Here is a 40,762-nt window from a genome sequence, read left to right on the forward strand (position 1 = left end):
CCGAAACTTGCAATCTACAGCCGTGCATGTGCAACGTTGGCAAGCTGATACCTTAAGTCAAGAAGAAGGCATGGGTAGTGTTCAGTCAAAGCATAGCCATAGTGTTAATCAGGATAATGCAAGTTTAAGTCTGGAGCAGGCATGGCATGTCAGTCCTGCTTGGATGCAAGACTTAAATGGGGAAGACCAAGCCACTGCATCGGGTCACCAGCAGCTAGAAAAACTCAATCAAAATCTATCCGATTATTATGCATTTCAATCAAAATATTTTCGTGCACAAACCACAGTACGTGATGCGCAAGTCGGTTATTGGTTTGAATTGAATGAACATCCAGAAATAGATACACATAATGGATCAGACAAAGAATTTCTGATTATTGGTAAAAGCTTCTACCAGCAAAATAACTTACCAAAAGATTTGCAGCAACAAGTTAACCAGCTTATTAGTCAAAGCCAATGGCAAAACGATCAATCAGGACTAAATAATCAAGCAGAGCGTCAGGGTAATGAGCTTATCTTGTCACGCAGAAATATTAAAACTGTTCCTGAATATAACCCGCTAGAGCACCGACCATCAGCTTACCCACAGCGCGCTAAAGTGGTGGGCTTGGAAGGCGAAAGCATTCATGTCGACCAGTGGGGGCGTATTAAAGTTCGCTTCCTATTTACCCGAACTGATGACCATAATCATGACGGTGGAGCGGGAAGTAATGACAATGATACCGACTCAGCTTGGGTAGATGTACTCACCCCGTGGGCAGGCGTTGGTTACGGCGCGCGGTTCTTGCCTCGTGTAGGTGAGATTGTTGTTATCGATTTCTTTGACGGCAACATAGACCGTCCGTTTGTAGTGGGGCGTATTCATGAAGCTGAACGTCATCCGACCCAATTTGACCAGAAAGGCCAGTTACCCGATACCAAAAAACTAAGTGGTATCCGCTCCGAAGAGGTCGATGGTAAAGGTTTTAACCAACTACGTTTTGATGACACCACAGTGCAAATCAGCGCCCAGCTACAAAGTAGTCATGCTGTCAGTCAGCTCAACCTCGGTAACTTAAGCCATCCAAAAGACAGCGCGACAAGTGAAGGCCGTGGTGAAGGCTTCGAACTCAGAACAGACCAATGGGGTGCGGTTCGAGCTGGTAGTGGCTTACTCGTTAGTACTCACAAACAGGATCAGGCTCAAGGCGGACACCTCGATGCAGCCGATGCCAAACAGCAAATAGAAGGCAGCCTCAACAATGCCAAAGCACTGAGTGAAGTTGCTAAAAACCAGCAAACTGATCCATTAGATATGCTTGAGAATATTCAGTCATTTATTGAGGCTCTTAAACACGAAGACCCAAAAAAAGCTGCTGAGTTTCAAACAGCTGTGATGCTGTTGGCATCTCCAAAAAGTATTGCTGTAAGTAGTAATGAGGATATACACCTCAGTGCAAATGGTCAGCTTACTCAAAGTGCTGGAGATAGCATTAATATCAGTACACAAAAAAATATAGTGGCTCATGCAAGCCAAAAAATTAGTCTATTTGCAGCCCAAGAAGGCGCTCGACTTTTTGCTGGTCAAGGTAAAGTTGAAATTCAGGCTCAAGGTGATGGCTTAGATGTTATTGCTCGAAAGGGCGTGCAAATTACTTCAACTGAAGACACGGTTTATATTACTAGCCCAACTGAAATTAATCTGACTGCAAATGGGTCTCAAGTTAAGTTGAATGGTTCAGGCATTTTCCCTGTCACAGGAGGGAAGCTTGAGGTGAAGGCTGGGCAGCATTTATTTATGGGCGGAGCCAAGGTGGCAACGAAAAACCCAGAGTTGGCAATGTTACCAGATTACCATTTAACATATATTGCAAAAGATATGGATGGAAATGCATTGAAAAATAAAAAATATTTAATGATTTTGCCGAATGGGGAAATGGTCAGTGGTGTGACAGATGGTCAAGGTAAAACACAGAAGATCACAACCAAGGGTCCTCAGCAAATCCAAATTAGTTTAGAAGATCATGTTCACGATGGTTTTGTAACTTTTGAAGAAGAATAAATGATGAATAAGATTAAATTAAAGCTATTTATTAATGTATTGCCTGATAACGATACGATTGCTTGCCATGGAATGGATTATTCTGTAACTGAAAAGGGGAAACGGCCGGGACAGGTTAATAAACTAGCAATAGCCATAGGAAGTGCTAAGAATCCTAAGCCTCTTGTGCAGCCGTTGGATTTAAACTCCATTTATAAAAATAGACCTATTCCAGCTCAGACGATTGCCCAAAATATGGCGAAGTATAAAGATGTGCACGAAGGTCCAAGCTTGAGTCAGAACCGAGAAGCTAAAACTGACATGAAAGGTTTTACTAAAGAAATGTATCTGCCAGTTGGTGAGTATGATCTTTGGATTAAAAGAAAGGATTCGGAGTGGGAGAAAGCCATTAATATTAATGGTAGTTCAGGTCTCCATATAAAAGAAGAAAAGCAAGGAATCACTACTATAGAATATCAAATCAAACAATATTATCGCTATAAAATAGAAGGGTTTAGGGGTACTAAACTAGCTGATAATATTCCATTTGAAACTTTTACTTTTGACAAAGAGGGTAAGGAAAAGAAAATTAGTTTACCTAATGTCAAAATGACTGTTGTAGATAAAAATGGTTTTACTCCACCTTTATATTCGCCAAAAGGTGAGGTTATATTTGTAAAATTTAAATTCGTAAATATGTCTGCTCAACCAGAGAAAAAAGACATACAGCATTTTGCAACTATGAGTAAGAAGAATTATGTCACTGTACAGTTGAAGTCTGTTGCGAAAATAACAAAGCAAGATAAGAATACGACAGTAACTTTGCAGGGCAATGGAAAACCACCTGTTATTTTAAATATGCATCGAGAGGAAATGATAGTTCTTTCAGCTGAGGATTATGCTGAATTTGAAAAGGAAAGTTCAAAACTAGACAAATTATTTGGAAACTCTTTTGATGCTAAAAATAAATTAGCAGAAGCAATAAAATCTGGCAGTGTTTCTAATGTTAAAAAAGCAGAAGAAGAAATAAAAGAAGCAGAGAAAAAGATCGAAGAAGAACTCAATAAAAACTTTAAAAAAGCGGCTGATCTAACAGAAGTCATTACTTTTGAAGCGCGTCAAAAGAAAAATCCAAATGGTAACACGCAGGAGTTTGATTTCAGACGTCGCTATCTGCGTACTGACAGATATATGCAGTTGCAACAAAAGAAAAAGAACAAAGAAAGTTTTAAGGTAACGGTTTTAGGGACGGAGTTAAAGAAACTTAAGGATATAAAACAAGACTTTAAGAAAATTAACCAAGAGACTATTCATAATGAATTTAAAAAAGTTAGTTTAGATCTTGCGAAATATTCCAAGCAAACAGGAACTAAGGTTTGGGATTTCTCTGCTTTTAGTGCGGGTTTTGTTGAACAAATTAAGCTCTCAGACAACTTAACGGTTGATATTCAATCACAATGGTTAAGATGTGTTGGTGGCGCTGGCTTATCGACAAGTGCAAGCTGGAAACCCGAAAGTGGTGAGGTGAATGCTAAGGCGAATGTTAATGCTCAAGGTAAACTAGTGCTATTTGAAGGGAAGGCAAAAACCACCTATGTAATTCCATGTGATAAAGGTTGGATGCTGAACTTTGATGACATTGATCTAGGTGCATTTCGATTTGTTATTGGTATGGAACTCTATGGTTTTGCAGGTGCAAAAGTGGCTGCTGGAATTGGCCTAGAGATAAGCTATAGTAAAAATGGACAGCAACAATTGGCTGCTAATGGTAGAAGAAATCGAAATCCTTCACTAGCCAATAATATGGGAGAAAACCGTCCAAGATTTGTGCCAATGGATCGAGATGAAACCATCATTCCTGGTAGTGGTGCAAGTTCAGAGGGGCAAATTGAAGCTTTTGCTGGTGCAGAGGCGGGAATCAAACCATCTGGAGAGTTCCAGTGGCTTTCACCTGAAGCTAAAGATTTTAAACCTTTAGCGAGCTTAGCTGTCGATTTTGCTGTAAGTGCAGGCTTAGGGGCGGGTGTTAATTTTAAATTATTTTACTGGTTAGAACGCAACCAATTTCGTTTTAGGGCGAAAGCAGCTTTATGTGTTGGGTTGGGGGCAAAAGGTGCGCTAGATTTCGTTATTGATTTTAGTCAGGTTCTTGAAGTATTACGATGGGTACATTATCAACTTTTACGAGCTCAATTTACCGTGTTGGGTTTTATTGCAAAAGACGCATTTGCTAATTTAAGCCAATTGGCTGTAATTGCATTAGGCAATGATTCATTAACAGCAAAAGTTTTAAGTGATATCGCAGGGGAGTTTGAAACATTTAACGCTAAATACTCTATTGCAAAAACATCTGTCGATTTAGCAAATAAAATTAAACGTCAACCAGATTGGTTAAAAATGGCAACACCCAATGCTAAAGGAATGTTAATTTATCAGATGACAAGGCATAGTGAATATACTCATGCTGCCGATATGCCTAAAACAGGAATTAGCCCTTTTTTACCTACACATAAAGAAGCGGTACTTGCAATTTTTGAAACTATTGTAACTGAAGATGAGTGGTTTAATGTGCTCCAGAGGATGTCATTGAGAGGGGCGAAATCGCAACAGAGTATTCAAAGCTTGGAAAAACAATTATTGGTATATTTTCATGATGGATTCTGGTCAAGGGCTAGTGATTTTGTTAAAAAATATGCTCTTAATTCAGATACTATTGGACGTGGTAGTGAATATGTGGAGCAATACGAAAAATTACGTTCTAAAATCGTAAAAACTATTCCATTACATGAAAAAGCGCCAATGAATAATCCTAGAGAATTAGAAAAATTAAGAGAAAAAATGGCTGAACAACCAAGTATTATCAATTCTGATACTTTAATTGCATTAAATACTGAACTAGTACCATCTGTTGAGATAGATGGTACTGATGCGGAACTGTTTATTGCAGCAAATTATGAACAGAACTCAGATGATTCATATGTGGTTTAAAGTTATTTTATAGGCTGTGGAACATTAGCGACACAACGCGCAGAATATAAACGATACTTAGTTTTACTTTCCTCATTTGGAGTTGGTAAAGCTTTAGTTCTAGCTATGTTTATTCCATCAGCCATCATCAAATTATCGGCTCCCATTGGCGATGTACTACGTAATACCTTTTCAGTCCCTGTTTTAGGTCCTGTTGGGTTATCAATAGGTGAATGTTTATAATAATATTTATCGTACCAATCATTCATCCATTCATAATTATTCGTAACAAGGTCGTAAAAACCTAGAGGATTCGATGGTGTTTTCCCTAGAACAGGAATGTTTACGGCAGTAGAGGGGCTGTTTTTCTCAATATATTGATCGTATTGTTCCATACTCCATAAGTTTTTTCCCTCTTCAATATGGCCTGTATTAGTTGCAAATAGAGTATATTGTCCTTTATTTCGAGCTACATATTCCCATTGTGCTTCACTAGGTAAATCCATAGGTGTTCCGACTTGCTGTCCCAACCATTGGCAGTAGTCTTTGGCTTGTTGCCACGCCATACCAGTGGCTATTTCATGAGCGATTTTTTGATTATATCGCTTATTATCTGCACTCTCATTTTGTCCGGTGGCTTCTGTAAAAATATTAAAGTCTTCTAACGTTGTTTTATAAGCATTCATATTAAAACTACTAAGTGTGACTTTATGCAGTATCTTATTATTATCCCCTGGCGAAAAAGGTTGGTTAGCAGGTTTTTCAGTATTACCCTTGGGATTCTTCACCGCCATACTATTTGGAACCATTTTTTCTAATTCTGGGGTCACTAGTCCAAAATCACCCATCAGGTAGCTACCACCTTCAACGAATATCATATTCTTTTTGGTTTTTTTAACCAATTGCTGAATTTTTTGTTGAAGTTCTGGTGAGAGCTTTGAAGATTTATGATTTGTCTCACTAGATTTAGCACAAGCACTTAAAGCAAGACTTGAAAATAAAACAACAGCTATATTCCGTTTCATCATTTTGTTGGAAATCATTGGGTTGAATATTGATGAAGCTATTTTAATAAGAGATGTGAAAGATATAAATAGCGGTTTTGTTATTCAACTCGGTGAATAATCATTATAGTTTATGAAAAATTAGAATGAGCTCAGATAGTTTATAATTGAAATATAGATTAGATGCCTTTGTTGGGGGATTTCGTGTGAGTCAATTGGCTATTTAAAAGAGAAATCTATAATTCATCATGATATTTTTACAAAAACAAACTTAATTTTTTGCTTATAGATTTTTAAAGAAAATATTTGAAAAATCATACTTGAGGCTAAAGATGGTACTTTTTAATCCTTATTCAGAAAACTAAATTTATTTAAAAAAGTATAATCGATAGACAGATTAGTCTTGACAAGTTTTATATTTTTTGTACTGCAATCTTCTACTATAAGTTTTGATGGCTTGTTCATAACCAAATGGAATTACTATCTAGTAATATAAAATTAAATATTGTTAAGCAAATGTTTCATAAAAACTAAATGAATGATATTTAAATCAATTTTTTATTTAGTTTTTATTTTAATTTTTTTAATAAAAATCAATAATTTATTTTTAATTACAAAAAATAACAATATTATATTTTTATAAGAATAACTTTATTAAGCTATATTTTATAACCATCTTAACTATTTACTTTTAGTTTAAGTTGATATGATTTTTATATAAAATATGTTTGTTTATATGATAAACTGCGCATAAATTTTTTGAATATAAGGTTTTTAGGCTGATTTTTTAATGTTTTATCAATATTAACTTTTCAGTAAAGCCTTGAATAAATAAGAAAACAGAGGAATGAAAGTTGTGTTGAAACGAAGTATTTTGATACTTTTGCTGACTGGAAACATTATCGGTCTATCATGTGCTCAAGCAGCAGAACTAGAGCCTGTAAAACTTAAAAAAAGTTGTATTAAAAAGAATCCGTTAGCAGAAGGTCAAAATGATCCTGAGCTATTGAATATTTTTAAACAAGTTTGTGATAGCGATAATACGACTCAAAAAAATGATTTATTAGCTAAAGCTGCTATGCGGTTTTACCAAACCAATCAACCAGTTAAAGCATTGAATTTGGCAAGCCAATTGCAAAGTCAAAATATACGCGGTTCATTAATAACAGATGTTCTATTTTTATCTGGCGTAAGCATTGCAAATAACTCATTGCAGCAAATGCGAAGTCAGGAAATGCGTTATTTAAGCAACGATGTAACTTATCCACCTGCTAAACAGTTAATTGAAAATATTCATACTTCAATGCCTGCGCCTGATACTTCAAATGTTAAGGCAGCTACAGAAGGTGGCTCAGTTGATAACGAAAGAAGAAGTTATAGAAAACAAGCTGTAACACGTAACAGAGTTACTACTTCCAGAGCAGTAACTAAACGAGTAGCAACTCCAGCAAAAGCAACTGCGGTTAAACCAAAAACTGCCCCTGTAGCCAATGTTAATAAATCAAAAAGTTCGCCTTTTGACCCTTTAATTAAATAATCAGGAATAGAATCTTATGGCTAAGAGAGAAAGCGTACAAAAGAAGCTTCAGCGAATTCGACCTCCACGTGTTCAGCTCACATATGATGTTGAAATTGGTGATGCAAAAGAAGCGAAGGAATTACCATTTGTTGTTGGTGTGATGGGTGATTTTTCGGCAGCATCTGAGCTTGAACGTACAAAATTAAAAGATAAAAAATTCATCAATGTCGATTTAGATAATATTGATGAAGTTATGGAGTCATTGTCTCCAAGAGCAGCTTTTCAAGTAGATAATACGCTGACTGAAGAGGGTGGGAGAATTGCAGTTGATTTAACATTTAAGTCAATGGAAGATTTTCGCCCGGAAAATGTTGTTCAACAAGTTGACCCATTAAAAAAACTGGTTGAAGCCCGTGAGCGTTTAACAGATTTGAGAAATAAGATTTCTAACAGCGAGCGTCTAGAAGACTTACTTGATGAAGTTCTTAAAAGTACTGATCAGATCCGTAAATTAAGTGCGGAGGCTGATCATGAATAATGCTCAATCGGCAGCAATGCCACTTGTTGAAAATGAACAAGTTAATCTTTTAGACTCGATTGTTGAAGAAAGCCGTATTGCCCGAAATGAAGAAGAACATTCGCGTGCAAAAAGCTTAATCGGTGAACTTGCCAAGGAAGTAATGGCAGGGACAATTACAGTTTCTGAAAATATGACTTTATCAATTGATAAGCGTATTGCAGAAATTGATGCACTGATTTCAAATCAATTAAGTCAGATCATGCACAATGAACAATTCCAAAAAATTGAGTCAACTTGGCGTGGTCTTTACTACTTCTGTCAGGAAACACCTTCTAATCCTCTCATTAAAATTCGTATGTTAAATACGACTAAAAAAGAGTTGGTCAAAGATTTTCAAGGTGCTACAGATTTTGATCAAAGTACTTTATTCAAAAAAATCTATGAAGAAGAGTATGGGTCTTTTGGTGGTGCACCATATTCAGCACTCATTGGTGATTTTGAGTTTGACCGTACGCCTTCTGATATGTATTTGCTTGAGCAAATCTCTCATGTTGCTGCTGCAGCTCATGCGCCTTTCGTTTCTGCTGCTAGCCCAAGCATTCTTGGTCTTGAGTCATTTACAGATATTGATCGTCCTAGAGATGTTTCAAAAATCTTTGAAACGGCTGAATATGTTCAATGGCGTTCATTCCGTGACAGTGAAGATTCTCGTTATGTCGCTTTAACCTTGCCACACGTGCTTGGTCGTCTTCCTTATCATCCAAAAGAAGGAACAGCGACAGAAGGGTTTAACTTTGCTGAGGATGTTTCTGGTGCAAACCACAATGAATATTTGTGGATGAATGCTGCTTATGCTTTCGGTACTCGTTTAACAAATGCATTTGATATGCATGGTTGGTGTGCTGCAATTCGCGGTGTTGAGGGTGGTGGTTTGGTAGAAGGCTTACCAGTTCATACTTTTAAAACACAAGATGGCGAAGTGGTATTCAAGTGTCCAACAGAAATTGCTATTACTGATCGTCGTGAAAAAGAATTAAGCGATTTGGGCTTTATTCCTTTAGTACATTGTAAAAATACCGATTACGCTGCTTTCTTTGGCGCGCAATCAACTCAAAAACCTAAAAAATATGACAATGATACAGCAAATGCAAACTCTGCTTTATCAAGTCAAATTCAGTACATCATGGCTGTTTCACGTATTGCTCATTATTTAAAAGCAATGATGAGAGATAAGGTGGGTAGTTTTGCTTCTGCTGGAAATGTTGAAGCATTTTTAAATGAGTGGTTGTCACAGTATGTATTACTTGATGATGGCGCTTCTCAAGAAGCAAAAGCTCAATACCCTTTACGTGAAGCGTCTGTAAAAGTTGTAGAAGATCCTGCTCAACCAGGTCACTACAAGTCTGTGGTTTTCTTGCGACCACACTTCCAGCTGGATGAGTTGTCGGTTTCTTTACGACTTGTCACTGAGTTACCTCAGTCCTCAAATTAATAAAGGTCAGCGAAAGAATAACTTTAAATTAAAAATAGGAAAGTTCTAAATGAAAGATATATACGTTGAGTTTCGCGGTAAGTATAAAGTTGATGGCGAATCTCGTGATTCTGAGCACAAAGGCTGGTTAGAAGTTAACTCTTGGTCTCACAACATTCGTCAACCTAAATCTGCTACTTCAAGTAGTGTTGGTGGTCATACTGCTGAACGTGTTGAACATTCAGATATGCTTTTTATTAAAGACTTAGATGCAACTAGCCCGAAATTATGGGAAGCATGTTCAGCTGGTTATACATTTGATGAAGTACAAATTGATTTTTATCGTGCGAATGGTGACAAACGCATCAAGTACTTACAAATTAAATTGAAGCATGTTCTAGTTTCTAGTGTAACTCCAACAGTTAACGAAGAAGGTGTTCCAACTGAAGCGTTTGGTTTGAAATACGCAGCTGTTGAGTGGACATATAACCAACAAGATATTAACGGTACTGCTAAAGGTGCTGTTACTAAGAAATGGTCACTTTCTAATAATACTGCTTCTTACGCAGCATAATTATTTAAGTGAATATTTGGTGGAGGCTGACATAAAGTTAGCCTCTGCTGTCTTTAAGCATGCTTGTTGTGAACTCGAATGAATTTAGATCGGCTTTATCCATACGGATTTCGTTCAACTTTGTTTGATCGTTTAATTCCTGAAAGTGAAGATTATGCAAAAGGTCTTTCTATTCAGCAATTAAGAGAATCGGTAGCAAAAGATTTAGAAGACTTGCTGAATAGTCGGGTCGCTAAATTGGACCATGTGGTTGATGATTATCCGCTAGTTAAAAAATCTATACTTCAGTTCGGGATTATTGATTTTGTGGGGCTTTCTACAGCCAATCCGCTAGATCGAGACAAGATTTGCCAATCAATTGAACAATCAATAGCAGCTCATGAGCCTAGATTAAGACAAATACGGGTCGAGATGTTGTTGGATGGACATAATATGGGGGCATTATGTTTAAGTATTCAGGCTTATCTAAATATTCATCCACTGTATGAACCTGTCGTTTTTGATGCATTGCTAAAACCGACAACGCAACAATATGTAATTTCGGCGAGAACCTAAGCGTAGTGGGTGTGTTGTGATAGAAGAGCTTTTACCGTTTTACGAAAAACAACTACAAGAATTTGGTCAGCAATCTCGAGAATTTGCCCAAAAATATCCGAAAATTGCTCAACGCTTATCTTTAAATCAAGAGCAGATTGATGACCCGCATATTGAGCGTCTTATACAGGCGTTTTCATTAATTGCTGCCCGCATTGATAAAAAACTTGCTGATAGTTATGACGTATTTACACGTTCTTTATTTGAGGTGATGTTTCCTCAATACCTGAGACACTTTCCAGCTTGTTCGGTAGTAAGTTTCGAAGATATAAATAAAATTAAACAGCTCACACAAGCCCATGTTGTGCCTGCACATACGGTTTTGAAGTCTCGTAGTTTTAAGGGGGTTCAATGTGAGTTTAATACTACGCAAGAAGTCAAATTACTCCCAATAACGTTGCAAGCGCTAGAGTTTAAAAGTACACCAAGTGCACATATGCATTTGAGCCAAAATGCGACTTTAAATTTTAAATTCGAAATTTTTAATCATGCTCATTTATGTTTAATAAATGAAAAACTGCCTATTTATTTAGATGCAATTTCTAATTTTCCGCTTCAAGTACTAGATAGTATTTTTAAGAAGGGAACAACTTTTGCCATCAAAATAGGGCAGAAAGTTATAGCGCTGGATAAAAATCCATTTGAGTTAACTGGTTTTTCAGAACAAGAAAGTCTATTGCCACTCGATCAACATACTCATCATGCGTATCGTTTACTCATGGAGTATTTCTGTTTTCCTGAAAAATTCAATTATCTTAAGTTGGATTTAGACTTTTTAAAGAATCTATCTCTAGAAGGTAGTGAGTTTGAACTCCTGATTCATTTTAAATTAAATTTAAATGATCAAGCCGTGGTTCGAAATTATTCTGAGTTGAATGTTGCTAATTTTAAATTATTTACTACACCAGTCATTAATTTATTTGAAAAATATGCTGAACCTCAAAAAATCGTACACAAGCAATTAGAATATCCATTAATTACAGATGCGCATCATCCTGAGTTTTATCAAGTCTATTCAATTACTGAAATGAATATGGTGCGTGAAAAAACCAGTCACGAAGAAAGTTATGTTCCTGTGCTGCCTTTTTTTGCGATGAGTCATTACCATGCAGACAAGGCTCGCTTTTTCTATTCGGTCAACTATCAAAAACTACAACCGAATTTCGTTGAAATGGGATATTCAATTATTTCTAAAAATTTAAATCCTTCTTCAACACGTTCAGATTTTATTAGTACAAAATTATTGTGCTCAAATCGTGACTTACCACACGAAGCATTGGGGCAATCTAATAACATATTGAACTTAAATGATAGTAGCCTCGCTAGACGTGCCATTGTTTTAAAAAGACCGACCAAACCTTATCAATTTGGACAAAGCCAGAGTGAACAGTGGCGGGTTATTTCGCACCTTTCATTAAATAGTTTAGCTTTAATGAAAGGTGATGCGGTATCTCATATTAAAGAATTACTTGCTTTATATAACTTACCGTTATCAAAAGAAAATTATCTAATTATTGAATCAATTGAACATCTTGAATTTTCACTTACTCATAAACTGGTAGATTGTAAACCATTTCCAATGTTTGTAAGGGGCGTGAAGGCCGAGTTGCAAATTGATTCATCTGTATTTAGAGGTCATAGCCTATACATTTTTAGTCAATTGTTAAGTCGTGTTTTTAATTTAAAGGTTCAAATTAATAGTTTTGTTGATTTGGTTGTTAAGGATTATTCATCTCAGCAGGAGTTATACCAATGCAGTCAGAACGTTGGTGGCAAGACTCTTCTATAACAGCTGAGTTGTTTACAAAGCCAAAGTCTTTTGAATTTATTCAGGCAACACGTCTATTAAGGCACGATTCAAGTCACGCAGTTGGTTCATCTTGGAGTGATTATTTCAAGTTTGAGACATCCTTTAATTTAAATTTCCCTGCTACTGAAATTGAAAATTTAGAATTATCGAATGAGCGGGTTTATATCACTAATTTGATTGTTGGCCTTACAGGCATACAAGGTGCTTTACCTTATACATATACCAATAAGATTAAACAGGCCCCACGGCAGCAAAGAGCTGAAACTAAAGAGTTTCTGAGTTTATTTAACCATAAGCTTACCGCTCAATATGTAGAGTCCAGCATTACATATAATTTGCCAATTCGATATGAGACTGAACATAAAAACGATTATTTAGATATTCTGCATGCGTTGAATGGCTATGTGCGATCGCAACATCAGCAAACAGAGCTTGATGACTATTTTGCAGAGTTTTCTGGATTAATGCAGGGCCAGAATAATACAGTTCATGCATTAAAAACGATGCTGTCGTGTATTTTTAAGCATGAAATTACAATTAAAGAGTTTATACAAGAATCTTTTAAGTTGGCGAGTGACCAATTAACCACTTTAGGTGGAGCTCTGCCGAGCCTACTTGGTGTTAATACATTTTGTGGGGAAACCATTCAGCAAATTGATGGAAAAATCGAAATTCAGATTGGACCATTAAAACGTCAGCAATATTTAAATTTTCTTCCAAATCAAGAGTTAAGTTTAAAACTAAAAAAAATTGTAGAAACTTGGTGTAGTCCAACTTTGTCGATAGATCTTCGACTCGTATTAGATGAGTCTGAAATACAACCTATTTGTCTAACTCATCATAATCAGAATGGTTTGGGGCAGGGTTCTTTTCTTATATCACAACAACCTAAAGTGCATAGTCATGAAACTTGCTATAGCCTTATTGGAGAGAAAATATGATTAAAAAAATATTACTCTCATTTATTGCTATTTTTACAGTAGTTAGTGGAATTATTATTTTCTATTGGCGTGACGTTCAATATAATCCTGATAAAGGTGATTTTTTCCTTTATTTCTTAATGTTACCTGCAATTATTACCTTGGTGATCTTATCACCTTGGTTAATTTACAGCGCCTATAAAACTTACAAAGACAAGAAAGAACAAGCTATAAGTCAAAATAAAGATGATGCTAATCCAAATCAAAATGTAGTAACTGATCAACCATTAGAACAGCTAGATTTCAATATTTACTCTGCTTTTGCGGTGCATGCGTTGGGTGAGAATGAAGCAATTATTGAGCAGCTACAAAACTTTAAAAGTCCAGAGCTGGATGATCAATTGTTAAACTCTTACGGATTACCTCTTTTATCTTATCGTATTAAAGACTTGGATGAAGATAATCATGAGGAGAGTGATTACTCATCTCCAAGACAAGTTCGTATGATGTCATTAATACAACAACAATTAGAACAAAATATAGAAAACTTATATCTTGTTGCAGAGCATTTAAAACGTTCAACTTTATTTTATGAGTCGCAGCAAGCTCGTGAATATCATATGCATCCGGCATGGGTTGATCCCGAGTCTGAATATGACGATGCTCAAATGCCTGTAGTCGAAGTTTACCGTTTAAATCGTTTAAATCTACACATCCTTCTTTCGGAGGATTTACTACATATCTGGAATGATGATCAAAGTAATGAACTAATTTTAGAGTTCTTTGCTGAGATTGGTATTGCTCCACAAAAAATTCACATTGAATATCATTTTTTTGGAGAGCAATTAGCTTACCAAGAGTTAATACATTTATTAAAAGGTATTCATAAAAGAGAGCATGAGATGTTCTTTTTAGTCGTGGCTGATTCAGAAATTGATCAAGATCTGGTCGATGAAAAATCTTGGATGATTAAAGATTATATTCCTGCTGAATTTGCAGCAAGCTGTTTACTTGCAGATCCTTTAGTAAAAATTCAAGAATTAGAACCTACTAAAAATCTGAAAGTTGTTGTATGTCAACAAGATACAGCGAAGCTTTTTACTCATTTTGAATTTCATGATTTACCTCAGCATGAAGGTGAAGAGCCTTATGTGCTGATATTGTCAGATCAGACGGATATAAAAGTTTCGAAGAAATTGCAGCAACACTTTCTTCAAACACCTGTAGAACCACATCACTATATTTATGTGAAATCTTCTTTAGGGCATACCCAACATTTAGCTGATATTTATGGCTTTATGCTGAGTATGCATTTTCCTGAACATATCATTCCTTTTGTCTTTGGTGAAAATACGGTGTCAGCACATACGTTTGTGCAGAGTGTCACCGAAAATTCAGAAGATGATGTGATGGTGTTGAATAACTAATTTAAACTTTGGACTTAGAACGAGAATAGAATGCATACAATTTTAGGCTACTTGTGGCAGTACATCACGAATCCTAAAGCAATTATCGCCTTGTCATTGTTCGTGGCATTGATGTCTTCATATACTTCAATTCCCCGTCATATATTCTGGGCTTTAGCGACTGCCTATGCTTTGGGTCTTATTGTTTATGGTATCTATTGGCTTATTCAACGAAGAAAACATGCTGCTCAAGGTGAAGAGTTAGCTGAAGCGATTGAAAAAGATAATCAAGCTGAGTACGGAAAAAATAAAGATAAAGAAGAGCTTCAGCTTGTTAATCAACAAATGAAAGAATCAATTCAACTGATTCGTAAATCTAAGTTGGGTGATAAAAAAGGAAATGCTGCACTTTATGAACTTCCTTGGTATATGGTTATTGGTAACCCAGCCGCAGGTAAAAGTTCAGCTATTTATAATTCTGGTTTAAAGTTTCCTTTTGAAGAAACGCATCAAAAAATGGTATCTGCTGGTTTAAGCGGTACTCGAAATTGTGACTGGTTTTTCTCTACAGAAGGTATCTTACTTGATACTGCAGGTCGCTATTCTGTGTATAGCGAAGATCATTCTGAGTGGCTAGGTTTCTTAAATATTTTAAAAAAGAACCGTTCTAAAGCTCCAGTCAATGGTTTGATTTTAATTGTCAGTATTGCCGAGCTGATTAGTCAAAGTCCTGAAAATTCGTTAAAGCTTGCTAAAAATTTACGTGCTCGTATTCAAGACCTAACTGAACGTTTAGAAGTCGTTGTTCCTGTCTATTTAGTCTTTTCAAAGATGGATTTGATTGCAGGTTTTACAGAGTTTTTTGAATTTTATGAAGCTCAGGAATATAACCAAGCTTGGGGAGCGACGCTTCCGTATGACCAGAGTTCTTCGCATAATGCCGTAGATTTGTTCGAGAAACATTACAATATTCTTTACGATGGTCTAAAAGGGGTAAGCTCGACTCATTTAAGTCGTCGTCATTCGCAGAATATCTCTCCAAGTGTAATGACTTTCCCATTAGAATTTAAAACATTAAAACCAGCTTTAAAGAGCTTTATTGCGACACTTTTTGAAGATAATCCATATCAATTTCAACCTGTTTTCCGTGGGTTCTACTTCACTAGTGCTTTGCAAGAAGGTGTAATTGAAAGTCCAATGACTGAGCAAATTGCCCAAGAATTCCAACTGACTCAGATTGCTCAAACTGATTTAAAAGATCATTCAAAAATTACCCCTAACCATGGTTATTTCTTAAATGGTCTGTTTTCAGATGTTATTTTAAAAGATAAAGACCTTGTGAAGCAGCATGTAAATGCTGGCAGAAAACGTCAACGCTACATTGCATTTATTGGTGCTTTGGCAGGTGTTTCAATTATTCTGGGTGTTTGGGTTTGGTCATATCGCAATAACCAGCAATTGATTGCCGAAGTCCAAGCTGATTTAAATAAAGTCGTTCAGTTAGAAAAAGCTTCGGGCCAGCAATTGTCAACCCAGTTAGAAGCTTTACTTATTCTTCAAAGACGTCTACAGCAATTAGATGAGTTTGATGAAAATAGACCACTTAAGTTTAGTTTTGGTTTATATCAGGGCAATGAGCTTCGTGAAAAGTTAAAAGCTGAATATTTAAAAGGTGTTAAGCAAATTGTTTTAACCCCGACACAGCAAAATATTGCTCAATATTTGCAACGTGTAAAAAATAATGAAGCAACATTAAAAGCCAATCATACGAATGTTGAAATTAAGCAAACCGCTCAAACTCAACAATATTTAGAACCTTCAGACACAAATCCTCAAGATGCGTATAACGCATTAAAAGCATATTTGATGATGAGTAATCCACAATATATGGATGCAAGTCATCTAAGCGATCAGGTTACGCGTTTCTGGCGCTCTTGGTTAGATGCAAATAAAGGCCCAATGCCACGTGCAGATATGATTCAGGAAGCTGAACAGATCTTGTCATATGCAATGACTTTAGCGAATGATAAAGAATTCCCAATTTTAGATGCAGATTCGCAAATTGTTGATCAAACACGCCAAGTATTGCTTTCTGTTGTGAGAGGAATGCCTGCCCGTGATCGTGTTTATAATGAAATAAAAATGCGTGCTGCGGTACGTTTCCCTGCGCTGACCGTAAGTCAAATTGTAGGGGAAGCAAATAAAAATGTTGTATTGGGTAGTTATGCATTGCCTGGTGTATTTACCCAAAAAGCATGGAATGACTATGTAGAAAAAGCGATTGAAGAAGCCGCGGATAAGCCAACAGATAGTAAAGACTGGGTGCTAAATAGCCGTCAATCTGATGATTTAACTTTCTCAGGCAGTCCTGAACAAATTAGAAAACAACTGACAGCACTCTATAAGCAAGAATATATTGCGGAATGGAGAAAGTTCTTAAGTGGTATTCATTATGCTAAAGCTGGCCAATTTGCTCAGCAAGTAAAAAATATTGATGTTTTGGGTGAGCCGCAAAATTCTCCGATTCGTACCTTAATTGAACGAGTTGCAATCGAAACAAACTGGGATAATCCAGTTGTGCAAGCAGAGCTCGCAGCTCCACAAAAAGGATTTGTTGCGTGGTTTAAACGTAAAGTTTTAAATCATGACGATAAGGTTGCTAATCAAGTGGCAACAAATGCTCAGGGCGCTATTTCTCAAGAGTACCAAATGTTCTATCAGTTGGTTCGCAAACGCGATGATCAACAAGGTAAATCATTGCTTGATGAATATATGACAAATTTAGCTCTAGTTCGTAGCAAGTTTAATGAGCTTAAGAATGCTGGTGAAATTGGGCCTAATGCGATGACATTAGTCAAGCAAACCCTAAATGAGCAGACTTCTGTATTTAACCAGACACAAAAAATTGTAGATGAAAAAATGGCGGTTGGTTTCAATGAAATTGATCAGCGATTACTACAAAAATTAGTAGTTAGTCCACTTACACAATCTTTCGAGAGCTTAATTACACCGACACAAGATGAAATTAATAAATTGTGGGTAATGCAAGCTTATCAACCATTTACAGCAAATCTTGCTAAGAAATATCCATTTAACTCATCAGCTTCTTTGCAAGCTACAAGCAGTGAAATTGGTCAAATCTTGGGTGAAAATGGCAGCATTTCACGCTTTGTAAAAGAAAGTCTTGATCCATTTGTGATCCGTCGTGGTTATACGTTAACGTCTAAGACATGGAAAGATTTAGGAATTAGTTTAAATCCTCAATTCGTCATGAATTTCCAAAGATACGTTACTCCGGCGAATGGTATGGCAACAGGTGAGTTGAATGCTCAAGCTCCAGCGGCACCCGCAACCAACCAATCTAACTTCCAGTTCTACCCAATTCCAAATCCACAATTGCTTTCATATACCGTTGATATTGATGGTCAGCGTATGACTTATGAAAATGGTGTTCAACAGTGGGTTAACTTTATTTGGCCAAACCAAGGAAGCATTCCAGGTGCTCGTATCACCGCAGTAGATTTACAAGGTCAAACGCACACGATTTTTGATGAGCCAGGTGAATATGGTATTAACCGTTTAATTGATAGTGCTCAACGTAAAGAACAAAATGGTGGATTTGAAATGCTGTGGCGTAGTAAGACCGACCCATCATTAGTTGTAAAAATGAATTTCCGCCTAATCAGCAGTAATTCAGGCAGCATTGGTTCAAGCCGTGGTTATTCTGGTATGCAACTGGTTGATAAAGTCACTGCCGATAAAGCAGCTCGAGTGGTGTCTGCTCAGCAAGCGCCAGCTCAAGCTGCCGCTCCAGCAAGAACTGAAAATCCTGTTGCAGCACTCGCTCAGCCTTCTGCGGGAGTTAAACCATGATATGGAAAATAACCTCTATGCGAAAGGAGGAGCAATAATGCAAACATTAAAAACCACTCCTTTGTATTACGGCAAAAGTCCTGCACGAGGCGACTTTTTAAAAACAAAAGGTCAGAATGCCTTAATACAGTTGCTTGATCAGTGGATTACTGAAGCATTGGAATATGCGATGCAATCGGGCAGCTTTAAAGAAGCTTATAGCACGTTGCCTTCACTGGATTTCTTTATTGCAAATCCGAAAGAAAATATGTTTTTGGTTGCGAACTTACTCGCAAGTGAAGATAGTTCAGGTCGATCTTTTCCAATGGTGCTGAGCCATTTATTAGAAATTGATTTGCCGTATGATAATTTGTTATATGCGCCCTATAGCTATAAACATGTACTTGTTGATTTATTTCAAAACAATCGTGCTTTAAAAGGCATTAAAGATTCAGATTTGTTACTGGGAAAATTAGGTCACTTACAAAATCAAATTCAGGTTTTAACTGAACGAGAATGTGTAGGCTTTTATGAAAATCATACGATGCATTCATTTGCCCAGTTAATGAAGCTAAGTATTTATGAGTTAGCGCAAAGTATGATTGGGCTGGGATTATTACTACAGCCAATTTTACAAAATGGAACTAGTCGGTTAAATAAAGTTTTGATTTTGCCTATTAATAATCCGGCTTACAGTTATGAAATAGCGGCCTTTTGGGGCAGTATTATTTGTCGGTTTTTAAAGGAACATAATACTGAGGTGCTGATAGGTTTGTTACATCGAGAGCAGCCCGTATTATTCTTCGGTTTTCAAGGTGCTGATATTTTAGCCCTTAGCGATATTTTTACTCAGAATATGGATAGTAAACATTGGGTTTCTTTAATAGAGGCTCAGTGGATTGATACTTACTTGGAGCAGAATGCTGGTTTAGCTACGCTAGAACAATCATTATGCCAACGGCAATTAAGTTTAAATCAAGGCTTAAAACTATTTAGACAGACTTTTTTTGGGTGAATAATAATGAATAAACGATATCAGACTAAACTTTCACAGCTCATAAAAGGCTGTCTTATCTATGCCGTAGCTAATTATGCTTTGGCTCAGCCCATTGTTGTAGAAGGCGTAGTTCCTAACGAAGCCAGTAAGCAGGCTATCTTATTAAAAATGCAGTCTGTTTATGGCGCAGATCAGGTTGTAGATAAAATACAAGTTAGACCTGTAGCTGCTCCAAATGGATGGAGTGATTCGGTTACACGAGTTATTACACCTGACCTAAAAAAAGTCTCGCAAGGTAAATTAAGTGTAAACGGTACTCGATTTGAGTTGAGTGGAAAAATGCTGAATCCAGCAGATATCCAGCCGACTATTCAGTCTTTTCAAGGGTTAGTTCAGCCACCATATCAACTGTATTCACAGTTATCAGTCAATCAGGCTGAGCAGAAAATTATTGATGATGCATTGAAAAATCGAATTATTGAGTTTGAATCTGGTAGTGCAGTTTTAACTGATGCGGGTCAAAAAATTCTAGATGAGATGGCTATTGCTTTAAACAAAGTGGGTGGTAAAAAAGTCAAAATCATTGGACATACAGATAGTTCTGGCGATGCGACTAAAAACTTAAAACTTAGTCAAGATCGTGCTTTGGCAGTGAAAAACTATTTAATTAGTAAAAGTATTCCGGCAGACCATTTATCTACAGAAGGTTTAGGTTCCTCTAAGCCAGTTGCAGATAATACGTCTCCAGAAGGAAGAAAGAAAAACCGTCGAATTGAGTTTACTGTTCTATAAATATAAGGAGAAGAACATGGCTAGCCCTTACATTACGATTGGATGCCCAACCACTGGTGGAGGGCAAGTCATTTCAGGGAACAGTACGTTTTTAATTGAAGGAATTGCAATTGCGTGTGTAGGAGACAAGGCCACTTGTCCGTTACATAAAACGGTTTCTACGATTGTATCGGGTGATCCGAATATGCTTGTTATGGGAAAATCTGGAGCGCGTGTAAATGATTCATTATCATGCGGCTGTAAATTATTGCCAAAACAGAGTTTAGTTAATCAAGGATAAGGGTAGAGATATTTTATATAAATATCTACTAGAACATATTAACGCTTGAAATGATGAGTAGTTTGTCTGATAAAGCTGAATTTTGTTAATATACAGGCATTATGATTTTAAGCATTAAATTATTTAAAAATATTGAGAGTAATGATGAGTAATTTAAAAATTTTAATTACAAAACTTTCTACAGTTGCGCGTACTGCTTTAGAAAAATCGGCTAATGCTTGTGTTATTCAACAGAATTACGAAATTGAAATTGAACATTTATTTTTAGAGTTACTTAATCAATCTCTAGAAAATGATTTAAAAATTTTATTAAAGAAATATAAAATTTCACCTGAAGCTTTGGCTGATGATTTAAAAGAAACAATTTCGCAATTACCGAAAGGTAATTCTCGAACTCCTATTTTTGCTAAATCTATCGTTCGTTTGTTTGAACAAGCTTGGTTATTGGCTTCCGCTGAGCAAAATCCAGTTATTCGTAGTGGTCACTTATTAGTTGCGTTATTAACTGCACCTGATTTATATCAAATTGCCACTCGAGCTTCGAGTTTATTCGACCTTTTACCAATCGACTCAATGAAACATAAGTTTCTTGAAATTTGTGAGAAGAGTGTTGAACAACAAGATGAAACAAAAACACTTTCGAAAGAAGATGAGCCAGAAGAAGTCGCTACAACAAATACAAAAGTAGTTAAAACTCCTGCGCTTGATCAGTACACGATTAATCTAACTGAAAAAGCTAAACAAGGCAGTATAGATCCAGTTATTGGGCGTGAATATGAAATTCGCTTAATGCTCGATATTTTAATGCGTCGACGCCAAAATAACCCGATCTTAACTGGAGAACCGGGGGTTGGTAAAACAGCAGTGGTCGAAGGTTTGGCTTTAAAAATTGCTCAAGGTTTAGTGCCTAGCGCCTTAAAAAATGTCCATTTACATGTGCTTGATATGGGGCTGTTACAGGCTGGCGCAAGTGTTAAAGGCGAGTTTGAGAACCGTTTAAAACAAGTGATTCAAGAAGTTCAAGCTTCTGCCCATCCTATTATTTTATTTATTGATGAAGCACATACCTTAATTGGTGCAGGTGGGCAAGCAGGGCAAAATGACGCTGCAAATCTTTTAAAACCAGCACTTGCACGTGGTGAATTGCGTACCATTGCTGCAACAACATGGGCGGAATACAAGCAATACTTTGAAAAAGATGCTGCCTTGAGCCGACGTTTTCAAGTGGTAAAAGTAGAAGAGCCAACCGAAGAAGTTGCCGTTGATATGTTACGTGCAATGATTCCTGTGATGCAGCAGCACTTTAATCTACAAATTGATGATGAAGCGATCGTTACTGCGGTTCATTCTTCACATCGATATATTAGTGGTCGCCAACTTCCAGATAAAGCAGTGAGTGTGCTTGATACAGCAGCAGCACGTGTTGCATTAACCCAAAATGCACAACCGGTAAAACTCGATCAGTTAAAAGCACAAGAACATAACTTAAAGCTTGAACAGCAGATTTTAGAAAATGAGCATCGTCAGATTCCAATTCATCATGAACGATTAGAAAATTTAAAAATTAATTTAGAATCTTTGCAAAAAGAAATTGATGAAACCCAAGAGCAGTGGCAAAAAGAATTAGAACTTGTTCATAAAATTCAGAAATTAGAAGCACAAAATCATTCTAATGAATCTGAGGCTTATGATCAGATCAATCTACTGCGTAAGGATCTTGCTGAAATTCAAGGTCAGCAACCATTAGTTTTTGAAAGAGTAAACTCTCAAATCATTAATGAAATTATTTCTGATTGGACTGGTATTCCTGTCGGAAAAATGGTCAATGATGAAATTAAACAGATATTAACGCTTGAAGATAAATTGGGCGAACGTGTAATGGGGCAAGATTATGCACTCACACAACTAGTTCAAGGGATTAAAACTTCAAAAGCAAAACTTGAAGATCCTAATAAGCCACAAGGTGTCTTTCTTTTGGTTGGGCCAAGTGGCGTGGGGAAAACTGAAACTGCATTAACTTTGGCAAATGAATTATATGGTGGTGAGCAGCATTTAATCACGATTAATATGTCGGAATACCAAGAAGCACATACGGTATCTTCACTTAAAGGCGCACCTCCTGGATATGTGGGATATGGTCAAGGTGGTGTTTTAACAGAAGCTGTTCGCCGTAATCCTTATAGTGTTGTGTTGCTTGACGAAATTGAGAAAGCACATAGTGATGTTCAGGAACTGTTTTATCAAGTATTTGATAAAGGCACTTTAGAAGATGGTGAAGGTCGAGTTATTGACTTTAAAAACACCACTATTTTGTTGACTTCAAATGCTGGCTCAAGTGCCATTATGCAAGCGTGCTTAAATACGCCTGTAGAAGAATGGCCAACAGCTGAAGAGTTGATTGACCATTTAAAACCAAGTTTGTACAAGCAATTCAAGCCTGCATTTTTAGGCCGAATGAGAGTTGTGCCGTATTTCCCATTGCACGACGATTTACTCGTACGAATCATTAAACATAAGCTAGGCAAGATCACAGCCAGAATTGAGAAACAATACGGCACACAAGTCCAATATTCTGATGATTTGGTAGAGCTACTCTTAAGCCGTTGCACAGAAGTCGATAGCGGTGCTCGTAACGTTGATAATATTTTAAATTCTACGGTGTTACCTGCATTGGCTACAGAAATTTTGGTGGCTTTAGCAGAGCAAAAATTGCCAAAAATTATCATGATTGATGCTAAAGATGACGAAATTCAATATTTACTAGATCCGGTTGCGAAAGCTGCTAAAAAAAGGACGAGTAAAAAGTTGAAGTCAGAAGTTTAAAATTGAATAGAGCTAAAATTAGATGAATATTAATATTTCTGAACTCCTTGAACCCATTAGTGATAGCTTACCGTGTGGTGACGACTTTTCATTTTCTAATGAATTTCATGAAATAAAAAAAGCGAAGACACAAGATGATCTATTGCTAGATCAAGGTGATTGGGTTGCCGAGCGCAAACAGGCCGATTGGGACTTTGTATCCAATAAAACGAGTGTTTTGCTAAAAGAGAATACAAAAGATATTCGTCTATTAACTTGGCTCTTAGAGGCTTGGAGTCATCTTTATGGTTTTGATGGTATGGCTAAAGGTTTAACCTTAAGTCATACCATGTTGAATCAATATTGGCAGGAAATTCACCCTGTTATCGAAGATGATGACTTAGATCAGCGCATTGGGTTATTACAGGGTTTAATTAATCAACTTCCGATGTTGTTAAAGAAAGTTTCTTTAACCAATACAGCTCCTTATTATAATTTGCTTGATTACGATAATTTTCTATATCACGAAAATGTTCGCCGTAAACAAACTGAAGATTACGATAGTCAGTCGGGGCCATCGGAGTTAGAACAATTCGATCAAGCTATTTTTAATACGTCTAAAACTTTTCAATATTCTAATTATCAAGATTTTAGTTCAGTCTTAACTGAATGGGATGTTCTAAAACAAACCCTTGATCATTTAATGGGACTAGACTCGCCGAGTTTTGGTGCAATTGATTCAGCATTTGAAACCATTCACAGCACATTACGCAAGATTTATAAAGCAGAAGCTTTTGGTACTGGGCTTGCGCCAATCCAAGAGCAGGCGACAGTCATCACGAGCTCATCTATGGAAAATCAAGTGCCTGTACAAGTTGTTTCAGATCAGCCTGCTTTTCAGCCTCAAGCTCAAACACACTTGGCGAATCGTGAGCAAGCAATGAAAGTGCTGCAAGAAATCGCGGATTACTTTCAAGCAAATGAGCCTCATAGCCCTGTGAGTTATATGCTTCAAAAAACCATTAAATGGAGTCAAATGCCGTTACATGAATGGTTAGCACAAGTCATTAAAGATGAGCATCCATTACAAATGGTTCAGGAAATGTTAGGTGTACAACCTAAAAATGAATACGAATAAAGATTGGTAAAGACATATGTTTAAAGCTGAAAAAGTCCTTTGGGGCGAAGGTTTATTTTTAAGACCTCAACATTTCCAAATTCAAGATACCTATCATGAACAACGCCTAAATCATACGGTTCGGGCAGTTGTGCCTTTTTCGTACGGTATTCAAAAGTTGAGTTTTGATGAGTCTCAATTGAGTACGCATATTCTTGCTTTAGAGTCTGTCGAGATGATTTGGCAAGACGGAGAAATTTATCAGGCTCCTGCATATGATTTATTGCCTGAGCCAATTTTATTGGATGATCTTAATTTACGTGGTGAAATGTTAATTTATTTAGCATTACCATTATTACAGGCAAATAAGCAAAACCTCATTGATCAAAACCAAGCGCAAAAGGGCAGATATCAATCTCATCTGGTCGAGACACATGATTTATTTACTAATGCTACCGAAGCAGATATTAGTTTGCTACGCCGCCGTGCTGTTTTTAAATTACTAGATCTACATAGTAATCCAGACCATAATTTAGATGGCTTTTTATATTTGCCTATTGGAAAAATTAAGCGTCAAAGTTCAGGTGCTTTTGAAATTGACCGAAAGTTTATTCCGCCAATTTTGCATGTAGATGCATCTGAAACACTCATTTCAAATTTAAAAAGAACACTGAACGTTATTAAGGCAAAAATTAAGACGATTCAAACCAATAACAGAGAAAATGAACAGAAATTAATTGAATTTCGTTCAGGTGATATTGTTTCATTCTGGTTAGTGAATGCATTAAATACAGCTCATGCGGGGCTTAATCATTTTGTGCAATATCCACAAATTCATCCAGAGCGTTTGTTTTTTGAATTATTGCGTTTAGCAGGTTCATTATTAACTTTCTCGACGGCCTATGATGTCGATCAATTACCTGCCTATAAACACCATAATTTACAAGAAAGTTTTTCGCAGTTAGACACAATTTTGCGTGATTTACTCGATACGATTATTTCGAGTCGTTACATCAGCATCGCACTTAAAGAAATCCGTCCTTCATATTGGGTGGGAAGTCTTGAGACCGATAAGATTACTCGAGACACTCGACTTTATATTGCAGTATCAAGTAGTGCAATGCAGACACATGAGTTGATCCAGATTGTACCTTTACGATTCAAGGTTGGTAGCACTTTAGATGTAGAGCAACGTGTGGTTGCTGCATTGCCTGCAATTCCATTGCATCACTTAATTCAAGTTCCAACTGCTATTCCTGTGCGCTCTGGTGTGAGCTATTTTGAAATTGAACCACATCATGAATTATATCAGCGCATGTTAGATTCAGAGACGATTTGTATTTATGTTCCGGCTGGTTTCCAAGATATCAGTATTGAATTGATTGCGGTTATGAACGCTTAACGGTAAAGGAGAGAAAAATGTCACAATCCACAGGTGCTCCTTCTTTATTTGATGATGGGCAAATTGGAACAGGTGGGAGCAATAATAGCCAGTCTCAAACAAAATTACAGGCAATCAATCTTATTGATTTATTGCATGATGGCTTTTATTTGGTTTTCTTAATTCGAAATCAGTATGTGCCAGCAGATGCGCAGCAGTTTCGTGAAAAAATCTTAAATTTACTTAATCAATTTGAGCAACAAGCCAAAAAGTTGCAATTTTCAGCTGATGATATTCATGATTCTAAATATGCATTTTGTGCTTTGATTGATGAAACGATTGTAACGCAACAAGACCCAAGCTATTTTAATTTACAAAATGCTTGGTTGATTAGCCCATTACAATTGAGCTTGTTTGGTTCTCAATTAGCGGGCTATCGCTTCTTTGAAATTTTGGAGCAATTACGTAGCCGTGGAAAAGAACGTCTAGCTGCTTTAGAAGTATTTCATTACTGCCTTTTATTAGGTTTTCAGGGCAAGTACCGAATCGAGTCTACAGAAAGTCTCAACCATTTAGTATCACGAGTGGGTGACGAAATTGACTATTTGAAAGGAAAAAAGGTTGCATTTTCGCCGTTCTCGGCAATTCCTGATCAGATACGAAATATTATCCATCGCGAAGTACCTTTCTTCTGGATTTTGATTTTTTTATTGATTTTTGCATTTCTTACCTTTGCAGGGCTAAGATTTATGCTGAATAATCAAAATGATAAAGCATTATCTAATTATCAAAATGTGATTTCTGCTCCTCAAGAGCAAGCACATATTACAATTTATTTACCTTGATGATGGTACGAAATGGCTCAGGAAAAACCAACTTCTATTCGAGTTTTACAGCCGAATAAAAAAAAGCCGAAATCACCAATACTTTATATTGTCATTGGTGTTATTGCCGGGGTGTTCGTAAGCATCTCGCTATTCCTGTTCTTGTCTCAACCGTATTCGTCAGAATCAACTGCAATTGAGAATAAATCAACAGAAGAACAGATTTTAAATCAAGAGACTGCTGATTCTGCTGATGAACAAAATCAGGTTGCCGTAAGTCAAGACAACGAAACAGATTCAATGAGCCGAGATGGTTTTGAACAACCTAAAGATAATGAATTAAGTAGTATCTTTAAACCTGTTCCGCATAAGTCCGCTACTACTAATGAACAGCGAGTTTCTCCGTTCGATGAACAGCTCACGGGTGAAAAGAAAGTTCAGCCTGCGCCTCAACTACAAACCGGGACAATACCTAAAACGGCCCAAGCGAAAGTGCAGCCTACTCAACAAAAACCAGTGAGTAAACCGCAACAGCAACAAGTGGCACAGGTTAAACCTGTTGTTGAGAATAAAGCTCCAGCCGAACAAGAAGCTGAGGTTGAACCACCTAAGGCATCGGTAGATATTAAAATTACACGAAGTCCTTTTGCCGTGAATTAATGAACTGATGATGATTTTTCTCATTTTCTTTTGCTTTACATGCTTGGCAATTGGTTTAGCGTTTTTAATGTCTTATGAGCTAAGGAGTAGAAGCAAAGATTTTGTTTTGTCATTACTGCCACAAGGTCGTAAGCAGCTTAATCAAGTTAGACAATTTGCTCAAACCATGAATCAGGCAGCTGCGCCTGAAAAGCTACAATCCCATTGGCATTTACAACAGTGGTGGATTGTCATTGCAGGCTTTTTCTTGTTTGCCAGTATTTTAGTGTTTGCTTTCACTCGACCTATTAGCTCAACTCGAATTGAAGCTGAATATCTCAAAAAAACAGATCCTCAAATTTATGCACTTTTGAATGGTGAAATATTATCACCACCACCAGAAGTGGATGAAAGCCTAATTGAAGCTGCGATTGTAGAGGCCACACAATTAGAGCAACAATATTCTGCTCAAAGTAGTGGCGCTATTAATTCTTCACCTATTGATAATTCGAGTTTCGATGGGCGAGCTATTTTAGATACAAGTTTAGTAGATCGTAAATGGAACAAAATGAACCCACGCTATAAGCAGCGTTTACTCATGGTTTTTAAAATTATGAAAGAACAATATGGCTATGAGTTGGTTCTATTGGAGGGGTATCGTAGTCCTGTTCGTCAGAATATGCTGGCGGGTAATCCGAATACGACCAGAGCAAAAGGGTATCAGAGTTATCATCAATTTGGTTTGGCGGCAGATATAGCCTTTAAGCGAAATGGAAAAGTGGTTATTTCTGAAAGAGACCCTTGGGCTATGCAAGGTTATCGTTTATATGGACAAGTTGCTGAATCGGTTGGTCTCACGTGGGGCGGACGTTGGAAATCTATCCAAGATTATGGACATACTGAGTTCCGCATGCCGGGATTAAGAAAAACTCAAGAAATGGCAGAAAAACTCATTGCCGAAAGTTTGAATGATATAAATTAAAAAGAGAAAAATATGTTTACAGAACCTAAAATACAGGACATTAAAATTGATTCAGTGATTAGCCAATTGAGCTTTCTATGACTTCATCTTTAAAACGGTTGGCTCTATTTAATCAAGGCTTAGGAAAGATTAGTCCGTTTGCAAAAGGTGTGGAGGGGATTTTACAGGCTATTGAACATTTGGGTTATGTGCAGATTGATACCATATCGGTCGTTGAGCGCGCTCATCACCATATATTATGGAATCGAGTGCCTGATTATGATTTAAGTCATTTAAATAACTTGGTTCGAGAGCGCCAGATTTTTGAATATTGGTATCATGCGGCGTCTTATCTACCAATGAAAGATTACCGTTATGCGCTGCCTGCCATGATGTCGGTTAGAAAGGGAGAAAGCCGTTATTTCAATAGAGGTGATCAACATCTCATGAATGAAATCTTAGCCCGCGTTCGTGCAGAGGGTCGAATTCGATTACGAGATATTGATAAGAATAATAAAAATAATTCGGGTGGTTGGTGGAATACAGGTCCTGGTCGCCGTGCTTTTGAGCAGTTATACATGCAGGGTGACCTGATGATTTGTGAACGTAACGGAATGGAAAAAGTCTATGATTTGACCGAACGTTGCTTACCTGAAAATATTGATTTAAGTATGCCTACGCTTCATGAATATGCGCAGTATTTATTTAATACAACGCTTCGAGCACATGGCGCATTTACATGGAAACAATTGGTTCATTTAAAAGGAAAAGATTTAAAAGAAACTATGCGTTTAGTGCTTAATGAGCAGGTTGATGCGGGTGTAGTGTCAGCAATTAAACTTGTTGATGGGCAAACTCTATATGTCGATGTAGCTGCAATAGAACAAAAAGTGAATACTGATTTTGGCTTAAAAATACTTTCACCGTTTGATAACTCGCTGATTCATCGTGATCGCTTAACATCTTTATTTGAATTTGATTATCGGATCGAATGTTATGTACCAGCAGCCAAACGGGTATTTGGTTATTTTTGCTTACCTATTCTTTATCAAGATGAGCTAGTGGGCCGCATAGATTGCAAAGCACATCGGACGGTAAAAGAGCTAGAGGTGATTAGTCTACATCTAGAAAAAACAATCAAAGATGAAGAGCTTTTCTTTTTCGAATTAGAGCAAGAGCTCAAGCGTTTTGCAGAGTTTAATCAATGCACCATCATTAATGACAAAGTCATCAAGCTCATTCGCTAAGGTGTAAGTAGGGAACTATTGGAGTTTCAAATAAAATATATTTAAGATAAAACACCAAAAGAATTAAAGCTTTTGGTGTTTTCAATTGGTCTAGATTAAAGACATGCGGTATTCAATTATTCCTGGTTTTTGTGCAATCCAGTCATAGAGTTTTTGAGCCGTGTGATTGGTTTCTTGCGTGTGCCAATATAAACGATCACAGTTTTGCTCAATGGCCTGCTTTTGTACATATTCAATGAGTTGCTTACCAATGTGTTGACCACGGACTTCAGGTGAAACATAGAGGTCTTCTAAATAACAATAATTATTCTCTGCCCATGTTGAGCGATGAATAACATAATGCACAATTCCTAAAACTTGTTCGCCTTGTTTGGCAACAGCACAATAAACGGGCTCATTTTTATTGAAAAAGCGTTCCCAAGTCACTTTTGTGACATGAAGAGGTAAATTTACCTGATAGAAATTTTGATAGGCAAGCCAATATTTCTCCCACTGTGAATAGTCCTGCTGCTGAACAGGGACAATCTGAATATCTTGATTTTGCATAATAATTACACTCAGTTTTAAAGTTTTAGAAAGTTGAGAACTAGAGTGTAGTTTTGATAGTGGTATTTTTATAAGATACACTTTCAATATCTTTCACAGTACCAGTTTGTTATGGCAATTTCGATTTCTGCATCTTTTCCACATTTGATTTTGCCAAAGGGCCAGATTAAAGATGAGCTATATTCGGCTCTGCGTGATGCTATTTTAGATGGAAGACTGAGTGCTGGAACAAAATTACCCTCAAGTCGTGCCTTGGCAGAAATGATGTCGATTTCACGAAACTCTGTATTAGCTGCGCTTGAACGCTTACTCGATGAAGGGTATTTATTTACTAAACCGAGTTCAGGTACTTATGTTGCTGAGGTTGTGCCAGATCAGTTAATACATATCCAAGAAAATTCAAAAAAAACTACGCTAACCAATCATCATTCTTTAAATATTAATCCGAATCTTGAGGGATTATTAACTTCATGGCGAGAACAGTCATGGTCAAGTCAAAAGAAAAAAATGTTCCATGTGGGAGTGGGTTGTATTGATTTATTTCCTCATCAGCTTTGGGGAAAATTATTAACACAAGCTTGGCGACAGTCGTATTACCAGCTGGGTCAATTTCACGACCCACGGGGCTATTTACCATTACGTCAGGCAATCTGTGAATATATCCGCTCAACCCGAGGTCTAAACTGCAACGAAGAGCAAATCATTATTGTAAATGGGACGCAGCAGGCAATTCATTTGACTGCATATGCCTTACTTCAAGCACATGATCAGGTGTGCCTAGATGAACCTGGTTATGACGCAGCATTTAATATTTTTCGAAGTTTTGGTGCTCAGGTCAATTTAATTGAAAGTGATGAAGAGGGAATGCAAATTTCAAACATTATTCATCATTATTCAAAAAGCAAACTTGTTTATACAGCACCTTCACATCAGTTTCCTGTCGGAGGAACTTTAAGCCTAGCTCGCCGTTTTTCGTTACTCGATTGGGCATCCCAACAAGAGAAATGGATTTTTGAAGATGATTATAATAGTGAGTTTCGTTATGGCACACATCCCATTCAGGCTCTTCAGGGTTTAGATCAGCAACAAAGAGTTATTTACTCTGGTACTTTTACCAAAATGATGTTTCCTGAGTTTCGGTTAGGATTTATGGTTGTGCCTGAAGCATTAATCGAAACTTTTAGTGCTGCTAAATACTACACTGACGTACGAAGTTCTTATTTAGAACAGGTGGCTTTGTCGCTATTTATACAAAAAGGGCACTATGCTCGGCATGTGCGTAAAGTTAGAAAAGCATGCTATGAGCGCCAACAAGCATTAATTAAAGCTATTGATGAGCATCTCTCGGAGGAACTCGACGTCCAACCCACCGATTCAGGTATTCATGCGGTGTGCTGGTTAAAAGGTGCGTGGACAGAGCAAGAATTTATTGACCAGTGTACAGCTTTAAACTTGGCTGTTCAGCCGTTATCAAGATATTGTCAAATGCCAAACAAGAAGGCCGCTGTACTTATTGGCTATGCAGCCCACACACCTAATGAAATTATTGAAAACATTCAAAAAATTGCACAATATTTAAAAGCTAAATAATAGCCTAAGTTACGTTATGTAGATAAATTTAATCGTTATTCAAATACTTAAATGCAAATTTTATGACGATCAATTGGTTATATGAAACTAGAGATGTTATTAAGATTTTTATAAAATTAATTTTATTTTAAGCTAACACAATTAATCTAATTACATCAAAGCTTATTTAGTACACCTTTTAGCCACATTCTCCAGATGTGGCTCTTTTTTTATAAAAAATAAATATAGCTAAGAACAAATTAATTAATTTTTTAATAGAAGTAAAAATTAATCTTCTTCCATCGCATTACTGTAAAACTTAACGCCTAGTTTAATACGATCACGCCCATTACCCATACGCCAGCGGTTAGTATCTCGTAAAGAATATACACAGCCACAATATTCTTGCTGATAAAACTCTTCTCGTTTACTGATTTCAATCATGCGGCTTGAGCCACCATTTTTACGCCAGTTGTAATCCCAGTACTGAATTTCAGGATAGTGAGCAGCAGCACGAATTCCGCAGTCATTGATTTGCGCCATATTTTTCCAACGAGAAATTCCTAGCGAACTACTGATGAGACTAAAGCCGTGTTCATGTGCGTAAAGGGCAGTTCGTTCAAATCGCATATCGAAACACATGGTACAACGGATACCGCGTTCGGGTTCATCTTCCATCCCTTTTGCTCGAGCAAACCAATTGTCAGTGTCATAGTCTGCATCGATAAATGGAATATTATGCTTTTCTGCAAAACGAATATTTTCTTCTTTACGGATTAGATATTCTTTTACTGGATGAATATTAGGATTATAAAAAAATATTGAATATTTAATTTCTGAGTCAATTAATGCTTCCATAACTTCTCCTGAACAAGGAGCGCAACAAGAGTGAAGTAATAATTGATCGTGTCCAGAAGGGAGTTCTAATTTTAAACGTTGAGTTGACATAATAAAAAAATTAAATTGTAATACTCTTAATTATATATTTGTTTTTTATATAATGTGAAATGAATTATTTTCAATTTTGCTGTGAAATTAATTTAATATTTAAAAATATTCTATTTCCGTATTTAGTGCTAAGTTAAATATAATGAAATAAATGTGGTGTTAAATATTAAAATTAGTTCTATAATTAAACTTAAAGTTATTGCTAAATATACTATATAATTAAATAAATTATGTATAGATTTTATATATTTAAAAATAATAAACCTTAAGTGTTTTTTGATAAGTGATTGATGTATCTAAATATAATTTGAAATTTTTGGGGTTTTTATTGTGATATGTGTCACAAATAAACCTTATTTTTTCAATTAAAATATTTCTTTAGATTTATATCTTTAATAAATTTATACTATAAAATTCAGTGTGTTTTTTTAATTTAAGCGTGTGATAATTTGAGATATGGAAGATTGGCAATGTAAGTATTGTAATGGTTACATTATGGTTAATCATTCAAAGATTGATGTAGGAGAAAAAGTTTACTTTTTGGTATATAAATTTGACGCAAAGAATGAAAGGAAAAAATTATATAAAAAGGGAGTTGTAGTTGCCCGTTACGATAATATATTACACATTGAGTCACGTAAAAAAACGTATAAGATCGAGCAGATAAAAGTCTATCCATTAGGTGCCCCAATGCCTTTTGTTTACAACATGTTTTGGATTTGTGGGTGTCCGTGTACTCTACAAAACTAAATTCTTAAATTTAACTGACAGCAAACTATTTTATAGATTGAACTGAGTTAATCATCACATCCATTTTTGTTATCATTTTTTATAGATAAGACCTATAACTTTAGGAAAGTGGTTCATAGTCTATAAGAAAATATCTGTGTTTTATTTGACAAAATAAAAGTGTGCTCTTATAAACCTCGAGTAAAGTTGAGGTCAATCATGATGAATGGAAATAAAAAAGCTGACCCTAGTCGAGTTTTGACCGTAGGTGAAGTTGCAAAAAGGAGTGGAGTTCCTGTTTCGACCCTACATTTTTATGAAGCGAAAGGGCTTATAAAAAGTATAAGAACAAATGGTAATCAACGTCGGTATCCTTTAATTATTTTAAGATATATTGCGATTATTAAAGTCGCTCAAAGGGTGGGTATTCCTTTAAATGAAATTAAAGAAGCTTTAAGTCAATATCCTGTGGGCAGTAAATTAACCGCTAAGCAATGGAAAGATTTATCAAGTCATTGGCGAGAAAGTCTGGATGATCGAATTCAAAAATTAACTCGCTTAAGAGATGAAATGGACTGGTGTATTGGTTGTGGCTGTTTATCATTAGAGCAATGCCCCTTAAGAAATCCTGAAGATATTTTAGGACAAGATGGATCTGGCCCCCGAATTTTAGAAAGACCTGAATAGAATATTAAAAAATGACTTTTATTTGGGAATATCTTAATTTCCAATACATTAAATTTATTTTGCTTGAACATTCAAGTAAGTTTTTTATTGTAAAGAAGTGATATGAAATATGAAATTTTTTGATATCTTTAGCTTTTTTACTAAGAAGCAAAAAATTATGAAAAAAATTCTCTTTCTTGGCTTGGCACTTGTTTCGTTAACGGCTTGCTCGTCTGTACAACATAAAGATCTAACTCCACCAAAAATTGGTTCACCAAATCCAGCTAGTCAATATTGTGTTGAAAAAGGTGGGAAATTAGAAATTAGAAATGAAGCAAATGGTCAGGTGGGCTACTGTCATTTACCAAATGGCCAAGTCGTTGAAGAATGGAAATTATTCCGTGACAATCAAGCGAACTGCGTAGCAGAAGAAGCTCAAAAATTAGTGGGGCAATCTGGCCTTACTGATGATCAAATTAAACAAAAGACTCAATCAGAAATTGTGCGTAAAGTTGCTCCGGGTCAACCAATGACTATGGATTATCGTACAAACCGAGTTACAGTCACCATTGATCCAGCTTCTAAAAAAATTACTAATGCAACATGTGGCTAATTTTTTAATTTAAATTTGCCAGTTCAACTTGAAATCAAAGCCTGCTGAAATGCGGGCTTTTTACGACTTTAATTTTTAGAAGAATGAATGACGGGATATTCTTTTTGTTGGGGCAGTTGCTGTAAAGCGTGATTAATTTTTCTTCTCTTTCATTATTTCTATAAATTTAATATATCAGGCTTTAAATCAATAATAAAAAAAGCCCCTAGCGGACTAGAGGCTGAAAAACATCAGATGCGGTAACAGGTGAATTATGCATCTGAGTTAAGTAGGTTGTATCAAACCATGTAAAATACTTTACCAGCAAAAATGAATAAAAATAGTGAGGTGCGACTAATGGCTAATATTTGTGGTTTTTTATTTATACAAATTGGCGAGCTTATTTAAAGACTCGTTCTACAACACCCATTAAGCGATAAAAGCTCCACAATTTATATTTTTGACTAAACCGATTGATGTTGATTGTTCAACCGTTGTCTTTTTGTGCGACTACCCGTAGTTATTCGTGATTTGTTCCAGACTTAATGATAATTTTAATGTTATCCGAAAGGACACAATAACGACGAACATACGAATAATAATGAATTGAAGGTAGGACCCCGTGTTTATAAGTGTATTTGATCTTTTTAAAATTGGCATCGGCCCCTCTAGCTCCCATACAGTTGGACCAATGCGTGCGGCATACAGTTTTGTGGATGATTTATTGAAGCAAGATGATCTACAAAAGACGGTTAGAATTCAGATTAAGTTATATGGTTCACTTGCAGCCACTGGTGTCGGTCATGCAACAGACAAAGCTATTCTTTTAGGATTAATGGGTTTTGATCCTGAACATATTGATACCCAATCAAGTGCGAGCTTCATTGAAGATGTGCTTGAAAATAAAATAATTAAACTCAATCAGCAACAGAGTATTTCTTTTGACTATAAGTCTGATGTGCTTTTTTTAGATGAATCTCTGCCTTATCACCCCAATGCAATGGAACTAATTGCGTATAACGAAGTTAAAGAAATTTTATATGCCGAAACTTACTATTCAGTTGGTGGCGGTTTTATTGTTAGCCAAAGACAATTAACACACACCGAAACTGAAACTAATGAAGTTAAGGTTCCATATCCATTTTATAGTGCGGCTGAACTCTTAAGCTTATGTAAAACTCATCATTTATCGATCAGTGAGTTAATGCTTGAAAATGAGAAAAGTTGGCGTAGTGAAAGTGAGATTCGCGCCAAGATTATGGATATCTGGAAGGTGATGCAGCAATGTATTCATAATGGGCTGATCAATGAAGGAATATTACCAGGCGGTTTAAATGTAAAACGTCGAGCTAAAAAAATTCATCAAAAGTTATTAGACAACAAAAATACTAACCTGATTGTGACCACGTTTCATGCAATGGAATGGGTTAATTTATTTGCCTTAGCGGTAAATGAAGAAAATGCTGCTGGTGGTCGAGTCGTGACTGCTCCGACAAATGGCGCAGCAGGTATTATTCCGGCAGTTTTATATTATTACGTGACTTTTTCTAAAGACTTTTCCGAAGATAAAGTCGTTCGCTTTTTTCTAAGTGCGGCAGCAGTCGGCATTTTATGTAAGCTCAATGCGTCTATTTCGGGGGCTGAAGTTGGATGTCAGGGAGAAGTCGGCTCAGCATGTGCAATGGCTTCGGCAGGGTTAGCTGAAATTTTAGGTGCATCACCTGAACAAGTGGAACATGCGGCAGAAATTGGCCTTGAACATAATTTGGGCTTAACGTGTGACCCGATTGGTGGGCTGGTTCAGGTACCTTGTATTGAACGAAATGCAATTGCGGCTGTAAAAGCCATTAATGCAGCACAAATGGCACTTCATGACGACGATGAACATTTTGTGTCTTTAGACAAAGTGATTCAGACCATGAAAGAAACAGGCAAGGACATGTCATATAAATACAAAGAAACCTCAAAAGGTGGACTCGCCGTTAACGCAATTGAGTGCTAAAAAAGTGAGATGGGGAGGAGGTGGCTCTTATTAGGCGTTCAAGTACTGCATCGTAGTTTTGAGGAAGCACGTTGTCAGCTTAATGTGAAAGGTGAACACATGAATGCATTGGGCGGTGTGCATGGTGGGGTCATATTTTCTTTAGCCGATATTCTTCTGCGATGGCTTGTAATGCAGGGGATGCGCCATATACAGGCCTACAGGCTGATATTCGTTATATGCGCGGCGTTAAAGATAATCAGAAAAGTTAGCTGGATTTTAGCCCAAACACATTTATGAAATTTAAAGACAATTACCCAGTACAAAACCAACGATCGAAGTTTCCATCTTTATCATAAATTTTGTGAGCTAATGCATAAGAGCACTGTATTAAGAAGTACCATCCTATATAGTTATTTTCCTCATCCATCTTATTGATAGCATCACTGCCGATCCAGACTTGCTTTAACTGCTTAATTTGTTCTTCTGCTGATCCAGTTAGCAATTCTCCATCTCTAGATGGGTCTTCAAAGTTCAAATTATAAAATAGAGAAATATCACCAGTGTCTAACAAACTTTTTAAAGCCATGAAGAATGCTGTATCTTGGTCATATTCGAGCATAATCGTTGGGTAAATTTCTTTGAGAAAGTTACCCGATAAATAGAATAAATCATCTAAACCTTCTTTAAACTCATACTCATGAAAGGTTTTTAGAATTAATTCTAGTTGATTCATTAAAATTTATGCTCCGTATCTAAACAGCCTATCATCCGTAGACTGCTTTTATTTTTTCTAATACGCCAATTATATTAATATGTATATTTATTACCGAATCATATCTTCTATCCAAGTCTTAAAATTAGGATAAGAACTTTGAGCATCATTTAAAATTTCAGTAACTGATCTAGAATGAGATTTAGAATTCTGTTTTGCAAAAGTCAGAAAATCATTATTAATTTGAGTGTTAGCTTCAGGATATTCGATAGATTCAAATGGACCATGATTCTGTGATAACAACCAAAGATAATCATTAAAATCTTTTGCTACTACTCCCATTTCTCCTTCTGATCCTAAAAATACAATTGGTTGATCTAATATATCTTTGTCTTTATTAACTATCCAAAAAGCAGCACACCCACCTGTACCGTCTTGGCCAAAAAATAATAATGTACTAGCATCAGCTTGAGGGTTTCCAGTCCAAGCTTTTAACCATTCAGCTATTTCTTCGGGTGATAAGAAATCTTGGTATGGTTCAAAATCAATGCCATCTCCATCAGCATAATCAAAATCTAGTTGGTGTAACTTCTTAAGTAAATCTGGAAATTGAGTCATAAGTTCTCTATTCATTATTTTAAAGAGTTTCTAAAATTATATGCCTTATACGAAATTTATCAGTTCAATAAGTAAAAACCTGAGTATTTCTAACTGGCTGATAGACCAGATTGTATCTAAATTGCCGCATTAAATCTTTTGAAATTGGTTGAGGTTGTTGTATTTGCATCATCAAAAGCTGTAAAAACTGTCCATGACTAAACACAGCCAAATTCTTTTGGGCATAATTTTCAGTCAATGCCTTTAACTTCTCATGGAAAGCTTGAACCCGCGCATACAGATCTTCAAAAGATTCTGCATCATCGGCATCTTTGTGCTGATAATCCATTTTCTCCCAATATGCATTTACCCAAGCTTTACGGTCATCCATATTGGTATTGGCACATTTACGCTCAGACAAATAGCTAAATTCATGCAAATGCTCATCTACTTCAAAAGTGAGATTATATTTTTCTAAGAGTGGAAGGGCGGTTTGATGTGTACGCAAATATTGAGACACAATCATATGGTCAATCTCTGGCAGTTTTAAACAGAGTTCTTTAGCTTGTTTATGCCCATGTTCATTTAAAGCAATTAAAGCATGCGAAAGGGTTTTTCTATTAATGTTGGCTTCACTTTCAGCATGGCGGATCAGAAAAATACTCATATTAATTCCGTTGAACTCTTTAGATCGAGATCTCACGTAAAGATTGTCTGGATTTTTTTCGGCTATGTGCAATATAAACTAATAGTAAGCAGAATAAGACGAAAAGCAAGTGGATTAATTATTTAAAAATATCTTTAAATTTAAAAGCTAAAATCTTGAAAAACGCTAATTTTTTTATTTATTAATAGGTATAATTAAAAAATTATAATTTTACTTATGATATAAAATGCAAAATAAATTTTCCTGTTTTTATCATCCAACTGAAAATATTGAATTGAAAAATATTTGGAAAGATCCTCAGACAGTTTTTATTTTTGATACTAATGTTTTATTAAGTCTATACTCTTTTCAGCCAGAAGGTCGTAAAGACTTTTTTAAAATCTTATCTAAGATAGAAAGTCGTATATGGATTCCTTTCCATGTTGGGTTAGAGTTTCAAAAAAACAGACTAAATGTTATAAAAAAAAGAAGAAATTCCTTCAATGACTTAAATAAAGAGATTGATAAACTAATAGATACAATAAAATTTGATAAAAAGCCTTTTAGTACAATCTCAAATGTTTTTTCATTAAAAAAGAATTATCAGCCAGTTCAAGAAAAGCTAGATACAACTTTATCTGAAATAAGTAGATTGTTTAAAGAGTTAGACAACACTTTAAAATTTCATCTTAAAGAAATTAAAGATGAAGTTAAAGCTTTAGATAAAGATAGAATTTTTATTAATTCCGATGATTTTATTCGAAAAGAAATCGATAAATTAATTGATGAAAAAAAAGTAGGTTCTAATACATTTGATACACAGGAAAAATTAGAAAATTTATATAAAGAGGGAGAGCGACGTTATGAGAATGGTATCCCTCCTGGTTATAAAGATATATCAAAAGAAGAGGAAGAATTTTTCTTTGATGGATTGAATTATAAAAGAAAATTTGGGGATCTAATTATTTTTAAACAAATAATTGAATTTTCTAAGGAAAAAAATATTAAAAATATTATTTTTGTTTCAGAAGATGTAAAAGAAGACTGGCGAAGTATAGAAGAATTTGAGGGCACTAAAATTTTAGGGGCAAGGCCCGAATTAAAAAGAGAACTTAATAAGGAAGCTTCTGTTGAAAATTTTTTAATCTATCAAATAGAAGAGTTCATGCAAAAAACTAATGACTATTTAGATATAAAAATTGAATTAGATACATTAAAGAGTATCAAACTTTCTTTGGAAGAAGAGAAAAGAATGTATGACGAGCATTTAAGAACTCAACGCATGAATATAGAACAACTTAAAGCTCAAGAAGCATTAAGAGACCATGTTGCAGCTCAACGAATTGTTGGAAGAGAATATGAAGCATTGAGAGATCATATTGCAGCTCAGCAAATGGTTGGAAGCCAGTTAAAAGAACATGAAACATTGATGAGAGGCCATGTTGCAGCTCAACAAATGATTGGAAAAGAATATGAAGCATTGAGAGATTATATTGCAGCTCAGCAAATGGTTGGAAGCCAGTTAAAAGAACATGAAACATTGATGAGAGGTCATTTTGCAGCTCAACGAATTGTTGGAAGAGAATATGAAGCATTGAGAGATCATATTGCAGCTCAGCAAGCACTTGAAGATCAGATTAAAGCTCAAAGAAAATATGAGGAAAATTTTTTCAATGAAGAAGATTTAGATCATGAGTAATTTTGAATTATCTAAAACTACTCCAAAAACAGCCTCCCAAGGCTGTTTTTAGTTCTCCTTCTACAACCCCCACTTAACAATAACGCCTTCATTATTTAGCCTTACTTTTTTAATGATTTAATTTAAAGCAAATGGCATTTTGTGTGCTTGACTGCAATAAATGTGAAGCTTATCCTTTGCCTGCTGGCCTACATTGCCAGACGGTCGTCGCGGACCGTGATGAAAGATCACATCAGAGTTATTCCGTCTGAGGAATAGTCTTATGTGAAAACTCCTCGTCTCCTCCCGTAGCGGTAGGACGGGAGAGGGACACCTTCGGGTGTGCTGGTTTATCTTTCCCAGTCCGCGAACCCTTTCTCGTTCTGCCACCATAATTC

General features: G+C 36.1%; 33 protein-coding genes and 1 pseudogene (1 of these 34 running past the window's edge). 28 read left to right on the forward strand and 6 right to left on the reverse strand.

Annotated features, from left to right (window positions below; genetic code table 11):
* Positions 1–2,041, forward strand: the 3' portion of a protein-coding gene (locus MSG66_RS04600) for a type VI secretion system Vgr family protein (RefSeq protein ID WP_324652608.1). It extends 746 nt beyond the left edge of the window; only the last 2,041 of its 2,787 coding nucleotides appear in the window; its start codon lies off the left edge, out of view; it ends in the stop codon at positions 2,039–2,041.
* Positions 2,042–5,008, forward strand: a complete 2,967-nt coding sequence (locus MSG66_RS04605) for an ATPase (RefSeq protein ID WP_324652610.1) — start codon at positions 2,042–2,044, stop codon at positions 5,006–5,008. It abuts the gene before it with no gap.
* A gap of 2 nt (positions 5,009–5,010) precedes the next feature.
* On the opposite strand, the gene MSG66_RS04610 is transcribed toward MSG66_RS04605, so the two are convergent.
* Positions 5,011–6,015 carry an SUMF1/EgtB/PvdO family nonheme iron enzyme gene (locus MSG66_RS04610; protein ID WP_324652612.1) on the reverse strand — a complete coding sequence of 335 codons (1,005 nt, stop codon included), beginning with the start codon at positions 6,013–6,015 and terminating at the stop codon, positions 5,011–5,013.
* A gap of 823 nt (positions 6,016–6,838) precedes the next feature.
* Here MSG66_RS04610 and MSG66_RS04615 point away from each other — a divergent pair.
* The 19 genes from MSG66_RS04615 (at position 6,839) to MSG66_RS04705 (ending at position 29,697) form a co-directional block, all read left to right on the forward strand.
* A complete protein-coding gene (locus MSG66_RS04615; protein ID WP_324652614.1) occupies positions 6,839–7,528 on the forward strand; it encodes a hypothetical protein in 690 nt (229 codons plus the stop codon).
* A gap of 16 nt (positions 7,529–7,544) precedes the next feature.
* Positions 7,545–8,048, forward strand: coding sequence for a type VI secretion system contractile sheath small subunit (tssB, locus tag MSG66_RS04620; protein WP_003651049.1), 504 nt, complete (start codon positions 7,545–7,547; stop codon positions 8,046–8,048).
* A complete protein-coding gene (tssC, locus tag MSG66_RS04625; RefSeq protein ID WP_133974264.1) occupies positions 8,041–9,522 on the forward strand; it encodes a type VI secretion system contractile sheath large subunit in 1,482 nt (493 codons plus the stop codon). Before tssB ends, tssC begins: the two co-directional genes overlap by 8 nt.
* Positions 9,523–9,571: 49 nt before the next feature.
* Positions 9,572–10,075, forward strand: coding sequence for an Hcp family type VI secretion system effector (locus MSG66_RS04630; protein WP_003651052.1), 504 nt, complete (start codon positions 9,572–9,574; stop codon positions 10,073–10,075).
* 78 nt (positions 10,076–10,153) lie between these two features.
* Positions 10,154–10,630 carry a type VI secretion system baseplate subunit TssE gene (gene tssE / locus MSG66_RS04635; protein ID WP_002048404.1) on the forward strand — a complete coding sequence of 159 codons (477 nt, stop codon included), beginning with the start codon at positions 10,154–10,156 and terminating at the stop codon, positions 10,628–10,630.
* 16 nt (positions 10,631–10,646) lie between these two features.
* Positions 10,647–12,458, forward strand: a complete 1,812-nt coding sequence (gene tssF / locus MSG66_RS04640) for a type VI secretion system baseplate subunit TssF (protein ID WP_324652618.1) — start codon at positions 10,647–10,649, stop codon at positions 12,456–12,458.
* Complete coding sequence (gene tssG, locus MSG66_RS04645) at positions 12,422–13,420, forward strand: type VI secretion system baseplate subunit TssG (protein ID WP_133974260.1); 999 nt, start codon at positions 12,422–12,424, stop codon at positions 13,418–13,420. The genes tssF and tssG overlap by 37 nt, the downstream gene beginning before the upstream one ends.
* Positions 13,417–14,826 (forward strand): hypothetical protein, encoded by a 1,410-nt coding sequence (locus MSG66_RS04650; protein WP_324652621.1) that lies wholly within the window; start codon positions 13,417–13,419, stop codon positions 14,824–14,826. The genes tssG and MSG66_RS04650 overlap by 4 nt, the downstream gene beginning before the upstream one ends.
* A 30-nt stretch (positions 14,827–14,856) precedes the next feature.
* Positions 14,857–18,678, forward strand: coding sequence for a type VI secretion system membrane subunit TssM (tssM, locus tag MSG66_RS04655; RefSeq protein WP_324652623.1), 3,822 nt, complete (start codon positions 14,857–14,859; stop codon positions 18,676–18,678).
* 37 nt (positions 18,679–18,715) lie between these two features.
* Positions 18,716–19,672, forward strand: a complete 957-nt coding sequence (tagF, locus tag MSG66_RS04660; RefSeq protein WP_324652625.1) for a type VI secretion system-associated protein TagF — start codon at positions 18,716–18,718, stop codon at positions 19,670–19,672.
* A 6-nt stretch (positions 19,673–19,678) separates the two neighbouring features.
* Positions 19,679–20,446: an OmpA family protein gene (locus MSG66_RS04665; protein ID WP_324652627.1), complete on the forward strand. Its 768-nt coding sequence runs from the start codon at positions 19,679–19,681 to the stop codon at positions 20,444–20,446.
* A gap of 16 nt (positions 20,447–20,462) precedes the next feature.
* Positions 20,463–20,726, forward strand: a complete 264-nt coding sequence (locus tag MSG66_RS04670) for a PAAR domain-containing protein (RefSeq protein ID WP_042897393.1) — start codon at positions 20,463–20,465, stop codon at positions 20,724–20,726.
* Between the two features lie 141 nt (positions 20,727–20,867).
* Entirely contained in the window at positions 20,868–23,549 is a 2,682-nt protein-coding gene (gene tssH / locus MSG66_RS04675) for a type VI secretion system ATPase TssH (protein ID WP_324652629.1), read from the forward strand.
* 22 nt (positions 23,550–23,571) lie between these two features.
* On the forward strand, positions 23,572–24,666 hold the full coding sequence (gene tssA, locus MSG66_RS04680; protein WP_262471591.1) for a type VI secretion system protein TssA: 1,095 nt from the start codon (positions 23,572–23,574) through the stop codon (positions 24,664–24,666).
* Between the two features lie 16 nt (positions 24,667–24,682).
* Entirely contained in the window at positions 24,683–26,047 is a 1,365-nt protein-coding gene (gene tssK, locus MSG66_RS04685; protein WP_262471592.1) for a type VI secretion system baseplate subunit TssK, read from the forward strand.
* Between the two features lie 17 nt (positions 26,048–26,064).
* The gene (icmH, locus tag MSG66_RS04690) at positions 26,065–26,871 is read left to right on the forward strand and encodes a type IVB secretion system protein IcmH/DotU (RefSeq protein WP_324652633.1); all 807 of its coding nucleotides are present in this window, start codon (positions 26,065–26,067) and stop codon (positions 26,869–26,871) included.
* 12 nt (positions 26,872–26,883) lie between these two features.
* Positions 26,884–27,510 (forward strand): hypothetical protein, encoded by a 627-nt coding sequence (locus tag MSG66_RS04695; RefSeq protein ID WP_324652635.1) that lies wholly within the window; start codon positions 26,884–26,886, stop codon positions 27,508–27,510.
* 7 nt (positions 27,511–27,517) lie between these two features.
* Positions 27,518–28,471, forward strand: a complete 954-nt coding sequence (locus tag MSG66_RS04700) for a M15 family metallopeptidase (RefSeq protein ID WP_197730909.1) — start codon at positions 27,518–27,520, stop codon at positions 28,469–28,471.
* A gap of 77 nt (positions 28,472–28,548) precedes the next feature.
* Entirely contained in the window at positions 28,549–29,697 is a 1,149-nt protein-coding gene (locus MSG66_RS04705; protein ID WP_324652637.1) for a winged helix-turn-helix domain-containing protein, read from the forward strand.
* Positions 29,698–29,787: 90 nt separating this feature from the next.
* On the opposite strand, the gene MSG66_RS04710 is transcribed toward MSG66_RS04705, so the two are convergent.
* The gene (locus MSG66_RS04710; protein ID WP_324652639.1) at positions 29,788–30,243 is read right to left on the reverse strand and encodes a GNAT family N-acetyltransferase; all 456 of its coding nucleotides are present in this window, start codon (positions 30,241–30,243) and stop codon (positions 29,788–29,790) included.
* A gap of 111 nt (positions 30,244–30,354) precedes the next feature.
* Between MSG66_RS04710 and MSG66_RS04715 the strand changes: the two genes are divergently transcribed.
* Positions 30,355–31,833 (forward strand): PLP-dependent aminotransferase family protein, encoded by a 1,479-nt coding sequence (locus MSG66_RS04715; RefSeq protein WP_324652641.1) that lies wholly within the window; start codon positions 30,355–30,357, stop codon positions 31,831–31,833.
* A gap of 267 nt (positions 31,834–32,100) precedes the next feature.
* Here the strand turns inward: MSG66_RS04715 and MSG66_RS04720 are convergent, their stop codons facing one another.
* Positions 32,101–32,760, reverse strand: coding sequence for an epoxyqueuosine reductase QueH (locus tag MSG66_RS04720; RefSeq protein WP_324652643.1), 660 nt, complete (start codon positions 32,758–32,760; stop codon positions 32,101–32,103).
* A gap of 456 nt (positions 32,761–33,216) precedes the next feature.
* Here MSG66_RS04720 and MSG66_RS04725 point away from each other — a divergent pair, with 456 nt between their 5' ends.
* From MSG66_RS04725 to MSG66_RS04745, 5 genes and pseudogenes are all read left to right on the forward strand, one after another.
* Positions 33,217–33,510: a hypothetical protein gene (locus tag MSG66_RS04725; protein WP_075431354.1), complete on the forward strand. Its 294-nt coding sequence runs from the start codon at positions 33,217–33,219 to the stop codon at positions 33,508–33,510.
* A 198-nt stretch (positions 33,511–33,708) separates the two neighbouring features.
* A complete protein-coding gene (gene soxR / locus MSG66_RS04730) occupies positions 33,709–34,176 on the forward strand; it encodes a redox-sensitive transcriptional activator SoxR (protein WP_324652645.1) in 468 nt (155 codons plus the stop codon).
* A 157-nt stretch (positions 34,177–34,333) separates the two neighbouring features.
* Positions 34,334–34,768, forward strand: a complete 435-nt coding sequence (locus MSG66_RS04735; RefSeq protein WP_042896762.1) for an I78 family peptidase inhibitor — start codon at positions 34,334–34,336, stop codon at positions 34,766–34,768.
* Between the two features lie 601 nt (positions 34,769–35,369).
* Positions 35,370–36,749: an L-serine ammonia-lyase gene (locus MSG66_RS04740; protein WP_324652648.1), complete on the forward strand. Its 1,380-nt coding sequence runs from the start codon at positions 35,370–35,372 to the stop codon at positions 36,747–36,749.
* 9 nt (positions 36,750–36,758) lie between these two features.
* A pseudogene (locus MSG66_RS04745) lies at positions 36,759–36,985 on the forward strand (PaaI family thioesterase); the annotation flags it as partial.
* 56 nt (positions 36,986–37,041) lie between these two features.
* Here MSG66_RS04745 and MSG66_RS04750 read toward each other — a convergent pair.
* The 3 genes from MSG66_RS04750 to MSG66_RS04760 form a co-directional block, all read right to left on the reverse strand.
* Positions 37,042–37,464 (reverse strand): hypothetical protein, encoded by a 423-nt coding sequence (locus tag MSG66_RS04750; protein WP_324652650.1) that lies wholly within the window; start codon positions 37,462–37,464, stop codon positions 37,042–37,044.
* A 90-nt stretch (positions 37,465–37,554) separates the two neighbouring features.
* Positions 37,555–38,061: an SMI1/KNR4 family protein gene (locus MSG66_RS04755; protein ID WP_080026744.1), complete on the reverse strand. Its 507-nt coding sequence runs from the start codon at positions 38,059–38,061 to the stop codon at positions 37,555–37,557.
* A 64-nt stretch (positions 38,062–38,125) separates the two neighbouring features.
* The gene (locus MSG66_RS04760) at positions 38,126–38,707 is read right to left on the reverse strand and encodes a histidine phosphatase family protein (RefSeq protein WP_324652653.1); all 582 of its coding nucleotides are present in this window, start codon (positions 38,705–38,707) and stop codon (positions 38,126–38,128) included.
* A gap of 226 nt (positions 38,708–38,933) precedes the next feature.
* On the opposite strand from MSG66_RS04760, the gene MSG66_RS04765 reads away from it, so the two are divergent.
* Entirely contained in the window at positions 38,934–40,385 is a 1,452-nt protein-coding gene (locus tag MSG66_RS04765; protein WP_324652655.1) for a PIN-like domain-containing protein, read from the forward strand.
* Positions 40,386–40,762 lie beyond the last annotated feature (377 nt).

It is taken from the genome of Acinetobacter sp. IK31, from assembly GCF_035615195.1.
Lineage (GTDB): Bacteria > Pseudomonadota > Gammaproteobacteria > Pseudomonadales > Moraxellaceae > Acinetobacter > Acinetobacter calcoaceticus_C.

Excerpts from the sequence above, each read along its gene's own strand:
- tssH (WP_324652629.1), top strand. The coding sequence starts at position 20,868 with ATGATGAGTAATTTAAAAATTTTAATTACAAAACTTTCTACAGTTGCG.
- tssK (WP_262471592.1), top strand. The coding sequence starts at position 24,683 with ATGTTTAAAGCTGAAAAAGTCCTTTGGGGCGAAGGTTTATTTTTAAGA.
- soxR (WP_324652645.1), top strand. The coding sequence starts at position 33,709 with ATGATGAATGGAAATAAAAAAGCTGACCCTAGTCGAGTTTTGACCGTA.
- MSG66_RS04610 (WP_324652612.1), bottom strand. The coding sequence starts at position 6,015 with ATGATGAAACGGAATATAGCTGTTGTTTTATTTTCAAGTCTTGCTTTA.
- MSG66_RS04650 (WP_324652621.1), top strand. The coding sequence starts at position 13,417 with ATGATTAAAAAAATATTACTCTCATTTATTGCTATTTTTACAGTAGTT.
- tssC (WP_133974264.1), top strand. The coding sequence starts at position 8,041 with ATGAATAATGCTCAATCGGCAGCAATGCCACTTGTTGAAAATGAACAA.
- tagF (WP_324652625.1), top strand. The coding sequence starts at position 18,716 with ATGCAAACATTAAAAACCACTCCTTTGTATTACGGCAAAAGTCCTGCA.
- MSG66_RS04615 (WP_324652614.1), top strand. The coding sequence starts at position 6,839 with ATGAAAGTTGTGTTGAAACGAAGTATTTTGATACTTTTGCTGACTGGA.
- tssM (WP_324652623.1), top strand. The coding sequence starts at position 14,857 with ATGCATACAATTTTAGGCTACTTGTGGCAGTACATCACGAATCCTAAA.
- MSG66_RS04605 (WP_324652610.1), top strand. The coding sequence starts at position 2,042 with ATGATGAATAAGATTAAATTAAAGCTATTTATTAATGTATTGCCTGAT.
- MSG66_RS04670 (WP_042897393.1), top strand. The coding sequence starts at position 20,463 with ATGGCTAGCCCTTACATTACGATTGGATGCCCAACCACTGGTGGAGGG.
- MSG66_RS04705 (WP_324652637.1), top strand. The coding sequence starts at position 28,549 with ATGACTTCATCTTTAAAACGGTTGGCTCTATTTAATCAAGGCTTAGGA.
- MSG66_RS04750 (WP_324652650.1), bottom strand. The coding sequence starts at position 37,464 with ATGAATCAACTAGAATTAATTCTAAAAACCTTTCATGAGTATGAGTTT.
- MSG66_RS04760 (WP_324652653.1), bottom strand. The coding sequence starts at position 38,707 with ATGAGTATTTTTCTGATCCGCCATGCTGAAAGTGAAGCCAACATTAAT.
- tssE (WP_002048404.1), top strand. The coding sequence starts at position 10,154 with ATGAATTTAGATCGGCTTTATCCATACGGATTTCGTTCAACTTTGTTT.
- MSG66_RS04695 (WP_324652635.1), top strand. The coding sequence starts at position 26,884 with ATGGCTCAGGAAAAACCAACTTCTATTCGAGTTTTACAGCCGAATAAA.
- MSG66_RS04715 (WP_324652641.1), top strand. The coding sequence starts at position 30,355 with ATGGCAATTTCGATTTCTGCATCTTTTCCACATTTGATTTTGCCAAAG.
- tssG (WP_133974260.1), top strand. The coding sequence starts at position 12,422 with ATGCAGTCAGAACGTTGGTGGCAAGACTCTTCTATAACAGCTGAGTTG.
- MSG66_RS04720 (WP_324652643.1), bottom strand. The coding sequence starts at position 32,760 with ATGTCAACTCAACGTTTAAAATTAGAACTCCCTTCTGGACACGATCAA.
- tssB (WP_003651049.1), top strand. The coding sequence starts at position 7,545 with ATGGCTAAGAGAGAAAGCGTACAAAAGAAGCTTCAGCGAATTCGACCT.
- MSG66_RS04665 (WP_324652627.1), top strand. The coding sequence starts at position 19,679 with ATGAATAAACGATATCAGACTAAACTTTCACAGCTCATAAAAGGCTGT.
- icmH (WP_324652633.1), top strand. The coding sequence starts at position 26,065 with ATGTCACAATCCACAGGTGCTCCTTCTTTATTTGATGATGGGCAAATT.
- MSG66_RS04735 (WP_042896762.1), top strand. The coding sequence starts at position 34,334 with ATGAAAAAAATTCTCTTTCTTGGCTTGGCACTTGTTTCGTTAACGGCT.
- MSG66_RS04710 (WP_324652639.1), bottom strand. The coding sequence starts at position 30,243 with ATGCAAAATCAAGATATTCAGATTGTCCCTGTTCAGCAGCAGGACTAT.
- MSG66_RS04700 (WP_197730909.1), top strand. The coding sequence starts at position 27,518 with ATGATGATTTTTCTCATTTTCTTTTGCTTTACATGCTTGGCAATTGGT.
- MSG66_RS04725 (WP_075431354.1), top strand. The coding sequence starts at position 33,217 with ATGGAAGATTGGCAATGTAAGTATTGTAATGGTTACATTATGGTTAAT.
- MSG66_RS04765 (WP_324652655.1), top strand. The coding sequence starts at position 38,934 with ATGCAAAATAAATTTTCCTGTTTTTATCATCCAACTGAAAATATTGAA.
- MSG66_RS04630 (WP_003651052.1), top strand. The coding sequence starts at position 9,572 with ATGAAAGATATATACGTTGAGTTTCGCGGTAAGTATAAAGTTGATGGC.
- tssA (WP_262471591.1), top strand. The coding sequence starts at position 23,572 with ATGAATATTAATATTTCTGAACTCCTTGAACCCATTAGTGATAGCTTA.
- MSG66_RS04755 (WP_080026744.1), bottom strand. The coding sequence starts at position 38,061 with ATGACTCAATTTCCAGATTTACTTAAGAAGTTACACCAACTAGATTTT.